Raw genomic sequence first — 56,449 nt, 5'->3', positions numbered from 1 at the left:
TCGCGTTCGCTTGCCCGGCTTCCAACTCGCTTCCTTTTGGATTGATTCCGGTCCCGATTCTGGTCCCGTTCGTGCGGGAGCTTAAGGGCAAAAGCCCCGCTTTGTCGAGTCGGAAAGGCTTGCCGGCGGCCCTCACAGACGCGCCGGAACGATGTGCTGGGTAATGAAAATGACCAGTTCGCTGCGTGAATTACGGCGCGCGGTATGACGAAAAAGCCAGCCCAATACCGGGATTTTACCGGGCAGCGGGACCCTCGTGACATCTTCGCGCTCGTCGGTGGAATATATCCCGCCGATTGCCACCGTGCCCCCGTCCTCCACCTCAACGCGCGTCTGGACGTGCTTGGTGTTGATCGCCGGGCCCGCCGCCGTCTGCTCGCCGACGCTGTCCTTCGATACATCGAGATCCAGGATCACGTGTCCATGCGGGGTTATTTGGGGCTCGACTTCCAGTTTCAGCGCGGCGCGGCGAAACTGGACACCTGAGACGCCATTGCCGACTTTCGCCTGATACGGCAATTCCGTACCCTGCTCGACCACCGCCCTCACGCGATCCGCTGTGATCACGCGAGGACTCGACACAATCTCGCCGCGGCCCTCGTTTTCCAGCGCGCTCAACTCGACGTTCAGCAAGCGTGTAGCTTGCGCGGCGAATAGCGTCAGACCTGCCGTCGCGGCGTCGAAACCGCCAATCGGCCGCGCCGATAGATCGAATACCGCGCCCTCCGCGCCCGCTACAAGGCCGCGTGCAGCGGCGTCGCCGGTGGGCGTCATCGACAGTTTCACCCCGAGATTGCGCGAAAACCCGGTGTCGCCTTCCACGATGCGCGCCTCTATCATCACCTGCGGCGTCGGCTGGTCGATGCGCGCGATCAGCTCTGCGATCTGCGCGACACGGGCGTCCAGGTCGGTCACGAACAACAGGTTGGTGCGGGCATCGGCCATGACAGAACCTCGCTTCGATAACACCCGCTGGCTGCCCGTGCCGGTCAGGAGCTTGCGGACGTCGTCGGCACGCGGATAGCGCAGAACGAACGTACGGCTGGCGAGCGGCTCGAGATCCGCTGCTCGCGCATGCGCTTCGTAACGAAGGCGCTCGCGCGCTGCCAGTTCGCTGAGCGGCGCAACCCAGATGACGTCGCCGTGGCGCTCCATCGCCAGGCCGTGGACGTCGAGCAGCGTGTCGAACGCGCGCCGCCACGGCACATCGACGAGATTCAGCGAGACGGTCCCACGGATCTTCTCACTCGTCACGATGTTGACGCCCGAAAACTTCGCGAAGGTTTGCAGCACGGCGCCCAAGCCGGCATTTTTCAGGTTCAACGAGATCGGCATGCCGTCCTCGATCGACGTAGCTGCGGAATCCACCGAGCCACGGCTCATACGCTCGACAGGCGGCAACGGGGTCGGTGGCCCTTCCAGCGCAGGCGTGGCATCAGGTGTGGCGACCGGAGCAGGCGTGGCGGTTGTTGAAGCTGGCGTCAGCCACGCAGTGTCCTCGTCGGGCACTTGCACAGCGACAGCCGCAGGCACTTCAACCGCGAACTGATCCGTGGGCAGCGTCTCTGGAAACGGCTCGGGCAAGGGTGGCAAAGGAGGAATTGCGGCGTGGGCGGTCATGACCCCCAGCAAGAGTGCGGTCGCGATACCACACGCCCAAATGTTCCACCGCAAAACGATTGCCGCCCCGCGAATAGCCCGAAGCGCCACGCTTACCGGACGCCCTGACAACAGCAAAAGGCGGAGCATCTTCATGGCCGATCATCCGAAAAACCGATCGTCCGCGCAACGCCGTTGCGGCTGAGCTCTATCGAACGTGAACGGACATTGCCAAGCCGCTCGTCGCCAATCATCTGGCCCGGCAAAAATCCATCGACACCCGTAGCCGACTCAACCAGCGCCATCCCGCGACGCCAGGCACGCAAGGTACCGACAAGCAGCATTGCGCCTCCATCACCCACGCCCGTACCGTTCTTCACACCAAATGGATCGATAGCAAACGCGTCCCGGCGTGACGGCTCCGGCCGCGTGACCGCCGGGAGGTCCTCGAATACCCTGAGCGTCGCATCGAGGGCAAGCGCATTCGCCGCTCGTTTCATTTTTACATCTGCCGGAACGACGAGTCTTGGCAGCCCTTCGAGCGCATCGAGAAACCGCCTGATTTCCCCGAACGAACCTTCGGCGCGAAATTTCAGCGGCCGCTCGATCTCGATCCCGTCGCCCTTCTGAGCCGACGGTTCGATCATGCCGATCCGCAAACCGCTCTGAGCGGCGAGCGCAGTCAGTTCGTGCAGTGCGTCGGCAACGGTCCAGCGGATGAGCGGCCCACCATCGCCTGAACGCGTGCGCATTGCAGGTAAGTGCGCAGTCACTGCTCGCGCCCGGTCCAGGCGTTGCTGCACGTCGTGCAATGCCGAACGGCTTGCCTCGGTTCCGCCTGGATCGGAGGAACGCCACAATGACACGCCTGCAGCAAACAGCAGCGCAGCAACCACGGCGCTTGTGAGCGCGATCCTAAAACCGCTCCATGCGTCCAGAGGCTGTAGCAATTCAAACCCGTGGGAGGATTTAGCGAAGCGGTTCATCGCGGACTCCGGCTAGCAACCTTCGGCTTCGACGACGCCTCACGTCTCGCGGTATTCAAGAGCTTTGGCGTTGCGTCTCCTCCGGCGCTACGCGTCCAATGCACGACCGCGATGAAATCGTAGGGGCTCGTCTTGCCTTGCAAATTGCCCGCATTGGGCTTCGCGACAGCCAATGCTGAGGGCTGTACAGCAACGACCCGCCGCCGCATTTCCACGATCTCCACCGCCCCTACGCCCGCCACCTTTTCAAGCCCTTTCAGCCACGCGGCGGCCGCGTGCGAATCCGGCGCGCTGGCGGCAAGCTCCACCTCGCTCACGCGCTGGGTCACCCGCTGCAAGCCGATATTCCCCTGCGATGTCCCCCGCGCGAGCGCGTCGAGCAGGCCGAGAAACCGGGCGCGCGGTTCGGCTAGTGGCACGGCGGCGCTCTGCGCGCGCCGCTCCAGCGCCCGCCGCTCGACCAGACGCGCATGCTCCGCGATCGGCCCGTTCAGTTGCGGCAGCGCCATGTCCAGCGAGTCTCGTTTCTCTTCTATGTGCATCCGCTCCAGCGCATCCCAGCCCGCCACCGCGCCGACCGCAGCACATCCAGCCAGACCGGCGCCTGCGAGCAGCGCCAGCGCCTGGTTGCGAGCTCGACGCCGCGCACCCGATCGATACGGCAGCAGATTGAAGGCATGCAAACCCACCGCGCTCATGGCATCACCTCGCGCAGCGCAAGGCCCATCGCGACCGCGAAAAGCGGCGAATGCGCGAGACGTTGGTCTACCCGTTGCGCGCCATTGCAAAACGGCGCGCATTCAAACGGCATGACAGGGCAACCGAACAACGCGGCAAGCATTGGCGTTGAAACACCCGCGCGACCGAGCAGCTCGATATCCCCGCCGATATAAATCCAGCGCACGTCCGGATCGTCACCGACCAGATCCGTCAGCGCTTCAGTCGCGCTCGAATACTCCGGCGCCGGATAACGCACTTCGTTCTCCACACCGTCCGGCCCGATAACCCAGGCATGCAACCCGGCGGTCTCTACCCAGCAAGCGACAAAACGGTCATGCGGATCAATCTCCATGCGTGCCGAATAACGCAAGGCCTGCAGCGCCGCGCACGGTTCGCCATCGATCGCACTCAACATAATGTTCGCGGCCGCCGCCGTTTCCACGCGCGACTCAACGAATTGCCTCCCTGTGGCCGCAATCAATACCTCGGTCTCGCCGTTCGCGCCCGCCTGGATAGACCAGTCGACTGCCAGCGCGCCTCGCTCGATCCCCGCCACGCGCTCGACTTCTGCCAGCACAGCCGGTCCAAGCAAGCCACGTGGATCGCGCCCCGACAATGCCGAAATGGCCATCTGGCTGGACTGCGTAAGCCGCGCGAGCGGCGCTCGCGTGGTCAGCGTGGCCGATGCCAGCAACGCCATTGCGCATCGCAGCGAGCGCAGTGCGCCTCGCGCTGGCAGCCGTGAAAACGCTTCTCGCAACGCCGCCGTGATAGCCGGCTGGTCGATGAAATCTCCGCCGATCACCACGCCCGGTTCAAGCAGGACCTCCTCCAGCCGCTCGACGCAAACCGGCCGGTTCGCGTGCAACCGCTTGCTGACAACAGCGAGCCGCAGCGCCCCTTCGGTAATGTCGATACCCGCCGCGAACCGGCGCGTAACGGTCAGGACCGATCCGCGCAATAGTGTTTCCGTACTCATGCTCACCCTCTCTTTCCCGGCCGCGCACCGAACTGTTCGGGCGCTGGCAATGAAACGATTGTGAGCAGCCGCGGCGGTTGCCACCATTCGGCCAAGTGGCTAACGTAAAGGCAAGAGAAGCGTAAGAGGCTCCCATGCCGGTGGGCACGAAACAAGCGATGCAAACGTTAGCTGTGGCAGTCCGTCAACGCTTATCGTGGCAAAGAGGCTTCGTCGCAACCTGCGCGCAACACCCCCAGTAAGCCGGACGAAAGCCGTAAAGTTGGGCAGCTATAATCGCGGGACCGTTTTTTGGTGGTGCCATGCAATCTCAGTCTCCGTCGTCTCCTCCGTCCCGTCGTCCCGATTCCCCGAAGCGTGTTCGCCCGCTCTGGATCAGGCTTCTGCTCGGATTGTTAATTTGTATTGTCGGGCTTATTGTCAGCGCGGGGCTCGTGCTTGGTTACGCGCTGGTGGTGGCCCAGCCCAACCTGCCGTCGCTCGAGGCGCTCACCGACTACCGCCCGAAAGTACCGCTGCGGGTCTACACGGCAGACCATGTGCTGATTGGCGAATTCGGCGATGAGCGACGCAGCGTCGTGCGTATCCAGGACGTGCCCGATTACCTCAAGAAGGCGGTGCTCGCCATTGAAGACGCGCGTTTCTACGATCACGGCGGTGTCGACCTGACCGGTATCCTTCGCGCCGGCACGGTGGCGTTGACGAACGGCCACGCGTCCCAGGGCGCAAGCACGATCACCATGCAAGTCGCGCGAAATTTCTTCCTGTCGAGCGAAAAAACCTACACCCGCAAGATCTACGAAATGCTGCTCGCCTACAAGATCGAGCGCGCGTTGACGAAAGACCAGATTCTCGAGGTCTATATGAACCAGATTTATCTGGGACAGCGCGCCTATGGTTTCGCGAGCGCCGCGCGGGTTTATTTCGGCAAGGACCTCAAGGACATCACGCTTGCCGAAGCCGCCATGCTCGCCGGCCTGCCAAAAGCGCCTTCTGCGTACAACCCGGTCGTCAATCCGAAGCGCGCAAAAGTGCGCCAGCAATACATCCTGGAACGCATGCTCGAACTGCATTACATCACGCAGCAGCAATACGAAGACGCAGCCAAACAACCGCTAGTGGTGAAGGGCGCCGGGCGCGAGTTCAGCGTGCACGCCGAGTACGTGGCGGAAATGGTGCGCCAGATGATGTACACGCAGTATCGCGAGGAGGCGTACACGCTGGGCCTGAACGTGGTGACGACCATCGATTCCGCCGATCAGGACGCGGCGTATCGCGCCGTGCGCAAAGGTCTGATGGACTATGAGCATCGGCACGGGTATCGCGGGCCGGAAGCGTACATCGATCTACCCGTGGATCCTGACGATCGCGAGCAGGCTATTGACGATGCCTTAGTCGATCATCCCGATAACGGCGAGATCGTCGCGGCGGTCGTCACCGAGGCTAGTCCGAAGCAAGTGAAGGCGAGTTTCATCGATGGCAACGTGGCAGTCGTTCAAGGCAACGACTTGCGTTTTGTCGCCAGCGCGCTCAGCACGCGGGCGCAGCCGAATCAGCGTATCCGGCCGGGCGCGATCGTGCGCCTGATGAAAAACGACGACGACAACTGGATCATCACGCAGCTGCCGCAAGTAGAAGGCGCGTTCGTTTCCATCGTGCCGCAGGACGGCGCGATCCGCGCGCTGGTGGGCGGCTTCGACTTCAACAAGAACAAGTTCAACCACGTCACCCAGGCCTGGCGCCAGCCGGGTTCGAGCTTCAAGCCGTTCATCTATTCGGCGTCGCTGGAAAAGGGCTTGTCACCGGCAACCATCATCAACGACGCGCCGCTCTACTTCAGCGCCGCTGAAACGGGTGGTCAGGCGTGGGAGCCGAAGAACTACGGCGGCGGTTTCGATGGCCCCATGGCCATGCGTACCGCGCTGATGAAATCGAAGAATCTGGTTTCCATCCGCATCCTGAACAACATCGGTCCCAAGTACGCGCAGGGTTATGTGACGAAGTTCGGCTTCGATGCCTCACGTCAGCCCGCATATCTGCCGATGGCGCTCGGCGCAGGCCAGGTCACGCCGCTGCAAATGGCGACGGGGTATTCGGTGTTCGCGAACGGCGGATATCGTGTGAATCCTTATTTGATCGCCGATATCACCGACCCGCGCGGCGCCGTGGTCTCGCATCCACAGCCGCTGATCGCCGGCGACACCGCGCCGCTCGCCATTACGCCGCGCAATGCCTACGTGATGAACAGCTTGCTGCAGAGCGTGGCGCAGCGCGGCACCGGCGCGAGAACGAACCAGTTGAAGCGCACGGACCTTGCCGGCAAGACGGGCACGACGAATGACTCGCACGATGCGTGGTTCGCCGGATACCAGCATTCGCTGGTGGCCATCGCGTGGATTGGGTACGACGCGCCGCGCAGTCTCGGCGACAAGGAAACGGGCGGCGGACTCGCGCTGCCGGTGTGGATGGACTACATGAGCCGGGCGTTGCGCGGCGTGCCGGAATACAAATCGACCATGCCGCCCGATGTGGTCTCGCTAGGCGGCGAACTCTATTTCGACGACATGACGCCGGGCCATGGTTTCATCGCAACTATTGGCGTAAGTCAGGCCGTGCCTGAAGACGTCAGCGGCACATCGACGGCGCCCGCGCCGCAAGTGGGCGAGCAGGAAAAGCAGGACATCATGAATCTGTTCAAAGGGCAGTAAGCCCTGAACTCAGGCCCCGGGTGTTCCGGGACCTGAGCTCAGTCAAGCTGAAAACCGAATCGGCTCGCCAGCCTGTTCGCTCGCGTACTGGCTGAGCGCTTCAAAAAACTCGCTGCCGTCGCGCGTGTTGCGCCACGCGCCGTCCACATACCGGTAGTGAAAACCGCCCGATTTTGCCGCGAGCCAGAGCTCGTGCATCGGCGGCTGCAAGTTGACGATCAGCTTCGTGCGATTCTCGAATTCGAGCGTTAAAACATTGCCGCTGCGTTCGAATTCGACATCGGCTTCAAGGCCGTCCACGTCCCGCTCGATGGCCGCCAGCGCAGCCTCGGCGAGGGTCAGGTATTCGTTGTCGGTCATGCTAAACTCCATCGATTAATTAGTCAGGGACAGCTATGCAAGTCGTCTTCCGGATGAGCGCGATTGTAGCGGCTTTGGCCATTTCCGCCGGCACGCTGCTCGCCGCCTGTGGTCAGCGCGGACCGCTTTATATGCCCGTCGCACCACCGATTCCGGCTCGTCCCGCCAGCTTGCCGCCGTTGCCGGCGAGCAATGCGACCGCGCCGGCAGCAGCATCGTCGGCCTCTTCTGTCGATAGTACCGGCGACGTTCCCGACACATCCGGCACGGCGCTTTCGCTCTCCCCCGACGACAATCTGAAATCATCACCTTCGTCGGCATCGGCTCCCAAAGCCGCGTCCTCCGGCGAATAATCGTTGCCATTGCGCGCTTGAGCCCAACTGGCCAAGCGCGTCAGCAGAACCAGAAAACTCATGACTCAATCCGTGTTCTCGCGCGCCGAAGGCGTGCTGCAGGTCGAAGGCGTTTCGGCCACGTCGCTGGCCGACCAGTTCGGCACACCGCTCTACGTATATTCACGCACTGCGTTGACCGACGCGTATAAAGCTTACGCCGATGCCTGCATTGGCCACCGCGCCACGATCCACGTGGCCGTGAAAGCCAACAGCAACCTCGCGGTGCTGAACGTATTCGCACGATTGGGCGCGGGGTTTGACATCGTCTCGTCGGGTGAATTGGCGCGCGTGCTAGCTGCCGGCGGCAAAGCGGAAAACACCGTGTTTTCCGGCGTCGGCAAGACGGCGGCTGAAATGCGCGAAGCACTTGATGCCGGCGTGAAGTGCTTCAACGTCGAGTCCATTGCCGAACTGCACGCATTGAACGAAGTGGCCAAGGCCGCGGGCAAGCAAGCGCCGGTGTCGCTGCGCGTGAATCCGGATGTCGATGCCAAGACGCATCCGTATATCTCCACGGGCCTCAAGTCGAACAAGTTCGGCGTGGCTTTCGCCGATGCCCGCGCAACGTACACGCAAGCTGCGGCCATGTCGAATCTCGACGTGATCGGGATCGACTGCCACATTGGTTCGCAGATCACCGAAGTGAGCCCGTATCTCGATGCCGTCGACAAATTGCTGGACCTCGTCGAGCAGATCGAAGCGGACGGCACGAACATTCATCACGTCGATGTCGGCGGTGGTCTCGGCATTACGTACGATGACGAAACGCCGCCGGCTATCGGCGAATTCGTGAGTGCGGTGCTTGCGCATATCGATGAACGCGGGCACGGTCATCGCGAAGTGTATTTCGAGCCGGGCCGCTCGCTGGTCGGCAATGCGGGCCTGTTGCTCACGCGCGTGGAATACCTGAAGCCGGGCGAGGAGAAAAATTTCGCCATCGTCGACGCGGCCATGAACGACCTCGCGCGCCCCGCGATGTATCAGGCGTTTCATCGCATGGAAGCAGTGGAAAAGCGCGCGACGAAAGCGCAACTCTACGACGTCGTCGGCCCTGTTTGCGAAAGCGGCGACTGGCTCGGCAAGGATCGGGAACTCGCGATCGAACAAGGCGATCTGATCGCGATCTTCTCGGCGGGCGCGTACGGTTTTGTCATGAGCTCGAACTACAACACGCGCCCACGCGCCGCCGAAGTGATGGTCGATCGCGAACGTGCTCGGCGAGTGCGTGAACGCGAAGAAGTGAAGCAGTTGTTCGCGGGCGAATCGATTTTCCCAGACTGATTTCGGTCGATCTGATCAGCATAAAAAAGGGCGATGCCATTTGAGCACCGCCCTTTTTTCATGCGCGTCGGATTACGGATCAGCTAAACCGCGCGTGCTTGCGTGATCCGCGAGCGCAGCCACACAATCACCCGCCACGCCAGCAACACCACCACGATCGCGCCGTAGATCTTCGGCAAGATGAGATCGTGCTTACCCGCTTTCATCCACCAGAAGTGCAGGATCGCAAGCACAGCGATCGGATAGATGAGCTTATGCAGCGTTTGCCAGCGGCGCCCGAGTTTTCTGAGCATCGCCTTCGGTGACGTCACGGCAAGTGGGATCAGCAGCACGAACGCCGAGAAACCAACCAGGATGAACGGCCGCTTGACGATGTCTTTTAGGATGGCGAAGACATCGAACCATTTGTCGAACCAGACGTACGTGGTGAAGTGCAGCACGACATAGAAGAACGCGAATAGCCCGAGCATCCGCCGAAAACGCAGCAGCGCATTCAAGCCGGTCAGCCGGCGAACCGGCGTGACGGCAAGCGTGATGCACAGGAACACGAGCGTCCACAGCCCAGTCGAGCGAGTAATGAATTCGATCGGGTTCGCGCCCAGACCGCCCGTGAAACCCAGCAGGACGATACGCGCCAGCGGATACAAACCGCCCAGAAATACAGCCACTTTCGCCGGCACGATCCAGTTCGTGCCGCCTGCGGCAGCGCGTGGTACTGGCTTTGTTTTGACATCGGAAGCCACAGCCATCCTCTTCCCCTAAACCTAGAAATTCGCCTTGAGATCCATGCCGCGATACAACGACGCAACCTGGTCACCGTATCCATTGAACATCAGCGTCTTGCGCTTCGGCGTGAAGAAACCGTCCTCGCCAATACGCCGTTCCGTTGCCTGACTCCAGCGCGGATGATCGACGTTCGGATTCACGTTCGAGTAAAAACCGTACTCTTTCGGCGCATATTCGCTCCAGCTCGTTTTCGGCTGTTGCTCGACAAATCGGATCTTCACGATCGATTTCGCGCTCTTGAAGCCATATTTCCATGGCAACACCACACGCACCGGCGCGCCGTTCTGATTCGGCAGCACCTCACCGTACAAACCGACGGTCAGCAGCGTGAGGGGATTCATCGCCTCGTCCATGCGCAAACCTTCGGAATACGGCCAGTCGAGAATGGGATCGGACAGCCCAGGCATTTGCGAGGGATCTGCGAGCGTGATGAATTGCACGTACTTTGCGTTGCCCGTCGGCTGTGCGCGCTTGATGATCTCGGAGAGCGGAATGCCGATCCACGGAATCACCATCGACCACCCTTCCACGCAGCGCATCCGGTAAATGCGTTCCTCGAGCGGCGCGAGTTTCACGATTTCGTCGATGTCATACACCTTCGCGTTCTTGATCTCGCCTTCCACCGATATCCTCCACGGCCGTGGACGCAGCGTGTGCGCGTTTTGCGCCGGATCGGCCTTGTCGGTACCGAACTCGTAGAAGTTGTTGTACGTCGTGATGTCCTTGAACGGCGTCACTTTATCCAGCGCGACAAACGTCTTGTTCGTGGTCGCGGCGAGCTTCTGACCCTTTGCATCGGGCGATGTCATCGCCGCAAGCGCTTCGCCATTCATGCCGACAAGTCCCGTCGCGGCCAGCGCACCCGCAGCACGCAACACGCGCCGACGGTTCTCGAAGAACGCGCGCGGCGTGATCTCGCTTCGGGCGATGTCGTCGCCGAAAAGCTGGCGTGTGTGTTTGATAACCATTTCGATGCTCCTGAAATCCTTGTTACGCCCCGCGACAACCTCGCCGCCGCTCTACCTATATTCGTGGCAAACACCGAATCGGTTTCAGCTATTCCGCTCAGACAATAAAAAAAACCGCCAGCAAATCTTGCATGGCGGTTCTTAAACAGCGCTTAGAGGCGAATCTTACAGCTTGCCGTAGCTATGCAGACCCGACAAGAACATGTTCACGCCCAGGAACGCAAACGTGGTGACCAGCAAACCGGTCAACGCCCACCATGCAGCAACCGATCCGCGCAGGCCCTTCATCAGGCGCATATGCAGCCACGCGGCGTAATTCAGCCAAACGATCAATGCCCACGTTTCCTTCGGATCCCAGCTCCAGTAACCGCCCCATGCTTCGGCAGCCCACAACGCACCAAGAATGGTCGCGATGGTGAAGAACGCGAAACCGACCGCAATCGACTTGTACATCACGTCGTCGAGCACTTCGAGCGACGGCAGGCGATCCGCGAGGATGCCGCGTTCCTTGACCAGATAAGCTACGCCGACCATGGCCGCCAACGCAAAGCTGCCATATCCGATGAAATTCGCCGGCACGTGGATTTTCATCCACCAGCTTTGCAGCGCGGGCACGAGCGGCTGGATCTGCTGTGCATCGCGGGCGATGGAATACCACATCAGGAAGCCGACGGCGGCGCTGATCACCAGCAGTACGAACGCGCCCATGGCACGCGTGCTGTAGTGCTGTTCGTAATATAAATAAAACAGCGATGTAATCAGGCAGAACAGCACGAAAACTTCATACAAATTCGAAATGGGGATATGACCCACATCCGAACCGATCAGGTAAGACTCGTACCAGCGCACCATCAGGCCGGTGAAGCCCATCAGCACTGCGGCCCAGGTCATCTTCGAGCCGATCGCGCCGCCCGTGGGTGACCGCGACAGCAGGCCGATCCAGTAGAACACCGTCGCCAGCACGAGCAGCGCGCTCATCCACAAGATGGCCGACTGGCTGGACAAGAAGTACTTGAGGAAGAAGTTGGTGTCGGCGCGCGCGAGATCCGAGTGATAAAGCTGCAACGACGACAACGATAACAACGCGATGCACGCAATCAACAGCCGCACCGGCTTCCAGCGCCATCCGAGGACCATGAACGTCGGCACGGCGCAACAGAGCACCAGCTTGTCGTAGTAGTTCATGAACGGGTGATACCGGTACAGCGCGAAACCCGCGCCCGCGACCAGCGCCAGCGCGAATAGCCAGTCGGTCAGGCCGAGACGCTTGAGAAACGGACGTTCGTCGAAGAGATCCGGATCGACGGGCACGGTGCCCTCGCGCTGTTGCGCCAGAGTCGAATGGGAAGAGGCTTGTGTGAGGTCCATGTTCTTACCGAGTTGAATCCTGCGAGCCGGTGGACTTGGGGTCCACTGGCGTTTCCGGTGATGACGTTGCCGGCTGAGACTTGACGCCCAGCATGGCGCCGATCGCGTCGCGCGTTCGCACGAACTCTTTCTCGAAATCGATTGTGCGCCGTGCCGTGGACATTGCCATCAACACGCTCGTGCCGCCCGTCGATGTGTCTTTGAGCCAGAACCAGAGACGACGTTCACGCACGTAAAACATCGAGAAAATGCCGAACACGAGCAGAAGGCTGCCAAGATACACCACTTTTTTACCCGGTGCGCGTGTCAACTGGAACACGGAAGCCTGGATCTGCTTGAACGAATCGAGTTGAAGAAATACCGGCGATCCGTACAGAAAGCTGTCCGAAAGTGCGTTAATCGACGATTGCACGAATTGCGTGTTTTTCGCATCCGGCTGCGCGTCCGGCAGGCCGTTCTGCGCGCGCGAAATCTGCCACAAATCCCACGTCGCGCCTTCCAGCATACGCAGCAATAAGCCTGCCGCCTTTTCCTGCTCGCCCTTCGGCACGGATTTATCGATGAAACCCGCAATTGCTTGGAAACCGCCCAGCGTCGCGCCGGGTTGGCCCGGATTCGCTGCCACGCCGGTTTCGTCCGCGCCCGCGAACAGGTTCAGCACCCGCGACGCGCTTTCCTCCAGATGTTTCTGCAAGTCCGCGTTCGCTTCAGGCACCGAACGCTTCGCGAATCGGCGCGCCGCCTCGTCGCGCATCGCGGGCGTTTCCAGCGCGGCGCGCAGGTTCATCCACTGTTTGATCGAGCTTTGCTCGTCCGCGGGAATACGCAGATAGCGGAACGGATCGTTCGGGCTCAGGCGCATGCCGGCGAGGAACATCGGCTGGCCTTGTACGTCGACGGGCAGCATGTAGTTGTTGAACTCGCGCGCCTGGCCGTCGGTGCCCCGCACCTTATATTGCACCGATGGCCCCACGTTACGCAGATCCGTCGGCTTCGATGTTTTCGCGCCGGAACCGAGCCGTTCGTCGAACGCTTGCTTGAGCGTCTGCGTCCGGCCGACGCCGCGGGTATCGATCGAGCCGCTGCCATCGGTAACGTTTTCCACGTTGATCGCGCGGAAATCGGTGAATTCCACGGTTTCGCCCGATCCGCCGATGATCTGCGGGCTCATTGGCACCGTGCCGCCAATCGCTCCGTCGAACGGCGTGGTTTTCGTGCTGCCGCCGGACATGGGCCACGCGGTCATGGAGAGCTTCGAACCGCCATCCTGGAAACTCGATTGATAGATCGAAATACCATCGTAGGTGAACGGTTCATTCACTTCGATACGCGCCGGGATGCGCTTGCCGGTCGCATGATCGATCACGACGATATCGCTGGCAAACAGCTTCGGCATGCCAGTCGAGTAATAGTCGACGATGAATTTGTTGAGCTGGATGGAGAACGGCAAATCCTGGATCAGCGAGCCGTCCTGCTGATTCAGGATGGCGGTTGCAACGTGCTGCCCTTCCGGCACCCAGGCGTAGCCGCGGAACGTGGGATTCGACGTCGGTAGCCGATGATTCGGCGCGATATCGTTGATGACTTCGTTCGATGCAATCGGGGTCTTGTTGAAGAGCAGCATTTGCAGCTTGATCGGCAAATTGCTGTCGAGCAAGCCGCCGAGGCAGATGATCACGAACGCCAGATGCGCCGAGATGTAGCCGATCTTCGTCAGCGCGCCGCGCTTGGCCGCGATCAATGTCGCGCCGCTTTCCGTCTCGCGCGTAACAAACTTGTAGCCCATCTTGCCCGCGAGGCGTTGCAGGTTGACGGCAGTCTCGGCACGCGATCCGGCCACTTGCGGGAATTCACCCTTGTGATGGAACGCGCGCAGGCTGCCTTCGCGCACTCGATCCTTCCAGCTCTTCATGTCCGCGATCATCTTCGGGCCGTTGCGGATCACGCACAGCGACACCGAGAACACCAGGAACATCAGGATCAGCAAGAACCACCACGCGCTATAAACGTTGTAGAGGCTCAGGCCGCGGAAGATGTCGGCCCAGAACGGACCGAACTGATTGACGTAATTCGGGTACGGATCTTCTTGCGTAAGAACCGTCCCGATAATGCTTGCTATCGCGAGAATGACGAGCAATGAAATGGCGAAGCGCATCGAACTAATTGTTTCGATGGCATGACGCACGCTGCTACGGCTCGACTTCGACTGCAATCCCGACGTGGTGACGCTCATTCAAACTCCGGCTGAACAGCAAAAAAGGGTGGAGACGCAAGCGGTCTGTGACCGGCGTCCCACCCTTTTTCTTATTTTGCGCGCCGGCCTCGTCGGACCGGCTTCGTACATCGTTCAAACTGCGACATTTGACTATGACTCGCGCATGTGACGTCCGGGCGACGCTGCGCGCATCTTAATGCAGACCCGCACTTGACGCAGACGGGTCGTGCGGACCATTACAGACCGTTAGCGACAGTCAATGAAGGCCGGCGATGTAGTCTGCAACCGCCTTCACTTCTGCCTCATTCAGGCGCAGCGCAATGGTGTGCATCGGCTCACTGTTGTTGCGCGTGCCCTGCGCAAACGCGGTGAGCTGCGCGGCCGTGTAGTCCGACCATTGTCCCGACAACCGCGGATACTGCACCGGCACGCCCATGCCCGTCGCGCCATGACACGCGGCACACGCCGGGACGCCCCTGTCCGCAATGCCGCCGCGATAAATCTTCTGCCCAACCGGCACGGTATTCTTGTCGCGCGCGTAGCCTGGTTTGGCCTTCTGCGTCTCAAAATACGCGGCCACGTTGACCATGTCCTGATCGTTCAACGCGCCCGCAATGCCTGCCATGATGGGGTTCTTGCGCGCCGGCTCTTTCGCGCCCGGCTGCGTCTTGTAATCCTTCAACTGCTTGACGATGTACTCGGCATGCTGGCCTGCCAGCTTCGGAAACGCGCCGCCGGCACTGTTGCCGTCTGCTCCGTGACACGCTGCGCAAACCTGGGTGGCAATTGCCTGACCCCTTGTCACGTCTGGCTTGGCGGGGGCTCCGGGCGCAGCCGCTTCTGCCGCTTGCGCTGTGACTGTCCAGCCTACCAACCCCGCTCCTAATGCTGCTGCTAATTCCAGGACCATCAGAGTCTTGTACAGTCGGTTCATTCGCGTACCCTGTTTTTCGTCTTGTGAGAATTGTGAGGTTCTGCAAAACGACGGTTACCGATGCACTGCAAGACACCCGACAGAGGACTCGATACGGGATAAAAGGTTACCCGGCGCGCGCCCTGAAATCTGTCGTCAAACCTGTCTCACTCCTTATCCCGCTTGGGTCTTGCGTGCCCTGGCTGGTCTTCGTACAACCGTCGTATTGTACAATAACTCGCTAAACGCAAAGACGCCAGTCGGGGCAAGCCCAGTATTCAGTGGCTCCTTACAGCTCGAGTTTCCACAGAATTTCACTTTCGGTCTTCCCATGTCGTCATTTCTGCTCCACCAAGCCCGTTTTTTTACAACGGTCAATCACCTGAAGGACCTGCCGCCGACGCCCCAGCCGGAGATCGCTTTCGCGGGCCGTTCGAATGCCGGCAAGTCGACTGCCATCAACCTGCTGTGCAACCAGAAGCGGCTGGCATTCGCCAGTAAGACGCCGGGTCGCACGCAGCACATCAACTACTTTGCGATAGGCCCGGCTGACCAGCCCCGCGCGCATGTGGTCGATTTGCCGGGGTACGGGTACGCGGAAGTATCGGGTAATGCCAAGCTGCATTGGCAGGCATTGCTATCCACCTATTTGCAGAGCCGGGCGCAGCTCGTCGGCATGATCCTGATGATGGATTCGCGCCGTCCGCTGACCGAACTCGACAAGATCATGCTCGAGTGGTTTGCGCCCACGGGAAAGCCAATTCACGCTTTACTGACGAAATGCGACAAATTGACGCGGCAGGAAAGCATCAACACGTTGCGCGCGACCAAGAAAGCGTTCGAGGAATACACGGCGGCCGGATATCGCGGCGAATTGACGCTGCAGCTCTTCTCAGCGCTCAAGCGCGTCGGGCTCGACGAAGCCCACGAGAAAATCGAAAGCTGGCTGATCCCGAAATCGACGGAAGAAATTGCGCCGGAAGACGAAGCGCAGTGAGATAGATCTGGTGCCGAACGTTGGATTGACTCACGTCGCCCGGCATAAAAAAACCCGCCGCATGACGGCGGGTCAAACAGCCTGATCGAATCCTTCGATCATCACAGGCACCCGCTCAGGGAGGAGAAGCGGGGAGCTCGGCGCCAAGCGCCTACCTCGATCGGTATGATATACCATTGTCCCGAAAAGGTTCTGAAGGCGGTCCGGCCCCTTGTCCATGGCGGTTGCGGCGGTTCAGCCAGCATCCGTTTCCCTGATTGCGTTATCTACCCTCCCCCCACAAAAGTCATGAGCTTCTATCCGCATCATCGTCCGCGCCGTATGCGTCGTGACGACTTTTCGCGCCGCCTGATGCGCGAAAACCTGCTGACCACGAACGACCTGATCTACCCCGTGTTTATCGTCGAGGGATCGAATGTGCGTCAGGCCGTCCCGTCCATGCCGGGCGTCGAGCGCACATCGGTCGATCTGCTGATGAAGGTGGCCAAGCAGTGCGTGGAACTCGGCGTGCCGGTGATTTCGCTGTTCCCCGCGATCGAACCTTCGTTGAAAACGCCGGATGGCCGCGAAGCGACGAACCCTGAAGGCCTGATTCCGCGCGCCGTTCGCGAGTTGAAAAAGCACTTTCCCGAACTGGGCGTGCTCACCGATGTCGCGCTGGATCCGTACACCAGCCACGGACAGGACGGTGTCCTCGACGAACAGGGCTACGTGATCAACGATGAAACCAGCGAAATTCTCGTCGACCAGGCGCGTGCACAGGCCGAAGCGGGTGTGGATATCGTGGCGCCCTCGGACATGATGGACGGCCGGATCGGCGCAATTCGCGAAATGCTAGAAAGCGACGGACATATCCACACGCGGATCATGGCGTACGCGGCGAAGTACGCATCGGCGTTTTACGGCCCGTTCCGCGACGCGGTCGGCTCCGCTGCGAACCTCGGAAAGAGCAACAAGATGACGTACCAGATGGATCCGTCGAATTCCGATGAAGCCCTGCGCGAAGTGCGGATGGATATCGAGGAAGGCGCGGACATGGTGATGGTCAAGCCGGGCATGCCGTATCTGGATATCGTGTATCGCGTGAAGGAGGAGTTTCGCTTTCCGACCTACGTGTACCAGGTCAGCGGCGAGTACGCGATGATCAAGGCCGCCACGCAAAACGGCTGGCTCGATCACGACAAGGCGGTGATGGAGTCGCTACTGGCGTTTAAACGTGCTGGCGCGGACGGCGTGCTCACGTACTTTGCGCTCGATGCTGCGCGGCTGTTGCGGGTGGCATCGAAGTAAAGGGATCCGCGCGTTTTTGGGGCGGTGATGGTCTTCTGGAACCGTGTCGCCGCCTTCGCTCGGGGATGAGTCCACCCCCGCGGTGCTGCAAGTCCCGCCGACTGAACGCGGAGATTCTCCGGCCGAGCGCCGCCTTAGTCACGCGCTCGACCGGTTGTTAAGCTGGGCGGCTAGCGCCTCGAACGCTCAAACCAGCGGCAAACAGATCTCCGTCAGCAAATCGGCGGGTGCCGTTTCCTTCGGATTGTTCAGATACTCCTCGAATACAGGCGCATCGGCGGCCTCACGGCCCGATTGCACGAGCCACGTTCCGTATAACCATTCATAGGCCGCGTGCATATCGCTGTAGGGCCCTTTATGGCGGAGCACCGCATACTGGCCGCCACGTAACGGCGTTACTCCGACCGGCGCGGCGACTTCGATCTTGGCTGGCAACACGACCCCGGCCTTCGATCTCAACTCCGCTTCTGCCACGATCCCAGGATCGTCATAGTAGATGCCGATCGTCCGGAACTCCGCCGACAACAGATTCCTGCTGGCTAGCCAACCGAACAGCGCATCTAACGCCTTGCCAATCTGCATATACGACCCGACGTGGTCGAGAGACACAACGTTCATCGCCGGTACGTCACGAATCACCACTTCACGCATCACCATTTGATCGTCTCCCGATAACGCCGGCCGAAACCGGCTGTGAGTGCCCTGCCTGCGGTACTGCGCGAGCGGCATGCCGAATGCCGCCCTGAACGTGCGCGAAAACGACTGCAAGCTGCTATACCCGGAACGCTCGGCTATCTCCGCGATCGGCATCGATCCATTAGCCAAGTAACCGCCCGCACGATGCAGTCTTAACCGGCGCACCGTCGCGGCGATCGTCTCGCCGTACATCGCCTGATAAACCCGATGCCAGCGATACGGCGACAAACAGGCGATCTCAGCCAACCTGTCGATATCCAGAGGCTCGTCGAGATGATCGTAGATATGGTCGAGCACGCGACTCAGTCGCGATTCGTAACGGGCTTGATAAGTCAGATCGTTCATGAGCGCCTCACCGGGAGCGAGCGTTGAGTGCAAACAAAAGTATCACGATGCGATTTACCAAATCCTGCGGACTTGATGACGCTTTAGTTGGGGGTTGGCGGAGGAGTCGGGCCGCTTAGGTTTTGATGGTGCACGGTTTATACCGCGCCGGGTTTAAGGGCGAGCGGCCCTTGAACCTCTGGTCCGAGCGAGAAGATGGCCCTCCGCATGACACACGTTCTACAGAGGTCCGCCATTGAGCACGTCAAGTTACTCTCGTCGAAAATCACGTCGCGGGCGCGGAGAGTTTGTCCAGGCTCTTCAAGAACGTATCCGCCGACTCGTACCCGACAACCCGCACCACTTCGTTGCCTTGCGCATCGAAGAAGATGATCCCCGGCGGCCCGAACAGTTTGAAGCGTTTGAGCAACGCTTGGTCATCGGGATTATTCGCCGTGACGTCCGCGCGCAGCAGGTTGAGTTGTGCGAGACGAGCACGTACCCGCGGATCGCTGAACGTGAGATGTTCCATTTCCTTACACGACACGCACCAATCGGCATAGAAATCGAGCATGGCGGGACGGCCGGCTGCCTTGAGCGCCAGGTCCAGTTCCGCCGATGACTTCACCGGTGCGAAAGTCTCCCCAGGCGCTGATTGTTGTGCGCTGGCTTCCGTTCCGGAACCCATGCGCGCCGCAAATACAGCAAGCGGTCGAAGTGGATCGGTCGAACCCGCGGCGAGCCCAACGAGCAACGCCGCGCCCCAGATAGCGAGCGCGGCGCCGAATCCCCGACCCAGTTTGCGCCATATCGACACCCCTGCAGCGCCCGATGTGAACAGTCCCAACGCCGCAGCCGCCGCAAGCAACCACAACGCCGCCAGCGCCATCTGCGCGACCGCGCTGAGTACTGGCCACACAATCCACAGTGCCGCCGCGAGCAACACAACGCCGAAGAACACCTTCACACCGTCCATCCAGTTTCCGGCGCGCGGCAACAGCGTGCCGGCACCCAGTCCGATGATCAGCAGCGGCACGCCGAGCCCTACGCCCATGGAGAACAACGCGGCGCCGCCGAGCAGCGCGTTGCCCGTGTGCGCGATGAATGCAAGCACGGCGAAGAGTGGCGCAGTCATGCAAGCACCGACCACGAGCGCCGACAATGCCCCCATGACGACGACCGCCGCAACCTTCCCGCCCGAACGTTTCTGCGACGCCTGGTTGACGCTGTTTTGCCAGCGCGCCGGCAATGCGATATCGACACCTGCGATCAGCGTGAGCGCGAAGATCGCCAGCAGCACGCCGAACGCGCCGAGCACCCAGGGATTCTGGAGCCATGCGCCGAGACTCTGCCCGATCATCGCGGCGAGCACGCCTAGCGCGGTGTAGACGAGCGCCATGCCAAACACGTACGCCACCGATAACCCGAATCCCCGCGAGCGCGTCACGCGCGCGCCTTCACCAATGATGATGGCCGACAGAATAGGAATCATTGGATAAGAGCACGGCAACAGGCTCAACACGACGCCCGCTACGAAGTACAAGCCGACGATTGCGAAAAAGCCCCCGCTTTCGAGCAGGGATTGCGCGTAATCGGCGTTGGTTGCGCGTTCGTACCAAGGAACGTCACTGGCGCTGGCCGATGGCGTTTGACCAGCGGCACTGGCGGCTTGCAGCGCCGCGCCACTGACGCGGTACACGCGCTCCATCGGCGGATAACAAATGCCTTGATCGGCACACCCCTGCGACGTGACGGCAATATCGAAAGGACCGGAAGCCTGCTTCACCGGAATCCGGATCACAAGTTCACCGCGATACGTTTCCACGTCCTTGTTAAACGTCTGGTCGAAGTGAACCTTGCCTGCGGGCAATTGCGGTTCGCCAAGCGTCGCCGTGCCACTCTTAACCGCAAACGCAAACCGCTCGCGATACATGTAATAGCCATCTGCTACTTTATATCGCACGTCGATTTCGCCCGGTTTCTCCGTGGCGCTGAATTTGAACGCGACGGCGGGGTCGAGAAAATCGTCGGCGGCATGGCTTGGCGAAATGAAGCAGAGTAGCAACGCGAAACACGATACGAGCATGAGCACTGCATCGAGCGGCCGGCGCGCGGAGAAGGCAAAGGACTTAAACATTAAGAGGACGTTGAGTTTCCGCAGTAATCCATTGCCCATAAGCAGCCGACGCATCTGCCTGCCACGAGACAATTTCAGGTGTTTCATAAGGATGATTCGCTTCGATAAAGCGCGTCAGTTCGTCGCCGCGTGCGAGGCTTGTCTTGAACAGGAGCTGAAGCTCCTCGGCAACCTCGACCTTACCTTCCCACCGATACCGCGACTTCACCGCCCCCAGCTCTGTCACGCATGCGGCAAGGCGTGCGTCTATGGCTTGCTGCGCGAGCGTTGACGCGGCCTCGCTGTCAGGCAGCGTCGTGAGAACGAGTACAACCGGCGTGTTCACGGAAAAGCTCCGATGCAGTGGATATGCACGCAATCCTAGCACTGGACGTCGACAACTCGCATTCAGCCAATCGGCCTATGACCCGAATCACAAGCCGTAGAAACCGGCCGTGCGAAACCAGCGCACAAATAGAAAAAGGCCAAGCAAAGCTTGGCCTTTCTTCGATCAACAGCGCGCTCGCTTATTCAGCTTCTTGCACGTCGTCGCCGTCCGCGAGTTCCGGACGATCCATCAGCATGACCAGCGCCATCGGCGCGTTGTCGCCGTTACGGAAGCCGAACTTCAGGATGCTCAGATATCCACCCGGGCGCTTTTCAAAGCGCGGGCCCAGCACTTCGAACAGCTTCGCGACGGAGTCACGATCGCGCAGGCGGTTGAACGCCAGACGGCGATTTGCCAGTGACGGCTTCTTGCCGAGTGTGATCAGCGGCTCAACAACTTTACGGAGTTCTTTAGCTTTCGGCAGCGTCGTCTTGATGACTTCGTGCTCGATCAGCGAGTTCGACATATTACGGAGCATAGCCAAACGGTGGCTGCTCGTGCGGTTCAGTTTCCGCAAACCATGTTTATGGCGCATTTTGAATTTCCTAATTAACCAAGTTTAGATCCAGCTCTTCTATTGCGTCTCCTGAGAATTTCTCGTGAGCGCACGGGCCGGTCGTAGAAAAAGCAAGATGCGGATTTTAAAGGAAAATCCGCATCTTTGCCAGTCAAGCGTACTGCTTGAATCTTACTTGTCGAGACCAGCCGGCGGCCAGTTTTCGAGCTTCATACCCAACGTCAGACCACGCGAAGCCAGGACTTCCTTGATCTCGTTCAGCGACTTGCGACCGAGATTAGGCGTCTTGAGCAATTCGTTTTCCGTGCGCTGAATCAAATCACCGATGTAATAGATGTTCTCGGCCTTCAGGCAGTTCGCGGAACGAACCGTCAGTTCGAGATCGTCCACCGGACGCAACAGGATCGGATCGATCTGCGGCGCGCGCGACGGAGCTTCTGCCGCTGCTTCCGTGCCTTCCAGTGCCGCAAATACCGACAACTGGTCGACCAGGATACGAGCTGATTGACGAATTGCTTCCTCGGGCGAAATCACGCCGTTGGTTTCAATGTTCATCACGAGCTTGTCGAGGTCGGTACGCTGTTCAACGCGAGCGCTTTCAACGGCGTAGCTCACGCGGAGAACCGGCGAGAACGATGCGTCCAGCACGATACGGCCAATGATCTTCGCCGAATCTTCGCCATAACGGCGCACGTTGCCCGGCACATAACCGCGGCCCTTTTCAATCTTGATCTGAACGTCGAGCTTGCCGCCCTTCGACAGATGCGCAATCACGTGACCCGGATTGATGACCTCGCAGTCGTGCGCGAGTTCGATATCGCCGGCCGTGACAACGCCTTCGCCTTCCTTGCGCAGCGTAACCGTAACTTCGTCGCGGTTATGCAGCTTGAAAACGACGCCCTTCAAATTCAACAGCAGGTTGACCACATCTTCTTGCACGCCGTCGAGCGTAGAATATTCATGCACGACGCCAGCAATCGTCACTTCGGTCGGCGCATAACCAATCATCGACGACAACAGCACACGCCGAAGCGCATTACCCAAGGTGTGACCATAACCGCGTTCGAACGGCTCCATGACCACTTTCGCGTGACTATCGCCAAGCGATTCAACTGCAATAATCTTGGGCTTCAACAAACTGGTTTGCATAGGTTTTCCTTTTCAATACCCTCGGCTCGTTACGCCGATAAGGCTGACCGGTGACAACCCGAAAATAAACAGCCGAGGTAACCCCTTGCCTTCGGCAATCAGGGCTCCCCGGCCGTTAATCCGATTTACCGCGAATACAATTCGACGATCAGGCTTTCGTTGATGTCGCCAGCGATATCGCTGCGTTCCGGCATCGACTTGAACGTGCCTTCGAACTTCTTGGCATCGACCGTCACCCAGCTCGGCATTCCGCCTTGCTCAGCCAGGTTCAGCGCTTCGAGAATCCGCACTTGTTTCTTCGACTGTTCGCGAACAGCAACCACATCACCGGCCTTGACTTGCATAGACGGGATGTTGTTCACAACGCCGTTCACCGTGATCGACTTGTGGCCGACCAACTGACGCGCTTCAGCACGCGTTGAACCGAAGCCCATGCGATACACGACGTTATCAAGACGCGACTCAAGCAATTGCAGCAGGTTTTCGCCCGTCGGGCCCTTGCGGCGATCAGCTTCAGCGAAGTAACGGCGGAACTGACGTTCGAGCACGCCGTAAATACGCTTCACTTTTTGCTTTTCACGCAACTGCGTACCGTAGTCGGACGTACGAGCACCCGACGTGCGGCCATGCTGACCCGGCTTGCTATCGAGCTTGCACTTGTCGGCGAGGGAGCGGCGCGCGCTCTTCAGGAAAAGATCAGTACCTTCACGGCGGGACAGCTTTGCTTTTGGACCGGTATAACGTGCCACTTTGCATCCTTAATAATTGATCACGCGAAGATTGTTCGCGCTAGTTCGAACTCGATGGATCGAACGGTGGGCTTAGTCAGTATTCTTCACGCAGATTCCATAACGCAAGCAACCTGTCGACGCGCGAGCGTCAACAGGTCAAGGCGTTACGCGACGTCTTAGATACGACGACGCTTCGGCGGACGGCAGCCGTTGTGCGGAACCGGTGTCACGTCGGAGATTGCGGTGATCTTGATTCCAAGACCATGCAGCGCACGCACCGCCGATTCACGGCCAGGACCAGGGCCCTTGATCCGCACTTCGAGGTTCTTCACGCCGTATTCCATCGCCACGCGACCAGCCGATTCGGCTGCAACCTGAGCAGCAAAGGGAGTCGATTTACGCGAACCCTTGAAGCCCTGGCCACCCGAAGTTGCCCAGGCGAGTGCATTGCCTTGGCGATCGGTGATCGTGATGATGGTGTTGTTGAACGACGCGTGAACGTGAACTACGCCCTCGGCGACGTTCTTCTTTACCTTCTTGCGAACGCGTTGCGCCGCGGAGTTGTTCGAAGCCTTAGCCATTACGTTTTCCTGTAACTATCAATTCCGCTTACTTCTTCAGCGATTGCGCTGCACGACGCGGACCCTTACGGGTACGGGCATTCGTACGTGTGCGTTGACCACGCATGGGCAGGCCCTTGCGATGACGTACGCCACGATAGCAGCCCAAGTCCATCAGGCGCTTGATGTTCATCGTCACTTCACGACGCAGGTCGCCTTCGACGATAAACTTACCCACTTCTTCTCGCAGCTTTTCGAGGTCTGCGTCAGTGAGGTCTTTGACCTTCTTCGAAAACTCCACACCAGACGAGACGCAAATGTTGCGTGCGCGCGTGCGGCCTACACCGAAAATAGCCGTGAGGCCGATTTCAGTATGCTGGTGATTCGGGATGTTAACCCCTGCGATACGAGCCATTGTTTTTCCTCAAACAAAAAGCGCAAGCAAAAAGCGCGGCGTTCAGCCTTGACGCTGTTTGTGGCGCGGATCAGAGCTGCAAATCACGCGCACAACGCCCTTGCGCTTGATGATCTTGCAATTGCGGCAAATGCGCTTAACCGATGCCATCACTTTCATGATATTACCCTTTTTTCAAATCACTTCGCCCGGAACACGATCCGTGCACGAGACAGATCGTAAGGCGTCAATTCAACCGTTACCTTGTCGCCTGGAAGAATGCGGATGGTGTGCATCCGCATTCTTCCCGGATATGTGCCCAAGAACCACATGGCCATTTTCTAACCTAACCCGGAAAGTCGCATTGGGAAGGTTTTCCACCACCTCACCCTGCATCTGGATTACATCATCTTTGGCCATAGTCCTTATTAGCGCATAGGGACGTTACTGCCTTTGAAGTTGGCCTTCTTGAGCAGCGATTCGTACTGTTGCGACATAACGTAGGACTGCACCTGCGCCATGAAATCCATCGTGACCACGACAATGATCAGCAGCGACGTTCCACCGAAATAAAACGGTACGTTCCAACGCAGCACCAGAAATTCCGGCAGCAAGCAAACGAACACGATGTAGATCGCACCGGCCAGCGTCAAACGCGTGAGGATCCGATCAATATATCGAGCCGTCTGGTCACCAGGACGAATCCCGGGAACGAAGGCACCGCTTTTCTTCAAGTTGTCGGCCGTCTCTCTGCTGTTGAACACCAACGCGGTGTAGAAGAAGCAGAAGAAAACGATCGCCATTGCGTACAGCAACACATACACCGGTTGACCAGGCTTCAGCGCCTCAGCAACACCGTGCAGCGTGTTCGCAAACCAGCCGGTCCGCGTACCCGAACTAAACCAGTTCAGGATAGTTGCCGGGAACAGGATGATCGACGACGCAAAGATCGGCGGAATCACACCCGACATATTCAACTTCAGCGGCAAATGCGAAGACTGACCGCCGTAAATCTTGTTTCCGACCTGACGCTTGGCGTAGTTCACGAGGATCTTGCGCTGACCGCGTTCGATGAACACCACCACGAACGTGACCGCCCCAATCAGCACGACGACAATAATCGCCGAGATGATACTCATGGAGCCGGTGCGAACCAGTTCGAAGAGACCACCGATTGCGTTCGGGAAACCCGCCGCGATACCACCGAAAATGATGATCGAGATTCCGTTGCCCAGACCGCGCTCCGTGATCTGCTCACCCAGCCACATCAGGAACATCGTGCCGGTCACCAGCGTGACCACAGTCGTCAACCGGAACACCATGCCTGGATCAATAACGAGTCCAGCCTGATTTTCCAGCGCCACCGCAATACCGAATGCTTGAAATGTAGCCAGAACAACCGTGAAGTAACGCGTGTACTGCGTAATCTTCCGCTGCCCCGCTTGCCCTTCTTTCTTCAGCGCTTCCATTTGCGGCGAAACGATCGACAGCAGTTGCATGATGATCGACGCTGAGATGTACGGCATGATCCCAAGCGCGAAGATCGTGAACCTGGAAAGAGCACCACCCGAGAACATGTTGAACATGCCTAAGATGCCGCCTGACTGGCTCTGGAAAAGCTTCGCCAGCTGATCCGGGTCGATACCCGGCACCGGAATGTGCGCACCGATACGGTAGACGATCAGCGCCAGCAGCAAGAACATTGCACGCCGACGCAGATCGCCGAACTTCGCAGCGCTTCGACCGGATTTTGCGAGACTCGGGCTATTAGCCAAGAACCTTCTCCGATGCTTTCGCTAACAACGACAACACGCTTTCGTTACTCAGAGACCGAGCCGCCAACGGCTTCAATCGCAGCACGGGCACCCTTCGTAGCAACGAGGCCCTTGACCGTGATCTTGCGCGTCAGCTCGCCCGTCTTGATGATCCGTGCGCTCGTAAAGAGCACGCCGAGCAGACCGGCTTGCTTCAAAGCCAACAAGTCGATTTCGTCGACCGGCAGCTTCTCGAGATCCGACAAACGCACTTCACCAACGAACTCATGCGTCAGCGAGCTAAAGCCACGCTTCGGCAGACGACGTTGCAAAGGCATCTGACCGCCTTCGAAGCCGACTTTATGAAAGCCGCCCGAACGCGATTTTTGACCCTTGTGACCACGACCTGCAGTCTTGCCCAGGCCGGAACCGATACCGCGGCCAACGCGACGCTTTGCGTGCTTCGCGCCTTCTGCCGGCTTAAGGTTATTCAAATCCATATTCAACTCCTTGATCCCTGGTCAGCCGCTTAGCTGAGGACTTTGACAAGGTACGAGACCTTGTTGATCATCCCGCGTACTGCCGGGGTGTCCTGCAGTTCGCTAACCGAGTTGAGTCGGCGCAGGCCCAGACCACGCACCGTTGCACGGTGCGTTTCACGGGTCCCAATCAGGCTCTTCACGAGCTGAACCTTGACAGTTTTATCAGACATGGTGACCACCTGGCTTAGCCCAAAATATCTTCGACGGACTTGCCGCGCTTCGCCGCGATGTCACCCGGCGTGGACTGCTTGCGCAGACCGTCGAGTGTTGCACGAACGAGGTTGTACGGATTCGTCGAACCGTGGCTCTTCGCCACAACGTTTTGAACGCCCATCACGTCGAACACTGCGCGCATCGGGCCGCCGGCGATAACACCCGTACCGTCCTTGGCCGGAGCCAGGAGAACTGCGGATGCGCCATGCTTACCATGCACTTCGTGTTGCAGCGTACCGTTCTTCAACGGCACCTTGAACATGTTGCGGCGTGCTTGTTCCATTGCCTTTTGAACAGCAACCGGAACTTCCTTCGCTTTACCTTTGCCCATGCCGATGCGGCCATCGCCATCGCCAACCACGGTCAGTGCGGCAAAACCGAGAATCCGGCCGCCCTTCACCACCTTGGTCACGCGATTGACCGCGATCATCTTTTCACGGAGGCCGTCGTCGCGTTCTTCAGCCTTCACATTCGCTTGCATCTTTGCCATGACGAATTCTTCCCTTAGAACTTGAGTCCGGCTTCGCGTGCCGCATCAGCCAGCGCTTTCACGCGGCCGTGGTAACGGAAACCTGAACGGTCGAAGGCGACGGATTCGACGCCGGCAGCCTTGGCTTTTTCAGCAATACGCTTACCGACAGCGATCGCAGCATTGACGTTGCCGCCCTTACCGGTCTTGTCGGCCAGTTCGGCACGCACTTCAGCTTCGAGCGTCGACGCGCTTGCCAACACCTTGGTGCCGCATGCCGAGAACACTTGCGCATAGATATGCGTGTTCGTGCGATGCACAGCCAGACGTGCGACCTGCAGCTCAGCGATCTTGACGCGCGTCTGTTTAGCGCGGCGCAGGCGAGATTGAGTCTTATCCATGATTGCGCACCCTTACTTCTTCTTCGTTTCTTTGAGGATGACGACTTCGCCGAAGTAGCGCACGCCCTTGCCCTTGTAGGGCTCCGGCGGACGGTAACCGCGAACTTCCGCAGCGACCTGGCCAACTTTCTGCTTGTCGATCCCCTTGATCACGATTTCGGTTTGCGTCGGGGTTTCAACTTTGACGCCTTCCGGCATCGCATGCACCACGGGGTGCGAGAAACCCAGCGACAGATTCAGCTTGTCGCCCTGCGCCTGCGCGCGATAACCAACGCCAACCAGCGTCAGCTTGCGCTCGAAACCCTTCGTAACGCCATTCACCATGTTCGCCACGAGGGCGCGCATCGTGCCCGACATCGCATTCGCTTCACGGCTTTCATCAGCCGGGGCGAAGTTGAGCGTGCCGTTGTCGTTTGCTACCGTAACAAGCGGGTTGGCCGCTTGCGTAATCGTACCCAGCGGGCCCTTGACGGTGATTACTTCGCCGCTAAAGGCCACTTCCGCGCCTTGCGGCAGCGTAATCGGGCTTTTACCTACTCGAGACATGTTTCTTCTCCTTTTCGGCTTAAGCGACGTAGCAGAGGACTTCGCCGCCGACGCCGGTCTGGCGCGCCTTGCGGTCGGTCATCACACCCTGGGGCGTCGACACGATTGCAACGCCAAGACCGTTCATCACAACCGGAATGTCGTTACGACCGCGATACACACGCAGACCAGGCTTCGAGACGCGTTCAATGCGCTCGATAACCGGACGGCCAGCGTAGTACTTCAACGCGATATTCAATTCAGACTTCGCACCTTCAGACTTCACTGCGAAATCGTCGATATAACCTTCGTCCTTCAAAACCTGCGCAATCGCAACCTTGACTTTCGACGAGGGCATTGTCACCGATACTTTCTCAACCATCTGCGCATTGCGGATGCGAGTCAGCATATCGGCGATAGGATCACTCATACTCATTTAGATATCTCCTATTACCAGCTCGCCTTGGTCAGGCCAGGGATTTCGCCGCGGAATGCGATTTCGCGAATCTTGCTGCGTGCCAATCCGAATTTGCGGAACGTGCCACGCGGACGACCCGTGATCGCGCAGCGGTTACGCTTGCGAGTGGGGTTCGAATTGCGGGGCAGTTGTTGCAGTTCGAGACGAGCGGCATAACGCTCTTCGTCCGACTTGCTCGCGTCATCAATGACCGCCTTCAGCGCCGTACGCTTGGGAGCGTACTTTGCAGCCAGGCGCGCACGCTTCTTTTCACGTTCGATCAGTGCCAGTTTAGCCACGGTAACCTCAGTTTCTGAACGGGAACTTGAAGCTGGCGAGCAGTGCCTTCGCTTCATCGTCAGTCTTCGCGGTCGTCGTGATGCTGATGTTCAGCCCACGAAGCGCGTCGATCTTGTCGTAATCGATCTCGGGGAAAATGATCTGCTCTTTCACACCGATGTTGTAGTTGCCGCGACCGTCGAACGCACGACCCGATACACCGCGGAAGTCACGAACCCGGGGGAGCGCAACCGTCACGAAACGATCGAGAAATTCGTACATGGCCTGACCGCGCAGCGTAACCATCGCGCCGATCGGGTAGCCCTGACGAATCTTGAAGCCAGCGATAGCCTTGCGTGCCTTCGTGATAACGGGCTTTTGGCCAGCAATCTTCGTCAGGTCGCCAACGGCGTTTTCGATGATCTTCTTGTCGGCGACGGCTTCACCAAGACCCATGTTCAGGGTGATTTTGGTGATGCGCGGCACTTCCATTACGGACTTGTAGCCGAACTTCTCAACGAGGCCGGGTACAACTTTCTCTTTATAAAACTCATGCAGACGTGCCATTTATTACTCCGCGTCAGACGCTAAGCGTGGCACCGGTCGACTTCAAGAAGCGTACCTTCTTGTCGTTCTCGACCTTGATGCCCACACGCGACGCCTTGCCATTCGCGTCGACCAATGCGACGTTCGAAATATGCAAGGGCATCGTCTTGGCTTCTACGCCGCCCGTCGTACCCTTCATCGGGTTAGGCTTCACGTGTTTCTTGACGAGGTTGATACCCTCGACCGTCACACGCTCTTCCCCAACGGACAGCACGATACCGCGCTTGCCTTTGTCTTTGCCAGTGATGACGAGAACCTCGTCACCTTTGCGAATCTTGTTCATCGCGACTCCTTACAGCACTTCCGGCGCGAGCGAAACGATCTTCATAAATCGTTCACTACGCAATTCACGCGTAACCGGTCCGAAAATACGCGTACCGATAGGCTCGAGCTTGGCATTCAAAAGTACGGCGGCATTACCGTCGAACTTGATCAGCGAGCCGTCCTGGCGGCGCACGCCCTTGGCCGTACGAACGACCACGGCGTTGTAGATTTCGCCCTTCTTCACGCGTCCGCGCGGCGTTGCTTCTTTGACGGTCACCTTGATGATGTCGCCAATGCTAGCGTAACGACGCTTCGAGCCGCCGAGCACCTTGATGCACATCACTTCACGTGCACCTGTGTTGTCGGCAACTTCAAGCCGAGTTTCGGTCTGAATCATGGTTTATCTTTCCCAACTTAATCCAGTTACGCCACCATGGCTTAACCGGTCAGTCTTGGTCCCGTCAGCCTGGTGGCTGCTTGGGTTAGAACAGGCAGCGAGGGCAGACGAAACCCGCCATCGCAATCCGGTGAATCTGTCAGCACAAGCTTGGCGCCTGCGCTGGCTTCCCCCACCAACTTCGCCCGCGATGGGGCTCCCACAAAGAGGGAAGACCGAAATTATAACGCATAATTTCGGTCTGGCAAGCGAAAGTTACTGCGATACTTCTTTTACCGCGTTTTGATGCTTTTTGACGCTTAGATTACGCGAGCTGTCTCAAGCAACTTCGACACAACCCAGGCTTTCGTCTTGGAAATCGGACGTGTTTCCTGGATCTCGACGAGATCGCCTTCGTTGTACGTGTTCGCGTCGTCGTGAGCGTGGTACTTCTTCGAGCGTACGACGTACTTGCCGTAGATCGGGTGCTTTACGCGATGCTCAACCAGCACGGTGACCGTCTTTTCCATCTTGTTGCTGACGACCTTGCCGACCAGCGTCCGCTTGAGCGAGGTTTTTACGCTGCTATCGTTCATTTCTGGTTCGCCTTCTCAGTCAGGACGGTCCGCACACGAGCGATGTCGCGACGAACCTTCTTCAATTGACTATTGTTGGTCAATTGCTGGGTCGCGAGTTGCATGCGCAGGCCGAATTGCGCCTTCAGCAGGTCCGTCAGCTCTTGATTGAGCCCAGCCTGGTCTTTCTGGTGAAGTTCGGAAGCCTTCATCATTGCTCCTTAGGCGCCGAGCTGGCGTGAAACGAAGTACGTCTTCAGCGGCAGCTTAGCTGCAGCCAGACGGAACGCTTCACGTGCCAACTCTTCAGTAACACCGTCCATTTCATACAACATCTTGCCCGGTTGAATCTCTGCGACGTAGTACTCAGGGTTACCTTTACCGTTACCCATCCGTACTTCAGCCGGCTTTTGCGAGATCGGCTTGTCCGGGAAAATGCGGATCCAGATACGGCCGCCACGTTTAATGTGACGCGTCATTGCACGACGCGCCGCTTCGATTTGGCGCGCGGTCAAACGGCCGCGACCGATAGCCTTCAGACCATATTCACCGAACGACACTGCGTTGCCGCGCGTCGCCTTGCCGGTGTTACGACCCTTCTGCTCTTTGCGATACTTTCTGCGTTTCGGTTGCAGCATCGTTATTCTCCAGTCTTCCCGTCGCCGCCGGCACCGCCAGCACGACGGGGAGCGCCTGCACCACGGCGCGCACCTGCGTTTGCCGGACCACCACCCTCACCATCACGACGCGGACGGCGATCGCCACCCGGACGTGCGTTACGGCGCGGACGCTTGTCTTCGGCTACTTCTTCGACCACCGGTGCATCGTTGCGGCCCAGCGTGTCGCCCTTGTAGACCCACACCTTGACGCCGATGATGCCGTAGGTCGTCTTCGCTTCCGAGGTTGCGTAGTCGATATCAGCACGCAGAGTGTGAAGCGGAACGCGACCTTCGCGATACCACTCCGTACGAGCGATTTCGATACCGTTCAACCGGCCCGCGCTCATGATCTTGATGCCTTGGGCACCCAGACGCATGGCGTTTTGCATCGCACGCTTCATCGCGCGGCGGAACATGATCCGGCGCTCGAGTTGCTGCGTGATCGAGTCGGCGATCAGTTGCGCGTCGGTTTCCGGCTTACGGATTTCTTCGATGTTGACGTGGACCGGAACGCCCATGCGGCGTTGCAGTTCCGTCTTCAACAGTTCGATATCCTCACCCTTCTTGCCGATCACTACACCCGGACGCGAGCTGTAAATCGTGATACGTGCATTCTTCGCCGGACGCTCGATGACAACCCGACCCACCGAAGCGTTTTTCAGCTTCTTCTTCAGGTATTCACGAACGCCGATGTCTTCCTGCAGCATCGATGCGAAATTGGTGTTGTTCGCGTACCAACGCGACGCCCAATTTCGGCTGACAGCCAGACGGAAGCCTGTCGGATGAATTTTTTGTCCCATCGTATGGCTCCTTAATTCCCGACTGTCACGGTGATGTGACAGGATTGCTTCTCAATGCGGTTACCACGGCCTTTTGCGCGCGCGGTGAATCGCTTCAGGGAAGCTGCCTTGTCGACCATGATGCTCGTTACTTTGAGCTCGTCGATGTCGGCGCCTTCGTTGTGTTCCGCATTCGCGATCGCCGACAGCACGACCTTCTTGACAATACCCGCCGCCTTCTTCGGCGAGAACGTAAGAACGTTCAGCGCCTTGTCGACCGGCAAACCACGGATCTGGTCAGCCACAAGGCGCGTCTTCTGCGCCGAGATGCGGGCACCGCGATGAATAGCTTTTACTTCCATCTTGATAGCCCCTTATTTCTTGGCCTTCTTGTCGGCTGCATGACCCTTGAACGTACGGGTCAATGCGAACTCGCCAAGTTTGTGGCCGACCATGTTTTCCGAAACATAAACCGGGACGTGTTGACGGCCGTTATGGACGGCGATCGTCAGACCGATGAAGTCCGGGAGAATCGTCGAACGACGCGACCAGGTCTTGATCGGCTTCTTGTCACGCGCAGCTGCGGCAGCCTCAACCTTCTTCAGCAAATGAGCGTCGCAGAACGGACCTTTTTTAACAGAACGTGCCATTGCTTACTCCTTAGCGCTTGTGACGGCGCTGAACGATCATCGTCGTCGTGCGCTTGTTGCTGCGGGTGCGATATCCCTTGGCCGGGGTTCCCCACGGGCTGACCGGATCGCGACCTGCTGCCGTCTTACCTTCACCACCACCGTGCGGGTGATCGACCGGGTTCATTGCAACGCCACGCACCGTCGGGCGGATACCGCGCCAGCGGTTAGCACCGGCCTTACCGATTTGACGGAGGCTATGCTCTTCGTTGCCAACTTCACCAATCGTCGCGCGGCACTCAACGTGCACACGGCGAATTTCACCCGAACGCAGGCGAACCTGAGCGTACGTGCCTTCACGAGCCAGCAGCATCGCGGACGTACCAGCCGAACGCGCCATTTGCGCGCCCTTGCCCGGCAACATCTCGACACAGTGAATCGTCGTACCGACCGGAATGTTGCGGATCGGCAGGGTGTTACCCGAGCGGATCGGCGCTTCCGAACCAGACATCAACGATTGACCCACCGTCGCGCCCTTCGGAGCGATGATGTACGTGCGCTCGCCGTCTGCGTACAGAACCAGCGCGATGTTCGCGCTACGGTTCGGATCGTACTCAAGACGTTCGATCTTCGCCGGAATGCCGTCCTTGATGCGACGGAAATCGACCATACGGTAGTGTTGCTTATGACCGCCACCTTTGTGACGTGTCGTGATGCGACCGGAGTTATTCCGGCCGGCGGTCACGGACTGTGCGTCGAGCAGCGCTGCATGCGGCTTGCCCTTGTACAGATCCTTGTTGACCACCTTGACCATCGCGCGGCGACCCGGCGAAGTCGGCTTAACTTTTACGATTGCCATGATTACTTGGCCTCCGCTTCAAAGTTGATTTCCTGGCCGGGCTTCAGGCAGACATACGCCTTCTTCACGTCCTTGCGCTTACCCATGAAGCGGCCAAAGCGCTTGGCTTTACCCTTCGTGACCAACACGTTGACGGAATTGACTTCTACCTTGAACAGCAGCTCGACAGCAGCCTTGACTTCCTGCTTCGTGGCATCGGGCGCGACTTCGAACACAACTTGCTCGTTCTTGTCGGCCACCAGCGTCGCCTTTTCGGAGATCACCGGCGCGAGCAGGACCTGCATCAAACGATGATCGTTCTTGCGAATCTCGCTCATGACAGCAACTCCTCGATCTGGGCGACCGCAGCCTTCGTAATCACGATCTTCTTGAAGTAGATCAACGAGAGCGGGTCGGCGTAACGCGGCTCGACAACGGCCACGTGGGCCAGATTGCGCGACGCGAGGTACAGGTTTTCGTCGACCGTGTCAGTAATGACCAGGACGGACTCGAGACCCATTGCCTTGAATTTTTCGGCCAACAGCTTCGTCTTCGGCGCTTCGAGGGTCATCTCGTCGACGACCACGATGCGACCTTCACGGGCCAGTTGCGAATAGATCGAGCAGAGACCTGCGCGATGCATCTTCTTGTTGACCTTGTGCGAAAAATTTTCTTCCGGCGAATTCGGGAAGATCCGGCCACCGCCGCGCCACAACGGGCTCGACGACATACCGGCACGAGCGCGGCCCGTACCCTTTTGACGCCACGGCTTCTTGGTCGTGTGCTTGACTTGCTCACGATCCTTCTGCGCGCGGTTACCGCTTCGTGCGTTGGCTTGATAGGCCGTGACGACCTGATGGATCAGGGCTTCGTTGTAATCGCGACCGAACACGACGTCCGATGCGTTCACACCCGTGCCTTCCTGACCATTGGCGCTCAGGAGCTTAAGTTCCATTATTTCGCTCCTTTCACAGCGCGAGCCTTGACAGCCGGCGTCACGAAGACCTTACCGCCCTTGGCACCAGGAACAGCGCCACGGACCAGCAGCAGATGACGGTCGGTGTCGATACGAGCGATTACGAGGTTTTGCACCGTAACCGTTTCGTCGCCCATGTGACCGGTCATGCGCTTACCCGGGAAAACACGACCCGGATCCTGCGCCATACCGATCGAACCAGGGACGTTGTGCGAACGCGAGTTACCGTGCGATGCGCGACCCGAAGCGAAGTTGTGACGCTTGATGGTACCGGCGTAGCCCTTACCGATCGACACGCCTTGCACGTCGACTTTCTGGCCCACTTCGAAGATGTCCGTACCGATCACGGTACCGTTCGACAACTCGGCAGCCTTAGCGGAATCGATCTGGAATTCTTTGAGAACTTCACCAGCTTGTACGCCGGCTTTGGCAAGGTGACCTGCCAGCGGCTTCGTCACGCGCGATGCGCGGCGAGTGCCGAATGCAACTTGAACGGCGATGTAACCATCCGTTTCTACAGACTTGATCTGCGTCACTCGGTTGTCCGACACGTCCAATACGGTGACGGGAATCGAATCCCCTTCAGGCGTAAAGATACGGGTCATGCCAACCTTGCGACCTACGAGTCCAAGGCTCATCGTTTTCTCCATTCCCAACTGCGATTGGTCGGGGCTGATTTACAAAATGCCGGGCGCTCAGGTGAGTAGCTCACCAGAATCAACCGACTTTTTTGCGCAAATGCGCGAAAAGCCTTGGAGTATAACAAGGCTTTTCGTTTTCCGCAAGCAATCAAAGACTTAGCGCCACTCCTCGCGAGAGCAGCGCTGGTGAAACTTATTGCAACTTGATTTCCACATCGACACCGGCCGGCAGGTCGAGCTTCATCAACGCGTCAACGGTCTTGTCCGTCGGATCGACGATGTCCATCAAGCGTTGGTGGGTCCGGATTTCGAGCTGATCGCGCGACGTCTTGTTGACGTGCGGCGAACGCAAAATGTCAAAACGTTGGATACGGGTCGGCAGCGGTACCGGACCACGTACGATTGCGCCAGTCCGCTTAGCCGTATCGACGATTTCAGCTGCTGACTGATCGATCAGACGATAGTCGAAAGCCTTCAGGCGAATGCGGATTTTCTGGTTTGCCATGACAATTCCTTGAAAGAGCGAGACGGTGTTGCACCGTCGATTTGGTAAAAGAGCAAGGAGCCGGGCACTAGCTAGGTGCATGCGCCCGGCTCCGGGCACGACTACTAATTACAGCTTTTCTGAAGCAAGCTCAGGATTTTACTCGAGAACCTTGGCGACGACACCAGCGCCGACGGTACGACCGCCTTCACGGATAGCGAAGCGCAGACCTTCTTCCATCGCGATCGGAGCGATCAGCTTCACCGTGATCGACACGTTGTCGCCCGGCATGACCATTTCCTTGTCCTTCGGCAACTCGATCGAACCCGTTACGTCCGTGGTACGGAAGTAGAACTGCGGGCGATAGTTGTTGAAGAACGGCGTGTGACGACCGCCTTCGTCCTTGCTCAACACATACACTTCAGCCGTGAAGTGCGTGTGCGGCGTGATCGAACCCGGCTTGGCCAGAACTTGACCGCGCTCCACGTCTTCACGCTTCGTGCCGCGCAACAGAATACCCACGTTGTCGCCCGCTTGACCTTGGTCCAGCAGCTTGCGGAACATTTCCACGCCCGTGCACGTCGTCTTCACCGTCGGCTTGATGCCGATGATTTCGATTTCTTCGCCGACCTTCACCACGCCGCGCTCGATACGACCCGTCACCACCGTGCCGCGACCCGAGATCGAGAACACGTCTTCCACCGGCATCAGGAACGAACCGTCAATCGCGCGCTCCGGCGTCGGGATGTACGTGTCCAGTGCGTCGGCCAGGTTCATGATCGCCACTTCGCCCAGCTCGCCCGTGTCGCCTTCCAGCGCCAGTTTGGCCGAACCCTTGATGATCGGCGTGTCGTCGCCCGGGAAGTCGTACTTCGACAGAAGCTCACGCACTTCCATTTCAACCAGTTCCAGCAACTCGGCGTCGTCCACCATGTCGCACTTGTTCAGGAACACGATGATGTACGGCACGCCAACCTGGCGAGCCAACAGGATGTGCTCACGCGTTTGCGGCATCGGGCCGTCAGCCGCCGAACACACCAGGATTGCGCCGTCCATCTGCGCTGCACCCGTAATCATGTTCTTCACATAGTCGGCGTGTCCCGGGCAGTCAACGTGCGCGTAGTGACGCGCTGCCGTTTCGTACTCGACGTGAGCCGTGTTGATCGTAATGCCACGCGCCTTTTCTTCCGGCGCTGCATCGATCTGGTCATACGCCTTCGCTTCGCCGCCGAACTTCTTCGACAACACCGTCGCGATTGCTGCCGTCAGCGTGGTCTTGCCATGGTCGACGTGACCAATCGTGCCTACGTTGACGTGCGGCTTGGTCCGTTCGAATTTACCTTTTGCCATGATTACCTTCTTTCAAATTTGTTGATCGGTTAAAGACTTCTGGCTTACCGAATTACTTGGATTTCGCGTTAATGATCGCTTCTGCCACGTTTCGCGGAGCTTCAGCATAGTGCTTGAATTCCATCGTGTACGTAGCGCGACCTTGCGTCGCCGAACGCAGCGACGTCGAATAGCCGAACATTTCCGACAGCGGGACTTCAGCGCGCACGATCTTGCCGCCGCCAATCATGTCTTCCATGCCCTGGACGATACCGCGACGGCTCGACAAGTCGCCCATCACGTTGCCCATGTAGTCTTCAGGCGTTTCGACTTCCACAGCCATCATTGGTTCGAGGATGACCGGGCTTGCCTTGCGCATTGCGTCCTTGAACGCCATCGAACCGGCCATGCGGAATGCATTTTCGTTCGAGTCAACGTCGTGGTACGAACCAAACGTCAGGTGAACCTTGACGTCCACCACCGGGAAGCCTGCCAGCACGCCAGCCTTCAGCGTTTCAATAATGCCCTTGTCCACAGCCGGGATGTACTCGCGCGGAATCACGCCGCCCTTGATCTCGTCCAGGAACTCGTAGCCCTTGCCCTGCTCATTCGGCTCAAGCGTAATGACAACGTGGCCATACTGACCGCGTCCGCCCGACTGCTTGACGAACTTGCCGTCAACGTCTTCAGCCTTGCCGCGAATCGTTTCGCGATACGCAACTTGCGGCTTGCCAACGGTTGCTTCAACGCCGAATTCACGACGCATGCGGTCAACCAAAATTTCCAGGTGCAACTCGCCCATACCCGAAATGATGGTCTGGCCCGACTCTTCGTCGGTCTGAACGCGGAACGACGGATCTTCCTGAGCCAGACGATTGAGCGCGAGGCCCATCTTCTCCTGGTCAGGCTTGGTCTTCGGCTCTACAGCTTGCGAAATCACCGGTTCCGGGAAAATCATACGTTCCAGAACGATCGGATGCGCCGGATCACACAGCGTGTCGCCGGTGGTCACGTCTTTCAAACCAACCGCGGCAGCGATGTCGCCTGCGTGCACTTCCTTGATTTCTTCGCGCTGGTTTGCGTGCATCAGCAGAATACGGCCGAGACGTTCCTTCTTGTCCTTGGTCGCGTTCAGCAGCGTGTCGCCCGACTTGGTCGTACCCGAATACACGCGGAAGAAGATCAACTGGCCGACAAACGGGTCGGTCATGATCTTGAACGCGAGTGCCGAGAACTTTTCGTCGTCAGCTGCACGACGCTCTTCGCGAGCGCCGTCTTCCAGTTCACCCAGAACCGGCGGAATGTCGATCGGCGACGGCAAGAAGTCGAGCACGGCGTCCAGCATCCGTTGCACGCCCTTGTTCTTGAACGCGGTGCCGCACAACATCGGCTGGATTTCACAAGCGATCGTACGGTCGCGAAGACCCTTCACGATTTCCTCTTCGGACAACGAGCCCGTTTCGAGGTACTTGTTCATCATTTCTTCGTTGGCTTCGGCAGCAGCTTCGACCATCTTTTCGCGCCACTCGTTGCACGTATCCAGCAATGCAGCCGGGATTTCTTCGTACTCGAACTTGATGCCTTGGGACGCTTCATCCCAAATGATCGCCTTCATCTTGATCAGGTCGACCACGCCCGTGAACGTGTCTTCTGCGCCGATTGGCACCACGACCGGAACCGGGTTCGCCTTCAGACGCAGCTTGAGCTGGTCATAGACCTTGAAGAAGTTCGCGCCGGTACGGTCCATCTTGTTGATGAACGCGAGACGGGGAACCTTGTACTTGTTGGCCTGGCGCCATACGGTTTCCGACTGGGGCTGAACACCGCCCACAGCGCAATAAACCATGCACGCACCGTCGAGCACGCGCATGGAACGCTCAACTTCAATGGTGAAGTCAACGTGTCCCGGCGTGTCGATGATGTTGATGCGGTGCTCGGGGCGGTCGCCAGCCATGCCTTTCCAGAAGGCGGTCGTCGCTGCCGACGTGATGGTGATGCCGCGCTCCTGCTCCTGCTCCATCCAGTCCATCGTTGCTGCGCCGTCGTGAACTTCACCGATTTTGTGGTTCACGCCCGTGTAAAACAGGATGCGCTCGGTCGTGGTCGTCTTGCCGGCGTCGATGTGAGCGCTAATACCGATATTTCGGTAGCGCTCGATAGGTGTCTTGCGAGCCACTTTGAATCCTTAATTGGGTCGACGCGACCGGCACATGCCAGTCACGTCCTAACACAAACGGGCGAGGCGCTTGGTAAGCGCACCCGCCCGGAGGTTTTTCCGTTCGTCCCAGGTCGGGAGGCCTAAATACAGCCTTAGAAGCGGAAGTGCGAGAACGCCTTGTTGGCTTCTGCCATCCGGTGAACTTCGTCGCGCTTCTTCATCGCGCCGCCACGGCCTTCCGCGGCTTCCGAAAGCTCACCTGCGAGACGCAGGGCCATCGACTTCTCGCTGCGCTTCTTCGCAGCTTCGCGCAACCAACGCATCGCCAATGCCATACGACGCGACGGACGCACTTCGACTGGAACTTGATAGTTCGCACCACCAACGCGGCGGCTCTTCACTTCCACCACCGGCTTCACGTTGTTGAGCGCACCCGTGAACACTTCCAGCGGGTCCTTGCCACCCTTGGTCTGGATCTGTTCAAAAGCACCATAAACGATACGCTCGGCAACCGACTTCTTGCCCGACAGCATGATCACGTTCATGAACTTGGCTACATCTACGTTGCCGAATTTCGGATCCGGCAAAATGTCCCGCTTGGGGACTTCGCGACGACGCGGCATGTTTCTTCCTTTGATTTTTCAGTTGGAGCTATTTCAGCCCCGCGGTCACCAACAAACCCGATCTATCTACCGACTAACCAGCTTGGCCGGGTGACCACTTACTCGACAGCACCGGCATTTCCGGCACCACCGCTTGAACGCCCTTGACGGGCAACCTGTACAGCCTGACCGGCAAAAGCTTACTTGCCAGCCTTAGCGCGCTTCGCACCGTACTTCGAGCGAGCTTGCTTACGATCCTTGACGCCCTGGGTATCCAGCGAGCCACGAACCATGTGGTAACGCACACCCGGCAAGTCTTTCACACGTCCGCCGCGAATCAGCACGACCGAGTGTTCCTGCAGGTTGTGGCCTTCACCACCGATGTACGAAATGACTTCAAAACCGTTCGTCAGACGAACTTTTGCAACTTTACGAAGTGCCGAGTTCGGCTTCTTCGGCGTCGTCGTGTACACGCGAGTGCACACTCCACGACGCTGGGGGCAGTCCTGCAAAGCCGGCGACTTGCTCTTCACTACTTCTGAAGCGCGGCCTTTGCGAACCAATTGATTGATGGTTGGCATTGTCTATTCCTAAATTGATCAAAATCGACGCTCCCGTTTCGGGCAAAGCAAAACGGACTGCGCGCCGAGCACTCCGGCTCTTGTCATGTATACGAGGACATTCTCGATGGAAACCCCGTTTAGCAGATCCAAGAACGAGAACCTAGCATCATAATCTGAAATTCCCAATGCGGTCAACAGCTTGCAGCGCGTGCGAGCTTGATCAGGGCGATAAAAATCAGTTCGCGCCGACGACTTCGAGCAATTCGTCGCCGAACCGCTCGAGTTTGCGCGCGCCTATCCCGGGAATCTGGCTGAGATCTTCGATGGAGTCCGGCTCGTTGCGCGCAATTTCGGCCAGCGTCGCGTCGTGGAAAATGACGTAGGCCGGCACGCCGTCGCTCTTCGCCATGCTTGCGCGCCAAGCACGCAGCCTTTCCCAGCGTGCTTTGATGCGTGGCGACATGCCGGCCGTCGGATCCGCGCGTTCACCGGTTCGACCGGATGACTGCCTCGTGCGCGTTGGCTTTACGTACTTGCGCAGCGTCACGTTCTGCTCGCCTTTGAGTACGGCCTTGCTTGCCTCGGTGAGAATCAGCGCACCGAATCCATCGTGGTCGACAGCGAGATAGCCAAACGCCACCAGTTGACGAAACACCGCGCGCCATTCCTGCTCGGACAGCGCCGCGCCAAGTCCAAACGTGGATAGTTTTTCGTGACCGCGTTGAAGCAATTTCTCAGACCGGCTGCCGCGCAGGATGTCGATAAGATGACCGGCGCCGAAGTGGAACCCGCTCGCCTTATAAGCGCGGTACACGCAAGACAGCGCCATTTGCGCTTCGCGGGTAGCGTCCCAAGATTCAGGCGGCTCGAGACACGTGTCGCAATTGCCGCACGGCTGGCTCGCTTCGCCGAAGTAGCCGAGCAAGCGCACTCGCCGGCAGGACGCCGCTTCGCACAACCCAAGCAGCGCGTCGAGCTTGCCGCCCTGCACGCGCTTGTGGGTATCGTCGGCGTCGGATTCGTCGATCATTTTGCGTTGCTGCACCACGTCGCCGAGGCCGTACGCCATCCACGCGTTCGCCGGCATGCCGTCACGACCGGCACGGCCCGTTTCCTGGTAGTAGCCTTCCACGCTTTTCGGGAGATCCAGATGAGCGACGAAACGTACGTCGGGTTTGTCGATCCCCATCCCAAACGCGATCGTCGCGCACATCACGATGCCCTCTTCGCGCTTGAACATCTCCTGATGACGCTGGCGCATCTGATATTCCATCCCCGCGTGGTAAGGCAGCGCGCGAACACCCTGGCTCTTGAGCCAATCGGCAGTCTCTTCAACCTTGCGCCGTGATAGGCAATAGATCACACCGGCGTCCGTGGTTTTGTCCGGATTGGTATGCTCGGCGCGAATGAAATCCAGCAACTGGGCGCGGGCATTGTCCTTTTCGACAATCCGATACCGGATGTTCGGCCGGTCGAAGCTGGAGACAAAAATACGTGCGTCGTCCAAGGCCAGGCGATGCACGATTTCATCGCGCGTAATGGCGTCGGCAGTAGCCGTCAGCGCTATCCGCGGCACCGATGGAAACCGCTCGTGCAGCACCGATAACTGGATATATTCCGGCCGGAAATCGTGCCCCCATTGGGACACACAATGCGCTTCGTCAATGGCGAACAAGCCGATGCGCACGCTTTCGATCAGCTCGAGGAAACGAGGCGTCATGAGCCGTTCCGGGGCGACATACAGCAGGTCGATTTCCCCGTTACGCAACGCGCGCTCGGTGGCTGAGGCTTCTGCGCCCGTGAGCGTCGAATTCAGGCACGCGGCACGCACGCCGACTTCGCTCAACGCGGCGACCTGATCCTGCATCAACGCAATCAGCGGCGACACGACAATCCCAGCGCCAAACCCGGCTTCGCGCCTTAGCAAAGCGGGAATTTGATAACACAACGACTTGCCGCCGCCAGTCGGCATGAGCACGAGCGAGTCGCCGCCGGCGGCCACATGATCGACGATATCGCCCTGCTGCCCCCGGAACGCCGGGTAGCCAAATACTTCCTTGAGAATTTCGAGCGAACGGGACATGGAGAAGACGGAGTGCGCCAGAGCGTGAGTGCCCCGATTTTACCAACGACGGAGCGCTCAGACCGTCGCATGACTCAACGTTAGCCAATCGATAGAGCAAAAAAAGCCGCCCGGTATAACCCGGGCGGCTTCTCGTACTAGCAGATCAGTCGTCAAAGCCCGGACCTGTAAAAAGGCCCGAACTCCAAAACTTACTCCGCCGGATGTTGCTGTTCTGCAGGTGCGACAGGTGCGGCTTCGGGCGTGCCGAAATCGAACGATTCTTCCGCTGCAATCTGGTCGAAACGTTGACGATCCGACAACTCGCGGCTCTTGCGCGCCTTGTGGAACGCGAGACCTGTACCAGCCGGAATCAACCGGCCGACGATCACGTTTTCCTTCAGACCGCGCAAATCGTCGCGTTTGCCCATGATGGCCGCTTCGGTCAACACGCGCGTCGTTTCCTGGAACGATGCAGCCGAGATGAACGAATCGGTCGAGAGCGATGCCTTCGTAATACCGAGCAGCACGTTCTCGTAGGTCGCGGGGATCTTGTCTTCCGCGGCCATCCGGTCGTTCTCGTCCAGCATGTCCGAACGCTCAACTTGTTCGCCCATGATGAAGCGCGTATCGCCGTTGTCGACGATCTGCACGCGGCGCAACATCTGACGAACAATCACTTCAATGTGCTTGTCGTTGATCTTCACGCCTTGCAGACGATACACGTCCTGCACTTCGTCCACGATGTAGCGAGCCAGCGCTTCAATACCCTGCAAACGCAGAATGTCGTGCGGATCGGCCGGGCCATCGACAATCATTTCGCCCTTGTTGACGACCTGACCGTCGTGCACCAGCACCTGCTTTTCCTTGGTGATCAGGAACTCATGCTGTTCCCCTTCCACGTCGGTAATAACGAGACGCTGCTTGCCCTTCGTGTCCTTACCAAACGACGTCGTACCCGTGACTTCCGCCAAGATGCCGGCGTCCTTCGGCGAGCGCGCTTCGAACAGTTCGGCCACACGCGGCAGACCACCGGTAATGTCACGCGTTTTCTGCGCTTCAACCGGGATACGTGCCAGCACTTCACCGACCTGCACTTGCTGACCGTCCTTCACGGTGATCAGTGCGCCGACCTGGAAGCCGATCTGCACCGAATGCTCGGTGTTCGGGATCTTGACTTCTTCGCCTTGCGCATCGAGCAACTTCACTTGCGGACGAACGCTCTTCGCCGCTTGCGAACCGCGACGCTTCACGTCGATCACGACGAGCGTTGAAAGCCCCGTCACATCGTCGATCTGCTTCGCAACCGTCACGCCTTCTTCGACGTTTTCGAACTTCACCGTACCGCCCCACTCGGTGATGATCGGACGCGTCAACGGATCCCATTGAGCCAGTTGTGCACCAGCCTTGATCTGCGCGCCGTCGAGTTGCAGCAACGTTGCGCCGTATGGGATTTTGTGACGTTCGCGCTCACGACCGAGGTCGTCGGCAATGATCGCCTCGCCCGAACGCGAGATGACGATCTGCTCGCCCTTCGCATTGGTGACGTAACGCATCGTTGCCGTGAAACGCACCGTACCGTTCGACTTGGCTTCCACCGACGAAGCGATAGCCGCACGCGACGCAGCGCCACCGATGTGGAACGTACGCATGGTCAACTGCGTGCCCGGCTCACCGATCGACTGAGCAGCGATAACACCCACCGCTTCGCCGACGTTCACGCGCGAGCCACGACCCAGGTCGCGGCCGTAGCACGAAGCGCACAGGCCGTAACGCGTTTCGCAGGTCAACGGCGTGCGCACGCGCACTTCGTCAATACCCAGGCGTTCGATTTCGTCGACCATGTCTTCGTCAAGCAACGTGCCCGATTCGTACAGCGTTTCCTGCGATTCCGGATTGACGACGTCCGCCACCGTCACGCGGCCGAGAATCCGGTCACGCAAGGCTTCGACAACTTCACCGCCTTCAACCAACGCCTTCATTGCAACGCCGTTCGTTGTGCCGCAATCGTCTTCGACCACGACCAGATCCTGCGTCACGTCAACGAGACGACGCGTCAGGTAACCCGAGTTCGCCGTCTTCAACGCCGTATCGGCCAAGCCTTTACGTGCACCGTGCGTCGAGATGAAGTACTGCAACACGTTCAGGCCTTCACGGAAGTTCGCCGTGATAGGCGTCTCAATGATCGAGCCATCCGGCTTCGCCATCAGGCCCCGCATACCGGCCAACTGACGAATCTGAACAGCGGATCCACGAGCGCCCGAGTCGGCCATCATGTAGATCGAGTTGAACGATTCCTGCTTCGTCTGATTGCCATCGCGGTCGACCACGGGCTCCGTAGCCAACTGCTCCATCATCGCCTTGCCGACCGCTTCCGACGTTGCCGACCAGATGTCGACCACGTTGTTGTAGCGCTCTTGCGAAGTGACCAGACCCGACATGTACTGACGGTCGTATTCCTTCACCTTCTTGGCTGCATCGCCGACGATCTGTTCTTTTTGCGGCGGCACGAGCATGTCGTCGACGCAAATCGAAATACCGGCGCGCGTAGCCAGACGGAAACCCATCTGCATCAGCTGGTCGGCGAAGATCACCGTTTCGCGCAGACCGCACTTGCGGAATGCCGTGTTGATCAGGCGCGAAATTTCCTTCTTCTTCAGCGGACGGTTCAGCACCGAGAACGGCAGTCCTGGCGGCAGAATTTCCGACAGAATAGAACGGCCAACCGTGGTTGCGTACAGCGTGATCTTCGGCACGAACTTCGGTGCGCCTTCGCTTTGATCCGGGTTGTGAATGTTTTCCGTAATCCGGACATTCACCCGCGACGCCAGCTCGACTTCCTTGTTTTCGTACGCGCGGATCGCTTCCGACACGCCCGTGAACGTCATGCCTTCGCCCTTGCCATTCACCGCTTCACGCGATGCGTAGTAAAGACCCAGCACAATATCCTGCGACGGCACGATCGACGGATCGCCGTTGGCCGGGAACAGGACGTTGTTCGACGCCAGCATCAGCGTACGCGCTTCCATCTGCGCTTCCAGCGACAGCGGCACGTGAACGGCCATCTGGTCACCGTCGAAGTCGGCGTTGAACGCCGCGCAAACGAGCGGATGCAGCTGAATAGCCTTACCTTCGATCAGCACCGGCTCGAAAGCCTGAATGCCAAGACGGTGAAGCGTAGGCGCGCGGTTCAGCATCACCGGATGTTCGCGGATCACTTCTTCCAAAATGTCCCACACCACGGCTGTCTGATTCTCGACTTCCTTCTTCGCAGCCTTGATGGTGGTAGCAACACCCATCACTTCCAGCTTGTTGAAGATGAAAGGCTTGAACAGTTCGAGCGCCATCAACTTCGGCAGACCGCACTGATGCAGCTTGAGCGTCGGGCCCACCACGATCACCGAACGGCCCGAATAGTCAACGCGCTTACCGAGCAAGTTCTGACGGAAACGGCCGCCCTTACCCTTGATCATGTCAGCGAGCGACTTCAGCGGACGCTTGTTCGCGCCGGTCATTGCCTTACCGCGGCGACCGTTGTCGAGCAGCGAATCGACGGCTTCCTGCAGCATCCGCTTTTCATTGCGGACGATGATTTCAGGCGCCTTCAATTCGAGCAGACGCTTCAACCGGTTGTTACGGTTGATCACGCGACGATACAAGTCGTTCAGGTCCGACGTTGCGAAACGGCCACCGTCCAGCGGCACGAGCGGACGCAGTTCCGGCGGCAGCACCGGCAGCACTTCCAGCACCATCCAGTCGGGCTTGATGCCCGAACGCTGGAATGCCTCGAGCACTTTCAGGCGCTTCGCGTACTTCTTGATCTTCGCTTCCGAACCCGTGTTCTTGAGTTCGGTGCGCAGCACTTCGACCTGTTCGTCGATATTGATCGCGCGCAGCAGTTCACGCACGCCTTCCGCGCCCATCTCGGCACGGAATTCGTCGCCGTATTCTTCGACCTTATTGTAGTAATCCTCTTCCGTCATGATCTGCCGCGCTTTCAGCGGCGTCATGCCCGGTTCGATCACTACGTATGCTTCGAAATACAGCACGCGTTCGATGTCGCGCAGCGTCATGTCGAGCACCATGCCCAGACGCGACGGCAGCGACTTCAAGAACCAGATGTGCGCAACCGGCGAGGCCAGTTCAATGTGGCCCATCCGTTCGCGACGCACCTTGGCGAGCGTGACTTCAACGCCGCACTTTTCGCAGATCACGCCGCGGTGCTTCAGGCGCTTGTACTTGCCGCACAGGCACTCGTAGTCCTTGATGGGCCCGAAAATCTTGGCGCAGAACAGGCCATCGCGTTCCGGCTTGAAGGTCCGGTAGTTGATGGTTTCAGGCTTCTTCACTTCGCCGAAGGACCACGAACGGATCTTGTCCGGCGAGGCCAGACCGATCTTGATCGCGTCAAAAACTTCAGGTTGTTGGACTTGCTTGAATAGATCGAGCAGAGCTTTCATTGCGTCTCTCCAGTAGTCCGATTAGTTCCGGTCCAGGTCGATGTCGATACCGAGCGACCGGATTTCCTTCACCAACACATTGAACGACTCAGGCATGCCGGCGTCGATCACGTGGTCACCCTTGACCAGGTTTTCATACACTTTGGTACGACCCGCCACGTCATCCGACTTAACAGTCAGCATTTCTTGCAGCACGTACGAAGCGCCATATGCTTCGAGCGCCCACACTTCCATCTCACCGAAACGCTGGCCACCGAACTGCGCCTTACCACCCAGCGGCTGCTGCGTGACGAGCGAGTACGGTCCGGTCGAACGGGCGTGCATCTTGTCGTCGACCAAGTGATGCAGTTTCAGGTAATGCATGTAGCCCACCGTGACCGTCCGTTCGAACGGTTCACCCGTGCGGCCGTCGCTCAACTGCACCTGATTCTTCGACTTCGTCATGCCCAATTGCTTCGCGATGTCGTCAGGGAATGCCAGGTCCAGTGCACGTTCCATTTCGCCTTCCGTCGCGCCGTCGAACACCGGCGTTGCAAAAGGAACACCTTCGCGCAGGTTCTTCGCCAGTTCGACGATTTCGTCGTCGGTGAAGTTTTCCAGCTCTTCCTTGCGGCCCGATTCGTTGTAGATCTTGGTCAGGAAAATGCGCAGCTCTTCAATCTTCGTCTGACGCTGCAGCATTTCGCCGATACGCCATCCCAGACCCTTCGCGGCCCAGCCCAGATGCACTTCGAGAATCTGACCCACGTTCATCCGCGACGGCACGCCGAGCGGATTCAGCACAACGTCAGCAGGACGGCCATCGGCCATGTACGGCATGTCTTCGATCGGCACGATCTTCGACACAACACCCTTGTTACCGTGACGGCCGGCCATCTTGTCGCCCGGTTGCAGACGACGCTTAACAGCCAGGTACACCTTGACCATCTTCAGCACGCCCGGCGGCAGTTCGTCGCCTTGCGTCAGCTTCTTGCGCTTTTCTTCGAACGCCAGATCGAACTGGTGACGCTTTTGTTCGATGGAATCCTTGATGGCTTCGAGCTGTGCCGCTGCTTCTTCGTCCGCCAAGCGGATGTCGAACCAGTGGTAGTGATCCAGATCTTCCAGGTACGGCAGGTCGATCTTCGTGCCCTTCGCCAGCTTCTTCGGACCGCCGTTTGCGACCTTGCCGTTGAGCATACGGGCGAGACGCGAGAACGCGTCGCCTTCCACAATGCGCAACTGGTCGTTCAAGTCCAGGCGATAACGCTTCAGTTCGTCATCAATAATCTGCTGTGCACGCTTGTCACGCGTAATGCCTTCGCGCGTGAACACTTGCACGTCGATCACCGTGCCGCTCATGCCCGACGGCACGCGCAGCGACGTATCCTTCACGTCCGACGCCTTCTCGCCGAAAATGGCGCGCAGCAGCTTTTCTTCCGGCGTCAGCTGGGTTTCGCCCTTCGGCGTGACCTTGCCGACCAGCACGTCGCCCGCTTCAACTTCAGCGCCGATGTACACAATGCCCGACTCATCGAGACGGCCAAGTTGCACTTCAGCCAGGTTCGAGATGTCGCGCGTGATTTCTTCCGGTCCGAGCTTCGTGTCGCGTGCAACCACATTCAGTTCTTCGATGTGGATCGACGTGTAACGATCTTCAGCAACCACCTTCTCCGAGATCAAGATCGAATCTTCGAAGTTGTAGCCGTTCCACGGCATGAACGCGACGAGCATGTTCTGGCCAAGCGCGAGCTCGCCCAGATCGGTCGATGCGCCATCGGCCACCACGTCGCCACGGCCAACCTTGTCGCCGACCTTCACGATCGGGCGCTGGTTGATGTTCGTGTTCTGGTTCGAACGCGTGTACTTGATCAGGTTGTAGATGTCGACACCGACTTCGCCGGCAACCGCTTCATCGTCGTTCACGCGAATCACGATACGGCCAGCATCGACGTAATCCACGATACCGCCGCGTTCCGCCTGAACCGTCGTACCCGAGTCAACCGCCACCGTACGTTCAATACCCGTACCGACCACGGCCTTTTCAGGACGCAGGCAAGGCACGGCCTGACGCTGCATGTTCGAGCCCATCAATGCGCGGTTCGCGTCATCGTGTTCAAGGAACGGAATCAGCGAAGCAGCCACGGACACGATCTGCGACGGCGCCACGTCCATGTACTGGATGCGGTCCGGCGTGACCATCAGCGTTTCGCCCGCTTCACGCGACGAAACCAGCTCGTCGGTCAGCGTGCCGCCTTCGCCCAGCGACGCGTTCGCCTGAGCGATCACGTAGCGGCCTTCTTCAATGGCCGACAGATAGTCGATCTGATCCGTCACCTTGCTGTCGACCACTTTCCGATACGGCGTCTCGAGGAAACCGTATTCGTTCAAGTGCGCGTACAGCGCCAGCGAGTTGATCAGCCCGATGTTCGGACCTTCCGGCGTTTCAATCGGGCACACACGGCCGTAGTGGGTCGGGTGCACGTCGCGGACTTCAAAGCCTGCGCGTTCACGCGTCAAACCGCCCGGTCCAAGAGCCGATACACGGCGCTTGTGGGTGATTTCCGACAGCGGATTCGTCTGGTCCATAAACTGCGACAACTGCGACGAACCGAAGAACTCGCGAATGGCCGACGAAATCGGCTTCGAGTTGATCAGGTCGTGCGGCATCAGGTTTTCGCTTTCAGCCTGACCCAGACGTTCCTTCACAGCCCGTTCCACGCGCACGAGGCCTGCGCGGAACTGGTTCTCAGCCAACTCACCTACGCAACGCACACGACGATTGCCCAAGTGATCGATGTCATCAACTTCGCCCTTGCCGTTACGCAGCTCGACCAAAATCTTGATGGTCGCGAGGATGTCGTCGTCTTCCAGCGTCATCTTGCCAATGATCTCGTCGCGGCCCACGCGACGATTGAACTTCATACGACCCACCTTCGACAGGTCGTATGCGTCTTCGCTGTAGAACAGACGATTGAACAGCGCTTCAACCGCTTCTTCCGTCGGCGGTTCGCCCGGACGCATCATGCGATAGATCGCGATACGTGCAGCCATGCGGTCAGCGGTTTCGTCGATACGCAGCGTCGACGAAATGTACGGACCTTGATCCAGATCGTTCGTGTACAGCGTCTGGATGTCCTTGACCTTCGACTCGCGCAGCTTCTCGAGCACCATTTCGGTGATCTCGTCGTTGGCGTTCGCGATCACTTCACCCGTTTCGCCGTCGACTACATTCTTTGCCAGCACACGGCCGAGCAAATAGTCTTCCGGTACCGAGATGAACTTCGTCTTTGCCGCTTCGAGGTCACGAATGTGCTTCGCGTTGATCCGCTTGTCCTTCTGGACGATGACAGCGCCTTCGCGATCCTGGATGTCAAAGCGCGCGACTTCACCGCGCAGACGCTCCGGCACGAATTCCATTTGTGCGCCTTCGCCCATCAACGCGAAGTTATCGAATACGAAGAAGTTCGCGAGGATCTGTTCCGGCGTTAGGCCAATGGCCTTCAGCAGGATGGTCACAGGCATTTTCCGGCGACGGTCGACGCGGAAATACAGCACGTCCTTCGGGTCGAATTCGAAGTCGAGCCACGAACCACGGTAAGGGATGATACGCGCCGAGAAAAGCAGCTTGCCCGAGCTGTGCGTCTTGCCCTTGTCGTGCTCGAAGAACACGCCAGGCGAACGGTGCAGCTGGGACACGATCACCCGTTCCGTACCGTTGATGACGAACGAACCAGTCGGCGTCATGAGCGGCATTTCGCCCATGTAGACTTCCTGTTCCTTCACTTCCTTGACGACCGGCTTGCTCGGCGATTCCTTGTCGAGCAGCACCAGGCGCACCTTGGCGCGCAAGGCGGAGCAATACGTCAGGCCGCGCTGCTGGCATTCCTTGATGTTGAATGCCGGCGGCGAAAGCATGTAGCTGACGAATTCGAGACGCGCAAAACCGTTGTGCGAAACGATCGGGAAGACCGATGAAAATGCTGCTTGCAGCCCTTCTGCCTTGCGCTGAGTCCCGATGGTCTCGGCTTGCAGAAATGTGCTGAATGATTCAAGCTGGGTTGCCAGCAAGAAGGGAACTTGGTGAACGATGGGGCGTTTCGCAAAACTCTTGCGAATACGCTTCTTCTCGGTGAAGGAATATTGCATACGATCTCCGAATCACGGCGGGCGTTGCCGAGGCGGGATACCTCGATGACACGACCCGGTGTTCACCGACTGAGACTCGTCATACACCCAGGGAGGGGCGAACGAGCCTAGAAGCTTGGTGGTTGGCCGCTACCAACCGCTGGCTGACGGCAGCGGATGCCTATGTTTCCCGCTACCCGACCAAACTTGCCTTCTGCAGTCGCTTCAGAAGACAAAGAAAAGAATCGGCAATATTGTCCAGCCGATGTTTTTCTTTGGCTTCTATACGGTTCTTGTTGCCGAAACCGGCGACTCAAAACATTGTTCCCACAAAGCAGAAAAAGGCCGGCGGTCATAGACCGCCAGCCTTAGCAAAGCGCAGTGAAACTTACTTGATTTCAGCCTTCGCGCCTGCTTCTTCCAGCTTCTTCTTCGCTTCTTCAGCAGCAGCCTTCGGTACCGATTCCTTAACAGGCTTCGGTGCACCGTCAACCAGGTCCTTCGCTTCCTTCAGGCCGAGACCCGTCAGTTCGCGAACAGCCTTAATCACCGACACCTTGTTTGCGCCGATTTCGACCAGGTTCACCGTGAACTCGGTCTGCTCTTCAACAACAGCGGCAGCACCAGCGGGGCCAGCAACTGCAACTGCTGCTGCCGACACGCCAAACTTTTCTTCGAACGCCTTGACCAGCTCGTTCAATTCCAGAACCGACATCGAGCTTACTGCTTCGAGGATGTCATCTTTTGCGATTGCCATTTGAAATACTCCTAAATTGAATTCGGATACAGCCAGCGATCTTGTAAGCCTAACCAGGCAACCAAGCGCAGTACGTTACGCAGCAACTTCCGGCTCAGCTTCAGCCGGAGCTTCAGCGCCGCCACCCTTTTGCGCAGCGAGCGCGGCCAGAGCGCGCGCGAAGCCGGCAACAGGAGCTTGCATGACGTACAGCAGCTTGGAGAGCAGTTCTTCGCGGCTCGGGATGTTGGCGAGTGCTTGCACAGCCGCCTTGTCCATCACGTTGCCTTCGTAGGAACCAGCCTTGATGATCAACTTGTCATTGGTTTTGCCGAAGTCATTAACAACCTTGGCAGCAGCAATTGCATCTTCAGAGATGCCGTAGATCAGAGGACCGGTCATCTGCTCGGCCAGCGGAGCGAACGGCGTACCTTCCACGGCGCGACGCGCCAACGTGTTTTTCAACACGCGGAGATACACTTGTTGCTCGCGAGCCTTTGCGCGCAGCTTGGTCAGATCGCCAACCGCAATTCCACGATACTCAGCGAGCACCATCGTCTGAGCCTTCGCGACTTGCGCGGCGACTTCAGCGACAACTGCCTGCTTGTCTTCTTTGTTCAGTGGCACGGTTAAACCTCCAGATTCGATGCGCCAACTTAGCGCACCTCGTTCAACAACGGCGTCCGACCTGTCAGGAGTATTTCGACCGGCTGGTGCGCACCTCACGGCGCGCGACAACCGACTTCAACCACACCAAAACTGTTCCGGGTTCGCCATCTGCGTTGGCTTACATTAAGGTCGCGCCCAACTGCTGCGCTTCCGCCAACGGTCTTTGACAACCGGTTGCTTGCTAACTACAGCTCACAACCGCCCAAAGCCCTTAACCCACGCTCACGCGAAATCGCGCGAGCGTGGACATGATTCTTTACTGCGAGAGCGTGGAGTGATCTACGCGCACGCCAACACCCATGGTGCTCGACAATGCGATCTTGCGCAGATACACGCCCTTGCTGGTCGCCGGCTTAGCCTTTTGAAGGGCGTCCACCAGTGCCGACAGATTCTTGCGCAACGACGCCGGCTCAAACGAAGCACGGCCGATGGTTGCGTGGATGATCCCGCCCTTGTCGACGCGGAACTGAACCTGACCAGCCTTTGCGTTGCGAACAGCTTGAGCAACATCAGCCGTAACCGTACCGACCTTCGGGTTCGGCATCAGGCCGCGCGGGCCGAGAATCTGCCCGAGCGTACCGACGACGCGCATTGTGTCCGGCGAAGCGATCACAACGTCGAAGTTCAGGTTACCTGCCTTGACTTGTTCAGCCAGGTCTTCCATACCGACGATTTCTGCGCCGGCTGCACGAGCCTGCTCAGCCTTTTCGCCTTGCGCAAACACAGCAACGCGAACCGACTTGCCGGTACCTGCGGGCAACACGACCGAACCGCGAACCACTTGGTCCGACTTCTTCGCGTCGATGCCGAGCTGCACAGCCACGTCGATGGATTCATCGAACTTGGCGCTTGCGCATTCCTTGACCAACGAAAGAGCGTCGTCGACGGGGTACAGCTTCATGCGATCGACCTTGGAGGCGAACGCTTTAAGACGCTTAGAAAGCTTAGCCATTTACACGCCCTCCACGGTGATGCCCATCGAACGGGCGCTGCCCGCGATCGTACGAACCGCTGCGTCCAGATTCGCTGCCGTCAAATCAGGCATCTTGGTCTTCGCGATTTCTTCAGCTTGAGCGCGCGTGATATTGCCGACCTTGTCAGCATTCGGCTTCGGCGAACCCTTCTGAATACCTGCTGCCTTCTTGATCAGAACGGTAGCGGGCGGGGTCTTCATGATGAACGTGAAGCTCTTGTCCGCGAATGCCGTAATAACCACCGGCACCGGCAGACCCGGCTCCATCGCTTGAGTCTGCGCGTTAAACGCCTTGCAGAACTCCATGATGTTCAGGCCGCGCTGGCCCAGTGCCGGACCAACCGGCGGCGACGGATTGGCTTTACCTGCAGGAATCTGCAGTTTGATAAAGCCGATGATTTTCTTTGCCATGTTGAAAACCTCTGCAGAACGCGTTAGCGTTCGGTGAGTGATAACGCGCGCTCGCCAAAACGGCTACTGACGCTCCTCAACAGCCATAACGCGGGCTGTAAGCGCGAACCGCGCTACGAAGTTGACACCTCGAGCGCGGCGAAAAACGAATGCTTTTTAAACCTTCTCGACCTGGCCAAATTCCAGTTCTACCGGGGTCGAGCGTCCAAAAATGGTGACAGAAACGCGGACGCGCGACTTCTCGTAGTTCACTTCCTCAACGTTGCCGTTGAAATCCGTGAACGGACCGTCTTTGACCCGCACCATTTCGCCCACTTCGAAGAGCGTTTTCGGACGCGGTTTTTCCACGCCTTCCTGCATCTGCGACATGATCTTTTCCACTTCACGCGGAGAGATCGGGCTCGGACGATTACGCGCCCCGCCAACGAAGCCGGTCACCTTTGCGGTATTTTTTACCAGATGCCAGGTTTCGTCCGTCATTTCCATCTCGACGAGCACATAGCCCGGAAAGAAACGACGCTCTGTTACAGACTTGTGACCACCCTTCACTTCCACGACTTCTTCAGTCGGGACGAGGATCTGACCAAATTGGTCTTGCATGCCGGCGCGGTCGATGCGCTCCTGAAGCGCACGTTGCACGCTCTTCTCCATACCGGAGTAGGCGTGCACGACATACCAACGTTTTCCGCTCGGTGATGCTGGTGCTTCGCTCATATCATCTCCAACCCAGAATTACCGAGAATATCACCCACTCAATTGACTTATCGCTAAGCCACAAGAAGATTGCCATGATCAGCACAAATGCGAAGACCACCAGCGTGGTTTGCGTGGCTTCCTTACGTGTCGGCCACACCACCTTGCGGACTTCTTTGTACGAATCTTTGGCAAAGGCGATAAAGCCCTTTCCCGGTGCGGAGAGAAGACCGACCGCAACACCCGCGATCAAACCAACAGCCAGCGCGGCGCCGCGTACGTACCACTCCTGGCCACCCAGCCAGAAGAAACCTACGAACCCGGCCAAGACCAACAATACGCCCGCGGTCAACATCAACTTGTCGCCGGAAGTATTTACAGTTTCGACGGAAGGATTCGCCATAACACCTTAAGCAGCGCCCGCAGACGCAAGATTGTGGCAGGGGCAGAGGGAATCGAACCCCCAACCTTCGGTTTTGGAGACCGACGCTCTGCCAGTTGAGCTATACCCCTAAACCATTTTGGGGTCGGCGATTTCGCCAACCCCGAAAACTACAGACTATCGAGCAATTTCTGGCTTTGCTCGATTTACTCGAGAACCTTGGCGACGACACCAGCGCCGACGGTACGACCGCCTTCACGGATAGCGAAGCGCAGACCTTCTTCCATCGCGATCGGAGCGATCAGCTTCACCGTGATCGACACGTTGTCGCCCGGCATGACCATTTCCTTGTCCTTCGGCAACTCGATCGAACCCGTTACGTCCGTGGTACGGAAGTAGAACTGCGGGCGATAGTTGTTGAAGAACGGCGTGTGACGACCGCCTTCGTCCTTGCTCAACACATACACTTCAGCCGTGAAGTGCGTGTGCGGCGTGATCGAACCCGGCTTGGCCAGAACTTGACCGCGCTCCACGTCTTCACGCTTCGTGCCGCGCAACAGAATACCCACGTTGTCGCCCGCTTGACCTTGGTCCAGCAGCTTGCGGAACATTTCCACGCCCGTGCACGTCGTCTTCACCGTCGGCTTGATGCCGATGATTTCGATTTCTTCGCCGACCTTCACCACGCCGCGCTCGATACGACCCGTCACCACCGTGCCGCGACCCGAGATCGAGAACACGTCTTCCACCGGCATCAGGAACGAACCGTCAATCGCGCGCTCCGGCGTCGGGATGTACGTGTCCAGTGCGTCGGCCAGGTTCATGATCGCCACTTCGCCCAGCTCGCCCGTGTCGCCTTCCAGCGCCAGTTTGGCCGAACCCTTGATGATCGGCGTGTCGTCGCCCGGGAAGTCGTACTTCGACAGAAGCTCACGCACTTCCATTTCAACCAGTTCCAGCAACTCGGCGTCGTCCACCATGTCGCACTTGTTCAGGAACACGATGATGTACGGCACGCCAACCTGGCGAGCCAACAGGATGTGCTCACGCGTTTGCGGCATCGGGCCGTCAGCCGCCGAACACACCAGGATTGCGCCGTCCATCTGCGCTGCACCCGTAATCATGTTCTTCACATAGTCGGCGTGTCCCGGGCAGTCAACGTGCGCGTAGTGACGCGCTGCCGTTTCGTACTCGACGTGAGCCGTGTTGATCGTAATGCCACGCGCCTTTTCTTCCGGCGCTGCATCGATCTGGTCATACGCCTTCGCTTCGCCGCCGAACTTCTTCGACAACACCGTCGCGATTGCTGCCGTCAGCGTGGTCTTGCCATGGTCGACGTGACCAATCGTGCCTACGTTGACGTGCGGCTTGGTCCGTTCGAATTTACCTTTTGCCAT

At 58.6% G+C, this 56,449-nt stretch carries 60 protein-coding genes, 1 tRNA gene and 2 pseudogenes; 5 read left to right on the top strand and 58 right to left on the bottom strand.

Annotation, left to right across the window (positions count from 1 at the left end):
* Positions 1–132: 132 nt before the first annotated feature.
* Genes ACMX25_RS25485 through pilM form a run of 4 tightly spaced genes read right to left on the bottom strand, consistent with a single transcriptional unit; the run spans position 133 to position 4,284 of the window.
* The gene (locus ACMX25_RS25485; RefSeq protein ID WP_414952793.1) at positions 133–1,755 is read right to left on the bottom strand and encodes a type IV pilus secretin PilQ; all 1,623 of its coding nucleotides are present in this window, start codon (positions 1,753–1,755) and stop codon (positions 133–135) included.
* Positions 1,752–2,585: a type 4a pilus biogenesis protein PilO gene (pilO, locus tag ACMX25_RS25480; RefSeq protein WP_414952792.1), complete on the bottom strand. Its 834-nt coding sequence runs from the start codon at positions 2,583–2,585 to the stop codon at positions 1,752–1,754. The genes ACMX25_RS25485 and pilO overlap by 4 nt, the downstream gene beginning before the upstream one ends.
* Positions 2,582–3,283 carry a fimbrial assembly family protein gene (locus ACMX25_RS25475; RefSeq protein WP_414952791.1) on the bottom strand — a complete coding sequence of 234 codons (702 nt, stop codon included), beginning with the start codon at positions 3,281–3,283 and terminating at the stop codon, positions 2,582–2,584. The genes pilO and ACMX25_RS25475 overlap by 4 nt, the downstream gene beginning before the upstream one ends.
* Positions 3,280–4,284 (bottom strand): type IV pilus biogenesis protein PilM, encoded by a 1,005-nt coding sequence (gene pilM, locus ACMX25_RS25470; protein WP_414952790.1) that lies wholly within the window; start codon positions 4,282–4,284, stop codon positions 3,280–3,282. The genes ACMX25_RS25475 and pilM overlap by 4 nt, the downstream gene beginning before the upstream one ends.
* A gap of 302 nt (positions 4,285–4,586) precedes the next feature.
* Between pilM and ACMX25_RS25465 the strand changes: the two genes are divergently transcribed.
* Positions 4,587–6,992: a penicillin-binding protein 1A gene (locus ACMX25_RS25465; protein WP_414952789.1), complete on the top strand. Its 2,406-nt coding sequence runs from the start codon at positions 4,587–4,589 to the stop codon at positions 6,990–6,992.
* Between the two features lie 42 nt (positions 6,993–7,034).
* On the opposite strand, the gene cyaY is transcribed toward ACMX25_RS25465, so the two are convergent.
* Positions 7,035–7,352, bottom strand: coding sequence for an iron donor protein CyaY (cyaY, locus tag ACMX25_RS25460; RefSeq protein ID WP_414952788.1), 318 nt, complete (start codon positions 7,350–7,352; stop codon positions 7,035–7,037).
* Positions 7,353–7,387: 35 nt separating this feature from the next.
* Between cyaY and ACMX25_RS25455 the strand changes: the two are divergent.
* Positions 7,388–7,459, top strand: a pseudogene (locus ACMX25_RS25455) (hypothetical protein); the annotation flags it as partial.
* Positions 7,460–7,479: 20 nt separating this feature from the next.
* On the opposite strand, the gene ACMX25_RS25450 reads toward ACMX25_RS25455, so the two are convergent.
* Complete coding sequence (locus ACMX25_RS25450) at positions 7,480–7,767, bottom strand: hypothetical protein (protein ID WP_414952841.1); 288 nt, start codon at positions 7,765–7,767, stop codon at positions 7,480–7,482.
* On the opposite strand from ACMX25_RS25450, the gene lysA reads away from it, so the two are divergent.
* The gene (lysA, locus tag ACMX25_RS25445) at positions 7,766–9,028 is read left to right on the top strand and encodes a diaminopimelate decarboxylase (protein ID WP_414952787.1); all 1,263 of its coding nucleotides are present in this window, start codon (positions 7,766–7,768) and stop codon (positions 9,026–9,028) included. The genes ACMX25_RS25450 and lysA overlap by 2 nt on opposite strands.
* Before the next feature lie 83 nt (positions 9,029–9,111).
* Here the strand turns inward: lysA and msrQ are convergent, their stop codons facing one another.
* From msrQ to ACMX25_RS25420, 5 genes are all read right to left on the bottom strand, one after another.
* Positions 9,112–9,777, bottom strand: coding sequence for a protein-methionine-sulfoxide reductase heme-binding subunit MsrQ (gene msrQ / locus ACMX25_RS25440; RefSeq protein WP_414952786.1), 666 nt, complete (start codon positions 9,775–9,777; stop codon positions 9,112–9,114).
* A 15-nt stretch (positions 9,778–9,792) separates the two neighbouring features.
* Positions 9,793–10,782, bottom strand: a complete 990-nt coding sequence (gene msrP, locus ACMX25_RS25435; RefSeq protein WP_414952785.1) for a protein-methionine-sulfoxide reductase catalytic subunit MsrP — start codon at positions 10,780–10,782, stop codon at positions 9,793–9,795.
* A 165-nt stretch (positions 10,783–10,947) separates the two neighbouring features.
* Positions 10,948–12,150 (bottom strand): c-type cytochrome biogenesis protein CcsB, encoded by a 1,203-nt coding sequence (ccsB, locus tag ACMX25_RS25430; RefSeq protein WP_414952784.1) that lies wholly within the window; start codon positions 12,148–12,150, stop codon positions 10,948–10,950.
* Positions 12,151–12,154: 4 nt separating this feature from the next.
* Positions 12,155–14,383: a cytochrome c biogenesis protein ResB gene (locus tag ACMX25_RS25425; protein WP_414952783.1), complete on the bottom strand. Its 2,229-nt coding sequence runs from the start codon at positions 14,381–14,383 to the stop codon at positions 12,155–12,157.
* 238 nt (positions 14,384–14,621) lie between these two features.
* Positions 14,622–15,299 (bottom strand): c-type cytochrome, encoded by a 678-nt coding sequence (locus ACMX25_RS25420; protein WP_414952782.1) that lies wholly within the window; start codon positions 15,297–15,299, stop codon positions 14,622–14,624.
* A gap of 310 nt (positions 15,300–15,609) precedes the next feature.
* Here ACMX25_RS25420 and yihA point away from each other — a divergent pair, with 310 nt between their 5' ends.
* Both yihA and hemB read left to right on the top strand, forming a co-directional pair.
* Positions 15,610–16,275: a ribosome biogenesis GTP-binding protein YihA/YsxC gene (gene yihA, locus ACMX25_RS25415; protein ID WP_414952781.1), complete on the top strand. Its 666-nt coding sequence runs from the start codon at positions 15,610–15,612 to the stop codon at positions 16,273–16,275.
* Between the two features lie 288 nt (positions 16,276–16,563).
* Positions 16,564–17,565, top strand: coding sequence for a porphobilinogen synthase (hemB, locus tag ACMX25_RS25410; RefSeq protein WP_414952780.1), 1,002 nt, complete (start codon positions 16,564–16,566; stop codon positions 17,563–17,565).
* Between the two features lie 186 nt (positions 17,566–17,751).
* Here hemB and ACMX25_RS25405 read toward each other — a convergent pair whose 3' ends face one another.
* From ACMX25_RS25405 to tuf (ACMX25_RS25175), 47 genes and pseudogenes are all read right to left on the bottom strand, one after another.
* A complete protein-coding gene (locus tag ACMX25_RS25405; RefSeq protein ID WP_414952779.1) occupies positions 17,752–18,606 on the bottom strand; it encodes an AraC family transcriptional regulator in 855 nt (284 codons plus the stop codon).
* Between the two features lie 265 nt (positions 18,607–18,871).
* On the bottom strand, positions 18,872–20,722 hold the full coding sequence (dsbD, locus tag ACMX25_RS25400) for a protein-disulfide reductase DsbD (protein ID WP_414952778.1): 1,851 nt from the start codon (positions 20,720–20,722) through the stop codon (positions 18,872–18,874).
* Entirely contained in the window at positions 20,715–21,047 is a 333-nt protein-coding gene (gene cutA, locus ACMX25_RS25395; protein ID WP_414952777.1) for a divalent-cation tolerance protein CutA, read from the bottom strand. Before cutA ends, dsbD begins: the two co-directional genes overlap by 8 nt.
* A gap of 181 nt (positions 21,048–21,228) precedes the next feature.
* Positions 21,229–21,624, bottom strand: a complete 396-nt coding sequence (rplQ, locus tag ACMX25_RS25390; protein WP_414952776.1) for a 50S ribosomal protein L17 — start codon at positions 21,622–21,624, stop codon at positions 21,229–21,231.
* Positions 21,625–21,777: 153 nt separating this feature from the next.
* On the bottom strand, positions 21,778–22,755 hold the full coding sequence (locus ACMX25_RS25385) for a DNA-directed RNA polymerase subunit alpha (protein WP_047845349.1): 978 nt from the start codon (positions 22,753–22,755) through the stop codon (positions 21,778–21,780).
* A gap of 125 nt (positions 22,756–22,880) precedes the next feature.
* Positions 22,881–23,504: a 30S ribosomal protein S4 gene (gene rpsD, locus ACMX25_RS25380; protein ID WP_414952775.1), complete on the bottom strand. Its 624-nt coding sequence runs from the start codon at positions 23,502–23,504 to the stop codon at positions 22,881–22,883.
* A gap of 158 nt (positions 23,505–23,662) precedes the next feature.
* A complete protein-coding gene (gene rpsK, locus ACMX25_RS25375; RefSeq protein ID WP_006052224.1) occupies positions 23,663–24,067 on the bottom strand; it encodes a 30S ribosomal protein S11 in 405 nt (134 codons plus the stop codon).
* A gap of 28 nt (positions 24,068–24,095) precedes the next feature.
* On the bottom strand, positions 24,096–24,461 hold the full coding sequence (gene rpsM, locus ACMX25_RS25370) for a 30S ribosomal protein S13 (protein ID WP_062000484.1): 366 nt from the start codon (positions 24,459–24,461) through the stop codon (positions 24,096–24,098).
* A 42-nt stretch (positions 24,462–24,503) separates the two neighbouring features.
* Positions 24,504–24,620 (bottom strand): 50S ribosomal protein L36, encoded by a 117-nt coding sequence (gene rpmJ / locus ACMX25_RS25365; RefSeq protein WP_004199844.1) that lies wholly within the window; start codon positions 24,618–24,620, stop codon positions 24,504–24,506.
* 20 nt (positions 24,621–24,640) lie between these two features.
* Positions 24,641–24,860: pseudogene (gene infA / locus ACMX25_RS25360) on the bottom strand (translation initiation factor IF-1).
* Between the two features lie 8 nt (positions 24,861–24,868).
* Positions 24,869–26,215 (bottom strand): preprotein translocase subunit SecY, encoded by a 1,347-nt coding sequence (secY, locus tag ACMX25_RS25355; RefSeq protein ID WP_414952774.1) that lies wholly within the window; start codon positions 26,213–26,215, stop codon positions 24,869–24,871.
* Between the two features lie 44 nt (positions 26,216–26,259).
* The gene (gene rplO, locus ACMX25_RS25350) at positions 26,260–26,694 is read right to left on the bottom strand and encodes a 50S ribosomal protein L15 (protein WP_414952773.1); all 435 of its coding nucleotides are present in this window, start codon (positions 26,692–26,694) and stop codon (positions 26,260–26,262) included.
* A gap of 29 nt (positions 26,695–26,723) precedes the next feature.
* Complete coding sequence (gene rpmD / locus ACMX25_RS25345) at positions 26,724–26,906, bottom strand: 50S ribosomal protein L30 (RefSeq protein WP_047845343.1); 183 nt, start codon at positions 26,904–26,906, stop codon at positions 26,724–26,726.
* 14 nt (positions 26,907–26,920) lie between these two features.
* Entirely contained in the window at positions 26,921–27,439 is a 519-nt protein-coding gene (gene rpsE / locus ACMX25_RS25340; RefSeq protein WP_031361566.1) for a 30S ribosomal protein S5, read from the bottom strand.
* Between the two features lie 14 nt (positions 27,440–27,453).
* Complete coding sequence (rplR, locus tag ACMX25_RS25335) at positions 27,454–27,819, bottom strand: 50S ribosomal protein L18 (RefSeq protein ID WP_056355425.1); 366 nt, start codon at positions 27,817–27,819, stop codon at positions 27,454–27,456.
* A 12-nt stretch (positions 27,820–27,831) separates the two neighbouring features.
* Positions 27,832–28,365 (bottom strand): 50S ribosomal protein L6, encoded by a 534-nt coding sequence (rplF, locus tag ACMX25_RS25330; protein WP_056355422.1) that lies wholly within the window; start codon positions 28,363–28,365, stop codon positions 27,832–27,834.
* Positions 28,366–28,384: 19 nt separating this feature from the next.
* A complete protein-coding gene (rpsH, locus tag ACMX25_RS25325; protein ID WP_031361569.1) occupies positions 28,385–28,780 on the bottom strand; it encodes a 30S ribosomal protein S8 in 396 nt (131 codons plus the stop codon).
* 14 nt (positions 28,781–28,794) lie between these two features.
* Positions 28,795–29,100 carry a 30S ribosomal protein S14 gene (gene rpsN / locus ACMX25_RS25320; protein WP_031361570.1) on the bottom strand — a complete coding sequence of 102 codons (306 nt, stop codon included), beginning with the start codon at positions 29,098–29,100 and terminating at the stop codon, positions 28,795–28,797.
* A 7-nt stretch (positions 29,101–29,107) separates the two neighbouring features.
* Entirely contained in the window at positions 29,108–29,647 is a 540-nt protein-coding gene (gene rplE / locus ACMX25_RS25315) for a 50S ribosomal protein L5 (protein ID WP_031361571.1), read from the bottom strand.
* Between the two features lie 13 nt (positions 29,648–29,660).
* Complete coding sequence (gene rplX, locus ACMX25_RS25310; protein ID WP_089162633.1) at positions 29,661–29,969, bottom strand: 50S ribosomal protein L24; 309 nt, start codon at positions 29,967–29,969, stop codon at positions 29,661–29,663.
* A 9-nt stretch (positions 29,970–29,978) separates the two neighbouring features.
* The gene (gene rplN, locus ACMX25_RS25305; RefSeq protein WP_006052212.1) at positions 29,979–30,347 is read right to left on the bottom strand and encodes a 50S ribosomal protein L14; all 369 of its coding nucleotides are present in this window, start codon (positions 30,345–30,347) and stop codon (positions 29,979–29,981) included.
* Positions 30,348–30,646: 299 nt separating this feature from the next.
* Positions 30,647–30,922 (bottom strand): 30S ribosomal protein S17, encoded by a 276-nt coding sequence (rpsQ, locus tag ACMX25_RS25300; RefSeq protein WP_414952772.1) that lies wholly within the window; start codon positions 30,920–30,922, stop codon positions 30,647–30,649.
* The gene (rpmC, locus tag ACMX25_RS25295; protein WP_031361575.1) at positions 30,919–31,113 is read right to left on the bottom strand and encodes a 50S ribosomal protein L29; all 195 of its coding nucleotides are present in this window, start codon (positions 31,111–31,113) and stop codon (positions 30,919–30,921) included. Before rpmC ends, rpsQ begins: the two co-directional genes overlap by 4 nt.
* Before the next feature lie 9 nt (positions 31,114–31,122).
* The gene (rplP, locus tag ACMX25_RS25290) at positions 31,123–31,539 is read right to left on the bottom strand and encodes a 50S ribosomal protein L16 (RefSeq protein WP_031361576.1); all 417 of its coding nucleotides are present in this window, start codon (positions 31,537–31,539) and stop codon (positions 31,123–31,125) included.
* A 2-nt stretch (positions 31,540–31,541) separates the two neighbouring features.
* A complete protein-coding gene (rpsC, locus tag ACMX25_RS25285; RefSeq protein WP_031361577.1) occupies positions 31,542–32,360 on the bottom strand; it encodes a 30S ribosomal protein S3 in 819 nt (272 codons plus the stop codon).
* A gap of 11 nt (positions 32,361–32,371) precedes the next feature.
* Entirely contained in the window at positions 32,372–32,701 is a 330-nt protein-coding gene (gene rplV, locus ACMX25_RS25280) for a 50S ribosomal protein L22 (protein WP_031361578.1), read from the bottom strand.
* 12 nt (positions 32,702–32,713) lie between these two features.
* A complete protein-coding gene (gene rpsS, locus ACMX25_RS25275; RefSeq protein WP_031361579.1) occupies positions 32,714–32,989 on the bottom strand; it encodes a 30S ribosomal protein S19 in 276 nt (91 codons plus the stop codon).
* A gap of 10 nt (positions 32,990–32,999) precedes the next feature.
* Positions 33,000–33,827 carry a 50S ribosomal protein L2 gene (rplB, locus tag ACMX25_RS25270; RefSeq protein WP_299709515.1) on the bottom strand — a complete coding sequence of 276 codons (828 nt, stop codon included), beginning with the start codon at positions 33,825–33,827 and terminating at the stop codon, positions 33,000–33,002.
* 2 nt (positions 33,828–33,829) lie between these two features.
* Entirely contained in the window at positions 33,830–34,144 is a 315-nt protein-coding gene (gene rplW / locus ACMX25_RS25265; protein WP_031361581.1) for a 50S ribosomal protein L23, read from the bottom strand.
* Positions 34,141–34,761, bottom strand: coding sequence for a 50S ribosomal protein L4 (gene rplD, locus ACMX25_RS25260; RefSeq protein WP_031361582.1), 621 nt, complete (start codon positions 34,759–34,761; stop codon positions 34,141–34,143). Before rplD ends, rplW begins: the two co-directional genes overlap by 4 nt.
* Positions 34,761–35,420 (bottom strand): 50S ribosomal protein L3, encoded by a 660-nt coding sequence (gene rplC / locus ACMX25_RS25255; protein ID WP_062091252.1) that lies wholly within the window; start codon positions 35,418–35,420, stop codon positions 34,761–34,763. Before rplC ends, rplD begins: the two co-directional genes overlap by 1 nt.
* 196 nt (positions 35,421–35,616) lie before the next feature.
* Entirely contained in the window at positions 35,617–35,928 is a 312-nt protein-coding gene (rpsJ, locus tag ACMX25_RS25250; protein ID WP_031361584.1) for a 30S ribosomal protein S10, read from the bottom strand.
* A gap of 138 nt (positions 35,929–36,066) precedes the next feature.
* Positions 36,067–37,257 (bottom strand): elongation factor Tu, encoded by a 1,191-nt coding sequence (gene tuf / locus ACMX25_RS25245; protein WP_062093238.1) that lies wholly within the window; start codon positions 37,255–37,257, stop codon positions 36,067–36,069.
* Between the two features lie 52 nt (positions 37,258–37,309).
* On the bottom strand, positions 37,310–39,412 hold the full coding sequence (gene fusA / locus ACMX25_RS25240) for an elongation factor G (RefSeq protein WP_414952771.1): 2,103 nt from the start codon (positions 39,410–39,412) through the stop codon (positions 37,310–37,312).
* A 134-nt stretch (positions 39,413–39,546) separates the two neighbouring features.
* Positions 39,547–40,017 (bottom strand): 30S ribosomal protein S7, encoded by a 471-nt coding sequence (rpsG, locus tag ACMX25_RS25235; protein WP_031361587.1) that lies wholly within the window; start codon positions 40,015–40,017, stop codon positions 39,547–39,549.
* Between the two features lie 179 nt (positions 40,018–40,196).
* A complete protein-coding gene (rpsL, locus tag ACMX25_RS25230; protein ID WP_165092719.1) occupies positions 40,197–40,577 on the bottom strand; it encodes a 30S ribosomal protein S12 in 381 nt (126 codons plus the stop codon).
* A gap of 217 nt (positions 40,578–40,794) precedes the next feature.
* The gene (recQ, locus tag ACMX25_RS25225) at positions 40,795–42,642 is read right to left on the bottom strand and encodes a DNA helicase RecQ (protein WP_414952770.1); all 1,848 of its coding nucleotides are present in this window, start codon (positions 42,640–42,642) and stop codon (positions 40,795–40,797) included.
* Between the two features lie 191 nt (positions 42,643–42,833).
* Positions 42,834–47,081, bottom strand: coding sequence for a DNA-directed RNA polymerase subunit beta' (gene rpoC / locus ACMX25_RS25220; protein WP_089166628.1), 4,248 nt, complete (start codon positions 47,079–47,081; stop codon positions 42,834–42,836).
* Between the two features lie 21 nt (positions 47,082–47,102).
* A complete protein-coding gene (gene rpoB, locus ACMX25_RS25215; RefSeq protein ID WP_414952769.1) occupies positions 47,103–51,209 on the bottom strand; it encodes a DNA-directed RNA polymerase subunit beta in 4,107 nt (1,368 codons plus the stop codon).
* 367 nt (positions 51,210–51,576) lie between these two features.
* On the bottom strand, positions 51,577–51,945 hold the full coding sequence (rplL, locus tag ACMX25_RS25210) for a 50S ribosomal protein L7/L12 (RefSeq protein ID WP_062092985.1): 369 nt from the start codon (positions 51,943–51,945) through the stop codon (positions 51,577–51,579).
* A gap of 75 nt (positions 51,946–52,020) precedes the next feature.
* The gene (rplJ, locus tag ACMX25_RS25205; RefSeq protein ID WP_047845330.1) at positions 52,021–52,551 is read right to left on the bottom strand and encodes a 50S ribosomal protein L10; all 531 of its coding nucleotides are present in this window, start codon (positions 52,549–52,551) and stop codon (positions 52,021–52,023) included.
* A gap of 298 nt (positions 52,552–52,849) precedes the next feature.
* Positions 52,850–53,545 (bottom strand): 50S ribosomal protein L1, encoded by a 696-nt coding sequence (gene rplA / locus ACMX25_RS25200; protein ID WP_414952768.1) that lies wholly within the window; start codon positions 53,543–53,545, stop codon positions 52,850–52,852.
* On the bottom strand, positions 53,546–53,977 hold the full coding sequence (gene rplK, locus ACMX25_RS25195; protein WP_414952767.1) for a 50S ribosomal protein L11: 432 nt from the start codon (positions 53,975–53,977) through the stop codon (positions 53,546–53,548).
* 156 nt (positions 53,978–54,133) lie between these two features.
* Positions 54,134–54,691: a transcription termination/antitermination protein NusG gene (gene nusG, locus ACMX25_RS25190; RefSeq protein WP_031361596.1), complete on the bottom strand. Its 558-nt coding sequence runs from the start codon at positions 54,689–54,691 to the stop codon at positions 54,134–54,136.
* A 1-nt stretch (position 54,692) separates the two neighbouring features.
* Entirely contained in the window at positions 54,693–55,073 is a 381-nt protein-coding gene (secE, locus tag ACMX25_RS25185) for a preprotein translocase subunit SecE (RefSeq protein ID WP_031361597.1), read from the bottom strand.
* 34 nt (positions 55,074–55,107) lie between these two features.
* Positions 55,108–55,183 (bottom strand) — tRNA-Trp (locus ACMX25_RS25180).
* 75 nt (positions 55,184–55,258) lie between these two features.
* Positions 55,259–56,449 (bottom strand): elongation factor Tu, encoded by a 1,191-nt coding sequence (gene tuf / locus ACMX25_RS25175; RefSeq protein ID WP_062093238.1) that lies wholly within the window; start codon positions 56,447–56,449, stop codon positions 55,259–55,261.

Source organism: Caballeronia eucalypticola, from assembly GCF_047608185.1.
GTDB lineage: Bacteria > Pseudomonadota > Gammaproteobacteria > Burkholderiales > Burkholderiaceae > Caballeronia.
The sequence above is the reverse complement of the archived record's forward strand: the minus strand, read 5'-3'. Positions and strand labels throughout refer to the sequence as shown.

Excerpts from the sequence above, each read along its gene's own strand:
- msrP (WP_414952785.1), bottom strand. The coding sequence starts at position 10,782 with ATGGTTATCAAACACACACGCCAGCTTTTCGGCGACGACATCGCCCGA.
- lysA (WP_414952787.1), top strand. The coding sequence starts at position 7,766 with ATGACTCAATCCGTGTTCTCGCGCGCCGAAGGCGTGCTGCAGGTCGAA.
- rpoC (WP_089166628.1), bottom strand. The coding sequence starts at position 47,081 with ATGAAAGCTCTGCTCGATCTATTCAAGCAAGTCCAACAACCTGAAGTT.
- rplN (WP_006052212.1), bottom strand. The coding sequence starts at position 30,347 with ATGATTCAGACCGAAACTCGGCTTGAAGTTGCCGACAACACAGGTGCA.
- rplK (WP_414952767.1), bottom strand. The coding sequence starts at position 53,977 with ATGGCAAAGAAAATCATCGGCTTTATCAAACTGCAGATTCCTGCAGGT.
- yihA (WP_414952781.1), top strand. The coding sequence starts at position 15,610 with ATGTCGTCATTTCTGCTCCACCAAGCCCGTTTTTTTACAACGGTCAAT.
- rpmC (WP_031361575.1), bottom strand. The coding sequence starts at position 31,113 with ATGAAGGCTTCCGAACTTCACCAGAAAGACCAGGCTGGGCTCAATCAA.
- hemB (WP_414952780.1), top strand. The coding sequence starts at position 16,564 with ATGAGCTTCTATCCGCATCATCGTCCGCGCCGTATGCGTCGTGACGAC.
- tuf (WP_062093238.1), bottom strand. The coding sequence starts at position 56,449 with ATGGCAAAAGGTAAATTCGAACGGACCAAGCCGCACGTCAACGTAGGC.
- rplB (WP_299709515.1), bottom strand. The coding sequence starts at position 33,827 with ATGGCAATCGTAAAAGTTAAGCCGACTTCGCCGGGTCGCCGCGCGATG.
- secE (WP_031361597.1), bottom strand. The coding sequence starts at position 55,073 with ATGGCGAATCCTTCCGTCGAAACTGTAAATACTTCCGGCGACAAGTTG.
- rpsL (WP_165092719.1), bottom strand. The coding sequence starts at position 40,577 with ATGCCAACCATCAATCAATTGGTTCGCAAAGGCCGCGCTTCAGAAGTA.
- rplW (WP_031361581.1), bottom strand. The coding sequence starts at position 34,144 with ATGAGCGAGATTCGCAAGAACGATCATCGTTTGATGCAGGTCCTGCTC.
- ACMX25_RS25425 (WP_414952783.1), bottom strand. The coding sequence starts at position 14,383 with ATGAGCGTCACCACGTCGGGATTGCAGTCGAAGTCGAGCCGTAGCAGC.
- ACMX25_RS25465 (WP_414952789.1), top strand. The coding sequence starts at position 4,587 with ATGCAATCTCAGTCTCCGTCGTCTCCTCCGTCCCGTCGTCCCGATTCC.
- rpsJ (WP_031361584.1), bottom strand. The coding sequence starts at position 35,928 with ATGGCAAACCAGAAAATCCGCATTCGCCTGAAGGCTTTCGACTATCGT.
- cyaY (WP_414952788.1), bottom strand. The coding sequence starts at position 7,352 with ATGACCGACAACGAATACCTGACCCTCGCCGAGGCTGCGCTGGCGGCC.
- rpsK (WP_006052224.1), bottom strand. The coding sequence starts at position 24,067 with ATGGCTAAGGCTTCGAACAACTCCGCGGCGCAACGCGTTCGCAAGAAG.
- rpmD (WP_047845343.1), bottom strand. The coding sequence starts at position 26,906 with ATGTCTGATAAAACTGTCAAGGTTCAGCTCGTGAAGAGCCTGATTGGG.
- ACMX25_RS25405 (WP_414952779.1), bottom strand. The coding sequence starts at position 18,606 with ATGAACGATCTGACTTATCAAGCCCGTTACGAATCGCGACTGAGTCGC.
- rplA (WP_414952768.1), bottom strand. The coding sequence starts at position 53,545 with ATGGCTAAGCTTTCTAAGCGTCTTAAAGCGTTCGCCTCCAAGGTCGAT.
- rpsQ (WP_414952772.1), bottom strand. The coding sequence starts at position 30,922 with ATGAACGATAGCAGCGTAAAAACCTCGCTCAAGCGGACGCTGGTCGGC.
- rplX (WP_089162633.1), bottom strand. The coding sequence starts at position 29,969 with ATGAACAAGATTCGCAAAGGTGACGAGGTTCTCGTCATCACTGGCAAA.
- rplP (WP_031361576.1), bottom strand. The coding sequence starts at position 31,539 with ATGCTGCAACCGAAACGCAGAAAGTATCGCAAAGAGCAGAAGGGTCGT.
- rplC (WP_062091252.1), bottom strand. The coding sequence starts at position 35,420 with ATGAGCCTTGGACTCGTAGGTCGCAAGGTTGGCATGACCCGTATCTTT.
- rpsE (WP_031361566.1), bottom strand. The coding sequence starts at position 27,439 with ATGGCAAAGATGCAAGCGAATGTGAAGGCTGAAGAACGCGACGACGGC.
- rplD (WP_031361582.1), bottom strand. The coding sequence starts at position 34,761 with ATGGAACTTAAGCTCCTGAGCGCCAATGGTCAGGAAGGCACGGGTGTG.
- pilO (WP_414952792.1), bottom strand. The coding sequence starts at position 2,585 with ATGAACCGCTTCGCTAAATCCTCCCACGGGTTTGAATTGCTACAGCCT.
- recQ (WP_414952770.1), bottom strand. The coding sequence starts at position 42,642 with ATGTCCCGTTCGCTCGAAATTCTCAAGGAAGTATTTGGCTACCCGGCG.
- tuf (WP_062093238.1), bottom strand. The coding sequence starts at position 37,257 with ATGGCAAAAGGTAAATTCGAACGGACCAAGCCGCACGTCAACGTAGGC.
- ACMX25_RS25485 (WP_414952793.1), bottom strand. The coding sequence starts at position 1,755 with ATGAAGATGCTCCGCCTTTTGCTGTTGTCAGGGCGTCCGGTAAGCGTG.
- rplL (WP_062092985.1), bottom strand. The coding sequence starts at position 51,945 with ATGGCAATCGCAAAAGATGACATCCTCGAAGCAGTAAGCTCGATGTCG.
- rplF (WP_056355422.1), bottom strand. The coding sequence starts at position 28,365 with ATGTCTCGAGTAGGTAAAAGCCCGATTACGCTGCCGCAAGGCGCGGAA.
- ccsB (WP_414952784.1), bottom strand. The coding sequence starts at position 12,150 with ATGGACCTCACACAAGCCTCTTCCCATTCGACTCTGGCGCAACAGCGC.
- rpmJ (WP_004199844.1), bottom strand. The coding sequence starts at position 24,620 with ATGAAAGTGATGGCATCGGTTAAGCGCATTTGCCGCAATTGCAAGATC.
- rpsG (WP_031361587.1), bottom strand. The coding sequence starts at position 40,017 with ATGCCGCGTCGTCGCGAAGTCCCCAAGCGGGACATTTTGCCGGATCCG.
- msrQ (WP_414952786.1), bottom strand. The coding sequence starts at position 9,777 with ATGGCTGTGGCTTCCGATGTCAAAACAAAGCCAGTACCACGCGCTGCC.
- rplE (WP_031361571.1), bottom strand. The coding sequence starts at position 29,647 with ATGGCACGTCTGCATGAGTTTTATAAAGAGAAAGTTGTACCCGGCCTC.
- ACMX25_RS25385 (WP_047845349.1), bottom strand. The coding sequence starts at position 22,755 with ATGCAAACCAGTTTGTTGAAGCCCAAGATTATTGCAGTTGAATCGCTT.
- rpsC (WP_031361577.1), bottom strand. The coding sequence starts at position 32,360 with ATGGGACAAAAAATTCATCCGACAGGCTTCCGTCTGGCTGTCAGCCGA.
- rpsS (WP_031361579.1), bottom strand. The coding sequence starts at position 32,989 with ATGGCACGTTCTGTTAAAAAAGGTCCGTTCTGCGACGCTCATTTGCTG.
- rpoB (WP_414952769.1), bottom strand. The coding sequence starts at position 51,209 with ATGCAATATTCCTTCACCGAGAAGAAGCGTATTCGCAAGAGTTTTGCG.
- rplR (WP_056355425.1), bottom strand. The coding sequence starts at position 27,819 with ATGGATAAGACTCAATCTCGCCTGCGCCGCGCTAAACAGACGCGCGTC.
- rplQ (WP_414952776.1), bottom strand. The coding sequence starts at position 21,624 with ATGCGCCATAAACATGGTTTGCGGAAACTGAACCGCACGAGCAGCCAC.
- ACMX25_RS25420 (WP_414952782.1), bottom strand. The coding sequence starts at position 15,299 with ATGAACCGACTGTACAAGACTCTGATGGTCCTGGAATTAGCAGCAGCA.
- rpsM (WP_062000484.1), bottom strand. The coding sequence starts at position 24,461 with ATGGCTCGTATCGCAGGGGTTAACATCCCGAATCACCAGCATACTGAA.
- nusG (WP_031361596.1), bottom strand. The coding sequence starts at position 54,691 with ATGAGCGAAGCACCAGCATCACCGAGCGGAAAACGTTGGTATGTCGTG.
- dsbD (WP_414952778.1), bottom strand. The coding sequence starts at position 20,722 with ATGTTTAAGTCCTTTGCCTTCTCCGCGCGCCGGCCGCTCGATGCAGTG.
- rplO (WP_414952773.1), bottom strand. The coding sequence starts at position 26,694 with ATGGATTTGAATAACCTTAAGCCGGCAGAAGGCGCGAAGCACGCAAAG.
- rplV (WP_031361578.1), bottom strand. The coding sequence starts at position 32,701 with ATGGAAGTAAAAGCTATTCATCGCGGTGCCCGCATCTCGGCGCAGAAG.
- pilM (WP_414952790.1), bottom strand. The coding sequence starts at position 4,284 with ATGAGTACGGAAACACTATTGCGCGGATCGGTCCTGACCGTTACGCGC.
- ACMX25_RS25475 (WP_414952791.1), bottom strand. The coding sequence starts at position 3,283 with ATGAGCGCGGTGGGTTTGCATGCCTTCAATCTGCTGCCGTATCGATCG.
- ACMX25_RS25450 (WP_414952841.1), bottom strand. The coding sequence starts at position 7,767 with ATGAGTTTTCTGGTTCTGCTGACGCGCTTGGCCAGTTGGGCTCAAGCG.
- rpsH (WP_031361569.1), bottom strand. The coding sequence starts at position 28,780 with ATGAGTATGAGTGATCCTATCGCCGATATGCTGACTCGCATCCGCAAT.